This is a genomic window from Antarctobacter sp. (assembly GCF_048262615.1).
In the GTDB taxonomy this organism is placed as follows: domain Bacteria; phylum Pseudomonadota; class Alphaproteobacteria; order Rhodobacterales; family Rhodobacteraceae; genus Antarctobacter.
In genome coordinates this window covers 55,189-109,688 of sequence record NZ_JBLXFB010000005.1, presented here as the reverse complement: position 1 = coordinate 109,688, position 54,500 = coordinate 55,189, and the positions used below count along the sequence as shown (strand labels likewise).

Below are 54,500 nucleotides of genomic sequence, written 5' to 3'. Positions count from 1 at the left end.
GGCGACATTGCTCTCTGCCTCTAGGTTGGAAATCAACGAGTGCAGGTGTTCCGCATCTCTAAGGTCTACATCCATCATCAAACGGTAATAATCCGGTTTACGGTCTATGAAGTTCAAATCAGAGATATTGGCCCGTGTCTCGCCAATCAATGTGCAAATGCGTCCCAGCACCCCGGCATCGTTGCCAATCGTCAGGTCCAGCGACACGGTATAGACCGCCGGGTGCTTGCCCTCGGCCCAATGCAGGTCCAGCCAGCGGTCGGGCTTGTCCTCGTGGTTGGCCAGAGCGGCACAGTCGATGGCATGGACCGCCACCCCGCGGCCGCGATGGGCAAGGCCGACAATGCGTTCGCCGGGCAGCGGCTGACAGCAGCGGGCGCGTTCAAACCCTTGCCCGTGTTCCAGCCCGACAACCGCCTTTTTCAGCTCGATCTCGCCGCCATCGCGGATGGCAAGGTTGGGATAGACCGCCTCGACCACCTCGGATGAGGTCAGCTCGGCGCTGCCCAGCCGGGCCAGCAGGGTTTCGGTGTCTTCCAGCCGCAGGGTCGCCGCGGCCTTTTCCAGCACCTTGTCGGTGGCCTTCTTGCCGCGCGCCTCAAACGCCGCGCGGGCCAGCTCATGACCCAGCTTGGCATAGCGTTCCTTGTTGGCCTCGCGCAGGGCGCGACGGATCGAGGCCTTGGCCTTGCCCGTCGTGGCCATGTCCAGCCATGTCGCCTGCGGGGCCTGTCCTTCGGCGATGATGATTTCGACCGACTGGCCGTTCTTCAGCCGCGTCCACAGGGGCACCCGGATGCCGTCGACCTTGGCGCCCACACATTTCGACCCGATCCGCGTGTGGATCGCATAAGCGTAGTCGATCGGCGTCGCCCCGCGCGGCAATTTGACCACGTCGCCCTGCGGGGTAAAGCAGAACACCTTGTCGGAATACATCTCCAGCTTGACCGCCTCCATGAAGGCGTCGTGATCCTCTTCGGAATCCAGCTGTTCCGTGACCGAGGTGATCCACTTGGCCGGGTCCACGGCAAAGCGGTTCTCGGCCCGCTCGCCGTCCCGGTAGGACCAGTGCGCGGCCACACCGGTCTCTGCGACCTCGTGCATCTCGCGGGTGCGGATCTGCACCTCGACCCGTTTGCCGTCGCGTCCCGACACGGTGGTGTGGATCGAGCGATAGCCGTTGGTCTTGGGCTGGCTGATGTAGTCCTTGAACCGCCCCGGCACCGCGCGCCAGCGCTGGTGGATCGCCCCCAGCGCGGTGTAGCAGTCCGCCTCGGACCGGGTGATCACGCGGAAACCATAGATGTCGGACAGGCGGGAAAAGCCGATCTTCTTTTCCTGCATCTTGCGCCAGATCGAATAGGGCTTTTTCGCGCGGCCAAAGACCTCGGCCTCGACCCCGGTCTTTTCCAGTTCGTGCCGCATGTCGGAGGTGATCCGCTGCACCACGTCGCCGGTTTCGCGTTGCAGGGTGATGAAGCGGCGGATGATGCTGTCGCGGCCCTTGGGGTTGAGCACGCGAAAGGCGTGATCCTCCAGTTCCTCGCGCATCCACTGCATGCCCATGCGGCCCGCCAGCGGGGCGAAGATATCCATCGTCTCGCGCGCCTTTTGCACCTGCTTTTCAGGCTTCATGGCGCGGATGGTCCGCATGTTGTGCAACCGGTCGGCCAGCTTGACGAGGATCACCCGCAGGTCCTTGGACATCGCCATGAACAGCTTGCGAAAGTTTTCGGCCTGCTTGGTCTCGGAGCTGGAAAGCTGGAGGTTGGTCAGTTTGGTGACGCCATCGACAAGGTCGGCCACCTCGCGCCCGAATCGCTGTTTGACCTCGGCGTAGGTCGAGCGGGTGTCCTCGATGGTGTCGTGCAGCAGCGCGGTCACGATGGTGGCGTCGTCAAGCTGTTGCTCGGTCAGGATCGCCGCCACCGCAACCGGATGGCTGAAATAGGGCTCGCCCGATTTGCGGGTCTGGCCCTCGTGCATCTCGCGGCCATACGCATAGGCCGCGAGGATCAACTTTGCGTTGGTCTTCGGGTTGTAGTTGCGAACGAGGTCAACGAGGTCTTCAGCAGAGATCATGTCACCTCACCGCCGAACAGGGATCAGCCCTGGCCCTGCGCCTCCATGAGCGCGCGCAGCAGTTTTTCTTCGGACATGTCGTCCTCTTGCGGCTTGTCCGCCTCGGTGCCCATGAGCAGCGCCATGGCGTCCTCTTCGGGTTCGTCCACCTCGATCTGGGTCTGGTTCGACTCGATCAGGCGTTCACGGAGTTCGTCGGCGGACTGGGTCTCTTCGGCAATTTCGCGCAGGGCGACAACCGGGTTCTTGTCGTTGTCGCGGTCCACCGTGATCGCCGCACCGGATGCCACCTCGCGCGCACGATGTGCGGCCAGCATCACCAGTTCGAACCGGTTCGGGACCTTGTCAACGCAATCTTCTACCGTCACGCGGGCCATAGAGTGCTCCGTTTTCTGTCTTGAGGGCCTCAGAAAGACTTGACATACCGCGCGACCCGAGGATTGACAAGGGCAATAGCCCGGTCGCCACAGGTCAGATCGGCCGTGCCTCGGCGCGATCCTGCCGGGGCAGGGCGGCCAGCATCCCGGCGACGGTTTCGCCGGTCAGCGGGTGCCGCCAGTCCGCCGCGATATCGGCCAGCGGCACCAGCACGAAAACCCGGTCCTGCATCCGGGGATGCGGCAGGATCAGGCGGTCCGGTGTCTCGTGGCTCTGGGCCTCCGGGGGCAACATCCGCCACCGGGTCTGCGTCTCTGCGTCCGGGCGCACGGCACCATCCAGCGCCAGCAAATCAAGGTCAAGCGACCGGCTGCCCCAGCGCTGCGCCCGCTCTCGGCCAAAATCCGCCTCTATCGCGTGCAGGATTTTCAGCAGCGCCTCGGGGCTGTCCGGCCCGCTGACGGCGGCGCAGGCATTGACATAGTCCGGCCCCGCGCCCGCCGGAAAGCACGGCGTCGCGTAAAAGCGGCTGAGACGGCGCAAATGCAACCCGGCAGCGGCCATGGCGGCCACCGCAGCGCCAAGCGTTTCTCCGCGCCCACCGGCCTCTGATCCGAGGTTGGAGCCCAGAGCGATAAGGAATTCTTGTACCATTTGACCCAACGTACTATTCTTTTGAGACTTCCCTGCGCCTTGCAGAGCGCAGAAAAAAACATAATCTACTTCGACGCGCTCGCCGCCACACTCACACTCACGGATCAGGCGAGCCGATTGGACGAAAGGAAATTTTATGTTCTACAAGGACGAACGGCTTGCGCTGTTCATAGACGGTTCCAATCTTTATGCCGCTGCAAAAGCTCTCGGTTTCGATATCGACTACAAGCTGCTTCGGCAGGAGTTTGCGCGTCGTGGCAAGATGGTTCGGGCCTTCTATTACACAGCGCTTCTGGAAAATGACGAGTATTCGCCGATCCGCCCGCTGGTGGACTGGCTGCACTACAACGGCTTCACCATGGTGACAAAGCCCGCGAAGGAATACACCGACAGCCAGGGCCGCCGCAAGGTCAAGGGGAACATGGATATCGAACTGACTGTCGATGCCATGGAACTGGCGCCGCGCGTGGACCACATCGTGCTGTTCTCCGGCGACGGGGACTTCCGCCCGCTGGTGGAAAGCCTGCAACGTCAGGGCGTGCGTGTCTCGGTGGTGTCGACCATCCGGTCGCAACCGCCGATGATCGCCGACGAACTGCGCCGTCAGGCCGACAACTTCATCGAACTCGACGAGTTGCGTGAAGTCATCGGTCGCCCGCCGCGCGACACACAGGTTGAACGCAACTTCGAAGTTGCCGCTTCCGGCAAGTGATCCGGCCTGCGCCCGTCCCTGTGACGGGCGCGGCCTGCGGTTGGTGTCCCGGCCTTCACTCGGGTCTGGCATCAACCGTCACCTTCTTCGCCTCCGGCAAAGGCGCTGCACCCTTTACCTCGCGCCGCACGGTCACTAGGTCTGCGCAGAACCGATGAGGAAAGGTGCCGTGATGTCCCCCCAGTCCCTTCCGCCGCTTACCCTGCTGCTGGCTGCGCCGCGCGGATTCTGCGCAGGCGTGGACCGCGCGATCAAGATCGTCGAGATGGCGCTCGATAAATGGGGCGCGCCGGTCTACGTCCGTCACGAAATCGTGCACAACAAATACGTGGTCGACGATCTGCGCGCCAAAGGGGCGGTCTTTGTCGAAGAGCTTGAGGATTGCCCGGACAACCGCCCGGTGATCTTTTCCGCGCACGGCGTCCCCAAGGCTGTCCCGGCAGAGGCGGCGCGCCGCGAGATGATCTATGTGGACGCGACCTGCCCGCTGGTGTCCAAGGTCCACATTGAGGCAGCCCGCCATTCGGAAAACGGCTTGCAGATGATCATGATCGGCCACGCCGGCCACCCTGAAACCGTGGGCACCATGGGGCAACTGGCCGAAGGGGAGGTGCTGCTGGTCGAGACGGTGGCGGATGTGGCGACGGTCGCGGTGCGTGACCCGCAGCGGCTGGCCTTTGTGACCCAGACCACGCTGTCCGTGGATGACACCGCCGGGATCGTCGCGGCGCTAAAGGCGCGCTTTCCCGCCATTGTCGGCCCCCACAAAGAGGATATCTGCTACGCCACCACCAACCGTCAGGAGGCGGTCAAGGCCATCGCGCCGCGCGTCGAGGCGATACTGGTGGTGGGCGCGCCCAATTCGTCAAATTCGAAACGTCTGGTCGAGGTCGGTCGCCGCGCGGGCTGTGCCTATGCGCAGCTTGTGCAACGCGCCACCGACATCGACTGGCGCGCACTGGACGGGATCGCATCGGTCGGCATCACCGCCGGGGCCTCGGCCCCCGAGGTGCTGATCGACGAGGTGATCGACGCGTTCCGCGCCCACTATGACGTGACCGTCGAGATGGTGGAAACCGCGCAGGAAAACGTGGAATTCAAGGTGCCGCGCGTGCTGCGCGTCCCGGCATGAGCCCGCTTGCCCCGAAAGGTCGCCGATGATTTCGCTGCAATTCCTGCTGACCGCCCTTGTTGTCGTCATCGCCTCCGGAACCGGGGTGATCTATACCCTGGCCATCGGGTTGGGGCAGGGGCGGTGGCCCGCGGTGGCGGCCGCGTTCGGCTGTACCATCGGGATCGTACCGCACCTTGCCGCCGCGACGCTGGGTCTGGCGGCGCTGCTGCACACCTCGGCGTTGCTGTTCAACGTGGTGAAATTCGCGGGCGTGGCCTATCTGCTGTACCTCGCGTGGCAGTCGCTGAAATCCGGCGGCGCATTGGCGGTCGGTGCCAACCGCAAGGTGGACCGGCCTTGGCGGATCGCCCGGCGTGGCGCGCTGATCAATATCCTCAACCCCAAGCTCTCGGTCTTCTTTCTGGCACTGTTGCCGCCGTTTCTGACCGGCACCCCTGATACCGCCACGACAGAGATGATCACGCTGGGCGCGGTGTTCATGGCGCTGACCTTTGCGGTGTTCGTGCTGTACGGGTTGTTTGCCGCGCGGGCCCGTGACTGGCTGTTGTCCAGCGCGGTCAGGATGCGCTGGCTCAACCGCTCCTTTGCCGGGATCTTTGCCGCCCTCGCCGGGCGGCTGGCGCTGGAGCGCGCATGACCGCCATCCCCCGTTCCGCCCTGATCCTCGGGCTGGCCGGGGTGGTGCCCTTTGTCTGGGGGGCTGCGACGATCCTTGCGCCCGGCCTGTTCGACTGGGGACTGGCCACCTTCGGGCCGCGCTTTGTCGGCCCTTATGTGCAGTTGTTTTACGGCGCGGTGATCCTGTCCTTCATGTCCGGCGTGCTCTGGGGGTTCGCCACCAAGGCCGAGGGCAGCCGGGCCGCCACCGGCTATGCGCTGTCGACATTGCCCGCCCTCTGGGCGTTTTTCACCACCGGCGGTGGTGAGATGCGCGCCGCGCTGAACCTCATGATCGGCTTTCTGGCGCTTTTGTTGCTGGATGCCGCCTTTGTGCGCTGGGGCCTTGCCCCGCGCTGGTGGCTGCCGCTGCGCCTGCTCTTGACCGGGCTGGTCGTGGCCTGCCTCGCCGTCATTCCGCTGGCGTGATCCAGCGGGCAAATGTGCCCCTCAAACCGCCCGATCCCTGCGCCAAGCCGCTGCGATAGGCCCTTGCGATATGCCCGCAAAAAGGCGACATCACTGGCCATGACAGACCGCGAAACCATACGGATCTACGACACCCGCGCCGAGGATTACGCGCAGGTCACCGCGTCCGAGCGGCCCGATGCCACGCTGCGGGCCTTTATCACCGCTTTGCCAAAAGGCGCGACCGTGCTCGATCTTGGCTGTGGTCCCGGCCTGTCGGCAGCGCATATGGCAGCCGCCGGGTTGCAGGTCGAGGCATGGGATGCCTCTGCCGCCATGGTCGCCCTTGCCGCCACCCGGCCGGGCGTGGTCGCAAAACAGGCCGGTTTTGACGATCTCGACTCGCATGCCGCCTATGACGGCATCTGGGCCAACTTCAGCCTGCTGCACGCGCCGCGCGCCGACATGCCCCGCCATCTGGCCGCGATTGCCCGCGCGCTGACCCCCGGCGGGCTGCTGCACATCGGCGTCAAGGAGGGCGAGGGCGAAAGGCGCGACAGCCTTGGCCGCCATTACACCTATTACACTGAAACCAGCCTGACACAGCTCTTGCAAGCGGCCGGTCTTGTGCCCGGTCCCTTTGCACGGGGCGCGGACAAGGGGCTGGACGGTGTCGTGGCGCCCTGGATCACGGTGACCTCCCATCGCTGAGCTTTTTGCCTATACCGACGGTGCCTGTTCCGGCAATCCCGGCCCCGGCGGCTGGGGGGCGCTGCTGCGCGCCAAGGACGGTGAGACCATCGTCAAGGAACGCGAACTCAGCGGCGGTGAGGCGCAGACCACCAACAACCGGATGGAACTGCTGGCCGCGATCAACGCGCTGGAATCGCTCAGCCGCGCGTCCAACATCACCGTCGTGACCGACAGCGCCTACGTCAAGAACGGCGTCACCGGCTGGATTCACGGATGGAAGCGCAACGGCTGGAAAACCGCCGCCAAGAAACCGGTCAAGAATGTCGATCTCTGGCAACGTCTGGACGAGGCGCAAAAGCGCCACGACGTCACCTGGGAATGGGTCAAGGGCCACGCCGGCCACCCGGAAAACGAACGCGCCGATGAACTGGCCCGCGCAGGCATGGCGCCGTTCAAGACATAGCGCCGAAGGAGCCGTCATGACCCCGCTTGTCCTGCTCGACTACGCCGCCGTGCTGGTCTTTGCGCTGACCGGCGCGCTGGTGGCCAGCCGCGCGCAGCTGGATATCGTGGGCTTTGCCTTTCTCGCCGGGGTGACGGGGCTGGGCGGCGGCACCCTGCGCGATGTCCTGCTGGACCGCACGCCGATCTGGGTGGCCGACCAGACCTATCTTGGCGTCGTCACCGGCGCGGCGGTTCTGGTCTTCTTCACCGCCCACCTGCTGGAAAGCCGGATGAAGGCGATCCTCTGGCTGGACGCCTTGGCGCTGGGCGTGGCGGTGGCCGCCGGGGCCGGGCTGGCGCAGCGGCTGGGGCAACCGCCCGCGGTGGTCATGGTCATGGGCATCGCCACCGGCTGCGCCGGCGGGCTGGCGCGCGATGTGGTCGCCAACGAGGTGCCACTGGTGCTGAAGCAGGGAGAGCTTTACGTGACCTGCGCGCTGGCGGGGGCTCTGGTCACGGTGCTGGCCATCTGGCTGGGCGCACCACCGGCGATGGCCGCCGCCCTGACCGCGTTGGTCACCATCGGCCTGCGCGCCGGGTCGATGGCAATGGGCTGGCGCCTGCCGGTCTACAAACCGCGCCCGCCCCGCTATTGACCTGTACCGCCCCTGCGTCCCAGCTGGGCCCCCAGGTTTCTTCTGTCCGCAAATATCCCGGGGAGCGCGAGGGGCTGGCCCCTCGCCCCTGCCGCCGCCGCAATCGGTCGCTTATTGCAGATCGGAAAACGCCTCTTGCAACCGCTCCACCGCCTGCGCCACCCGTGCGCGGGGCGTGGCAAAGTTGAACCGCAGGAAACTCTCGCCGCCGCTGCCAAAGGTGTCACCGTGGTTCGCCGCGATCCGTGCCTCTTTCTCGACCCTGCGGGTGAACTCCTCCACCGCCATTCCGGTGCCGCCAAAGTCCACCCAGGCCAGATAGGTCGCCTCCATCGGCATCGACCGCAGGCCGGGGATCGCGTTCACCCCCGCGTCGAACAGCCGCCGGTTGCCATCCAGATAGGCGCACAGGTCATCGACCCATGCCGCGCCCTCGGGCGAATAGGCCGCCGTCGCCGTGACCATGCCAAAGGAGTTCGGCGAGATTGCCAGCCCGGCCATGACCTCGCCAAACCGTTTGCGCAGATCCGCGTCGGGGATGATCACATTGCCGATATGGCTGCCCGCCATGTTGAAGGTCTTGGTGGTCGCCGCCATCATCACCAGCCGGTCCTCGATGCCCGCGTCCAGCGTCGCCATCGGGATGTGCTTTTGCCCCGGCATCACAAGATCATGGTGGATCTCGTCGGACACCAGCACCAGATCGTGCCGTTTGGCGAACTCCGCCACCCCGCGCAGCTCCTCCGCGCTCCAGACCCGCCCGCCGGGATTGTGCGGCGAACAGAGGATCACCATCTTTTCCCGCCCGGTCATCATCGCGTCATAGGCGTCGAAATTCATCTCGTAGCGCCCGTCGACATTTGCCAGCGGACATTCCACCACCGCGCGCCCGGAGCCGCGGATCACCCGTGCAAAGGCATGGTAAACCGGCGTGAACAGCACCACGCCATCGCCGGGCTGCGTGTAGGCCTGTAGGCACAGGGCGGTCCCGTTCACCAATCCATGGGTCGAAAAGATCCAGTCGCGCGACACCTCCCAGCCGTGCCGGGTGTCCATCCACCAGCGGATCGCGTCGCGATAGGCCGTGTCCGGCCCGAAATAGCCAAAGATTCCGTGATCCACCATCCGCTGCAACGCCGCCGGGACGCAGGCGGGCGGGCGAAAGTCCATGTCGGCAACCCACATCGCCAGCCCGTCCTCGGGCGAGACGCCGTAGTAGGACTCCATCACGTCCCATTTTGTCGAATGCGTGCCCACGCGGTCGATCTCTTCGTCAAATCGGCTCATCGGTGATCCCTTTGGTCTCTTTGTCGCGCAGGCTAGCGGGCTGATCGGCAGGGGCAAGGGGCGACGCTTGCCTAAACCGCGCGCGGCGCTTAAATCAGCGCCATGAAACGGCCCATTCTCATCCACCCCGATCCTCGCCTGAAGAAGCCTTGCGATCCTGTCGACGATCTGTCCGACGATCTGCGCGTGCTTGCGGACGACATGCTGGAAACCATGTATGCCGCGCCCGGCATCGGCCTTGCGGCCCCGCAGGTCGGGGTTCTGTCGCGGCTGATCGTGCTCGACTGCGTGAAATCCGACAGCGAAGAGGCGCATCGCCCGCTGATCATGTTCAATCCACGGGTCATTGCCAGCTCGGATGAGCGCAATGTCTACGAAGAGGGTTGCCTGTCGATTCCCGACCAATACGCCGACGTCGAACGCCCCAAAATCGTCGACGTGGAATGGATCGACCGCAACGGCAAGGCGCAGTCCGAAACCTTTGACGGGCTCTGGGCCACCTGCGTCCAGCATGAGATCGACCATCTGGATGGCAAGCTGTTCATCGATTACCTCAAGCCGCTGCGCCGCCAGTTGATCACCCGCAAGATGGTCAAACTGAAAAAAGAACGCGCGCGGGAACGGGCATGAGCCTGCTGCCGATCCTGAAATGGCCCGACCCGCGCCTGGCGCAACCCTGCGCCCCGGTGACGGACCCCAAGGCGGTCGAGTCGCTGGTCACGGACATGTTCGAGACAATGTATGACGCCCCCGGTCGCGGCCTTGCCGCGCCGCAGGTCGGTGTGATGCAGCGGCTCTTTGTGATGGATGCCGGGTGGAAAGAGGGCGACATGACCCCGCTTGTCTGCCTCAACCCGACGATCATGTCGGCCACCGACGCCAAGACGACAGTAACCGAAGGTTGCCTGTCGGTGCCGGGTGTGACCGCCGATGTGACCCGTCCGGCAGAGATCAGACTGGCCTTTACCGATCTGACCGGGGCCGCGCAGGACATCACCCTCAGCGGCGCGGCCGCCACCATCGCTCAGCACGAACTCGACCATCTGGATGGCGTCATGCACTTCGACCGATTGGACGCTGCCGCCCGAGACGCTCTGCTGGCGGCGTACACAGCGGGGCAGGACACATGACGGTCCGCCCCTTTGTCCCCTGGCCCGACAAACGCCTGCGCAGTGTCGCCGCCCCGGTCGCGGGCATCACGGACGAGATCCGCGCCACATGGCAGGACATGGTCGACACGATGGAGGCGATGCCGGGCGTCGGCCTTGCCGCGCCGCAGATCGGTGTGATGCTGCGGCTGGCGGTTGTGGATGCCTCTGACGCGCGCGGCAAACCGATCCTCATGGCCAACCCCGAAATCCTGCACGCCTCGGTCGAATTCCGTGACCACGAAGAGGCCAGCCCGAACCTGCCGGGCGTTTCGGCCAAGATCTCGCGCCCCCGCGCGGTGACGATGACCTACATCGATCACCACGGGATGAAGGTGCGCAAGGATCTGGTCGGCCTCTGGGCGACCTCGGTCCAGCACCAGATCGACCACCTGAACGGGCGGATGTATTTTGACCGGCTCTCCAAGATGAAACGCGACATGCTGCTGCGCAAGGCTCGCAAGAAGGGCTGAGATCGGCCCCGGCCAGCCGCCCGCCAGCGGCGCGCTCCCGTCCCGGGCCTGACCCGGGACCTCCCCCAATCGGCAAGCTGCCCGCCAAAGGCTCTTCTGCCCGGTCGCGGCCTGCGCTAAGACCCCCGCAAGGCAGGACAAGGGATTTCTCACATGCGCGTCATCTTCATGGGCACTCCCGATTTCTCCGTTCCCGTGCTCGACGCGCTGGTTGCGGCGGGGCACGACATTGCCTGCGTCTATTGCCAGCCGCCGCGCCCGGCGGGTCGCGGCAAAAAGGACCGCGCCACACCGGTCCATGCGCGGGCAGAGGCGCTGGGCCTGCCGGTCCGCCACCCGGTCAGCCTGAAATCCGCCGACGAAAAACAGGCCTTCGCGGATCTCAACGCCGACATCGCGGTGGTCGTGGCCTACGGGTTGATCCTGTCGCAGGCCATTCTCGACGCCCCCACGCGGGGCTGCCTCAACATCCACGCCTCGCTGCTGCCCCGCTGGCGCGGGGCGGCACCGATTCACCGCGCGATCATGGCGGGGGATGCGGAAACCGGCATCTGCATCATGCAGATGGAGGCCGGATTGGACACCGGCCCGGTGCTCTTGCGCAAGGCAACGCCCATCGGCGCGACCGAAACCACCGGCGCATTACATGACCGCCTGAGCGCCATGGGCGCAGAGCTGATCGTCACGGCGCTGGACAGGCTCGATACCCTCACACCGGAAATCCAACCCGATGAGGGCACAACCTACGCCGCCAAGATCGACAAGGCCGAGGCCGCCGTTGACTGGACCCGGCCCGCGGATGCGGTCTCGCGCCAGATCCGCGGCCTGTCGCCTTTTCCGGGGGCCTGGACAACAGGCAAGGGCGCGCGCATCAAACTGCTGGGCGCGGAACCGGCGGCAGGGCAGGGCGCACCCGGCACCGTGCTGGACGACGCCTTCACCGTTGCCTGCGGCCGCGGCGCGCTGCGCGTCACCCGCGCCCAGCGGGCGGGCAAGGGCGCGCAGGACGCCGCCACCTTTCTCAACGGCTGCCCGTTACCGACCGGCACCCGCTTGGGCACCTGATCCGCCGGGCATGGCGCCGCCGTCCCAAATTTTGACCCCAGACGCAGGAGAGACCCATGTTCCCCACCCTGATCGGCACCGTGGTGATCGCCGGTATCGTCGGATACGCCTCGGAAAAGTCGCGCTTTACCCACAACGGCATCCTGCCCAGCATCATCATCTGCATCGGCGGGGCCTTCCTGTTTTACTTCGTGACCATCATGTTCGGCATCGGCTTCCGCGCGCCGGGCCTCAATGCCATCGCCGCCTCTGTCGGCGCGCTGATCATCGTCCCGACCCACTGGCGCAAACGCTGAGACGCAGACCACAGGTCCGGGCTTCTTCTTTGTCCAAATACACCCGGGGGGGCCGACCGCAGGGAGGCGGGGGCAGCGCCCCCATCCGTCGCCCGCACCGGACACCACAGGAGCGGATCACGACACCGCCCGACACCTGCGGCTGCGGCGGTCGCGCGCGCATCGCCCGCCGGGGCATCCGCAGATGACGCGCCCTGTGGGTCCACCTTCCCCCTAGGCCCCGCGACCGCGCTCGACTAAGCTCTGCCCAAGACCGTCCCGTCAGGAGCCCCCCAATGCCCATCGTCTGGCTGATCATCGTCGGCGCCGCCGCCGGATTCCTTGCAACCCGCCTGATGAAGATGGACACCGGCATCGTGCCGACCATCGCCATCGGCATCGGCGGCGCGCTTATCGGCGGGCTGATCATCCGATTTCTGCTTGCCGTCACCGGGCTGCTGGCCGGTCTTGTCGGCGCGGTGCTGGGCGCGATCCTGTTGATCTGGGTGTATAAAACCTACCTGCGCTGACCTCTGTGCAGCAGCGCAAAGCCGCTGCGCGGCGCGTTGCCTTGGCGCACAGCGCCGCCGCCGCTACCTGTGATGCAGGAAACAGGAGGCTCAGATGGGACAACTCGTTGATGGCAACTGGCACAGCGGCTGGTACGACACAAAGAAATCCGGCGGCAAGTTTGTCCGCTCGGAGTCGTCCTGGCGCAACTGGATCACCGCCGACGGCAGCGCCGGTCCCTCCGGTGAGGGCGGCTTCAAGGCCGAGGCCGACCGCTATCACCTCTATGTCAGCTATGCCTGCCCCTGGGCGCACCGCGCGCTGATCTTCCGCCAGCTCAAGGGGCTGGTGGACCTGATCACCGTCAGTGCCGTTCACCCCGACATGCTGGACGACGGCTGGACCTTTCAGACCGACGACAAGGGCGCTACCGGCGATACGTTGTACGGCCTGCCCTACCTGCGCGACATCTACACCAAGGCCGATCCCAAGGCGACGACCCGCGTGACGGTGCCGATCCTCTGGGACAAACAGCGCCAGACCATTGTTTCCAACGAATCGGCCGAGATCATCCGCATGTTCAACTCGGCCTTCGACGGGGTGACCGGCAAGACCGACGACTATTGGCCCAGGGATCTGCGGGAGGCCATCGAACCGGTCAATGCGCGGATTTACGACACGCTCAACAACGGTGTCTACAAGTCCGGTTTCGCCACCTCGCAAGAGGCCTATGACGCCGCCGTCCATCCGCTGTTCGACACGCTGGACTGGATCGAAGAGCGGCTCTCATCCTCCCGCTACCTGATGGGCGACCGCGTCACAGAGGCCGACTGGCGGCTGTTCACCACGCTGATCCGCTTTGACAAGGTCTACCACGGCCATTTCAAATGTAACCGTGCCCGGATCGTGGATTTCCCCAACCTCTGGGCCTACACGCGCGAGCTGTACCAATGGCCCGGTGTCGCCGAGACGGTGAATTTCGACCACATCACCCGGCACTATCACTACAGCCATGAAACGGTGAACCCGCATCGGATTGTGCCTGTGGGCCCCGACCTTGACCTGAACGCGCCGCACGGCCGCGAGCGGCTGCGCGCCGCCTGACACCGGCCCGCGCGTCAGAGCGCGCGGGCGTAGTGATGCACCATATTGGTCAGGTCGTCCGGCGGTGTGGTGGAGGGCAGGTAGGCGCAGGCATTGGCGCAGAGGTTGAAGATCGACCCGTCCGAGAAAAAGCTGGTGTTGGTGACAAAGATGATCCGCGCCTTGGGCTGGCGAAACTGGGCGATGTCCGAAATCGCCAGCGCGCTGTTGTCCTCGACCACCACATCAAGGATGATCACCTGAAACGACCGGGTTTCCAGCAACTCGAATGCCGAGTCCTGCGTGTAGGCGATCCAGACATCGGCCCCGCTGCGCTGGAGATGGCGCTGCCACAGTTGAGCAAGCGGCTTGCTGCTCTCCACAATCAGCACGTTCACGCGAACCTCCAGACGCCCAAACCCCGAAGCAGGATTTAGACTAAACTTTCGTATAGGTTTATCAATCCTTCAGAGGAATGAAGAAATCGTTAATCTGGGCCGCGTTTCTGAATGGTTGGTAAATCTCTGCCAAAGCGCCCGCCACCGGCCCTTGGAGGGTCTCCGCCGATGCCCGCTTGCCCCGCCCGATGGGGTTGATACTGTGCGCCATCAGACAGCAAACGAGGGATTTCATGCGGTTTTCGGCTATATTCGGCGCGCTGATGCTGGCGGGCGCGGCGCAGGCACAGGACGTGCCCTGCGGCGGCGGCTTTGGCGCTTTCGTGGACGGTCTCCGGCAAGAGGCGGTCGCGCTGGGCCATGACCCCGAGGCGGTTCGGCGGTTTTTTGCCAATGCGCAGCAAAGCGCGGCTGTGTTGAAGGCAGACGGGCGGCAAGGGATCTTTCAGGATCCCTTTATCACCTTCTCACGCAAACTGATCAGCCAAAGCCGCCTCGACAAGGGCCGCCAGATGGCGGACCGCTACGACAGCGTCTTTGACCGTATCGAAAGCGAATTCGGCCTGTCGCGCGGTGTGCTACTGGCCTTCTGGGCGTTCGAGACGGATTTCGGCGCGTTCCAGGGCGATTTCAACACGGTGAACGCGCTGGTGACGCTGGCGCATGACTGCCGCCGCCCCGAGATTTTCCGCCCGCAGATCTTTGCCGCACTGTCGCTTTATGAGCAGGGGGATCTGGACCCGCGCACCACCACGGGCGCATGGGCCGGTGAGATCGGCATGGTGCAGATGTTGCCCAAGGACATCCTGATCAACGGCGTCGATGGCGACGGCGATGGCCATGTGACCCCCAAGACCTCGGCCCCCGATGCGTTGATGTCCGGGGCCAAGATGCTGTCGCACCTTGGCTGGCGTCCGAATGAGCCGTGGCTGCAAGAGGTGGTGCTGCCCGCCGATCTGGAATGGTTTGACACCGGAATGCACGCGACCAAGACCGTGGCGGAATGGGAGCAACTGGGCGTGCGCGGCCGCCATGGCGCGCTGGATGACGGGCGGCTTCAGGCCTCAATCGTGATCCCGCAGGGGCGCAAGGGGCCGGCCTTTATCGCCTACCCGAACTTCAGCGTCTATTTCGAATGGAACCAGAGCTTTACCTACGTTCTGACCGCCGCCTATTTCGGCACCCGGTTGACAGGCGCGCCGGTCTACGATGCCGGGAACCCCGAACCGGGCCTGTCCGGCGACCAGATGAAGCGGTTGCAAGCCAAACTGGCCGAGCGCGGCTATGATGTGGGCAAGATCGACGGCATTCTGGGGGCCGGTACACGGGACGCGGTGCGCAGCGTGCAACGCGAACTGGGCATGCCGGCGGATGCCTGGCCGACACCGGCGCTGCTCAACCGGCTCTAGGCGCGTCAGGTTGGAAAAAAGACGCCTGCCGAAAGCCTGCTTTCGGCAGGCCCCCTCCCTTTGGACCGCGGCCTGCCCCGGACGGTATCGGGACAAAGAAAAAGAAGAAGACGGTATTTGGACAGAGAAGAAGCCGCAGCGGCACGGGGATAACCGGCGGCGCGTGCGGGTTAGCCGATGATCTCGAATTTGTTCACGTCGACCATGCCCCGGTCAGTGATCTTCAGCGCCGGGATCACCGGCAGCGCCAGAAAGGCCAGTTGCAGGAACGGCTCTTCCAGACCGACGCCCAGTGATTTTGCCGCCGCGCGCAGGTCCACCAGCCGCGCGCGCACCGCCTCGAACGGGTCCAGCGACATCAAGCCCGCCACCGGCAGCGCCAGTTCCGCCAGCACCTGACCGTCCCGTACCACGACAAAGCCGCCCTCGATCTGGCCCAGCCGGTTGGCCGCCACCGCCATGTCGGCATAATCGACGCCGACGCAGGCGATGTTGTGGTGATCGTGGCAGACGGTTGAGGCAATCGCCCCCGCCTGAAGTCCGAACCCCCGGACAAAGCCGGTGGCGATATTGCCGTTCTTGCCATGTCGTTCGACCACGGCGATCCGCACCAGATCGCGAGACAGGTCCGGCAGTTTGTCGCCGTCGGTAATCGGGATGTCCTCATGCAGGTGGTCGGTCAGGATCTGTCCCTCGCGGATGCCGATCACATCGGTGTCCACCCGGTTGCCGCGCGCGCGAAAATCCTGCGCGCTGACCTTGGGGGCCTTGACCGACGCGCGCCCCACGGGCGGCACGGTCTGTCGCTTGGCAAAAGCCGTGTCATTGACCACCACGCCCCCCGCCAGCACCAGTTGCGCGTCGCAATCCTCTAGCGTGCCCACGGCCACGATATCCGCCCGTTTGCCCGGCGCGATCATGCCACGATCCTTGAGGCCGAATGCCTCGGCGGCCGACAGCGTGGCCGCGCGGTAGACCGCCAGCGGCGGGCAGCCCAGCCGGATCAGTTCGCGGATCATGTAGTCCAGATGCCCGTATTCACCGATATCTAGCGGGTTTCGGTCGTCGGTGCACAGGCACATGTAGGGCGCGGTCCGCTCAGTCAGCAGCGGTTGCAGCGCGTGCAGATCCTTGGAGACAGAGCCTTCGCGGATCAGCACCCGCATCCCCTTGCGCAGCTTTTCCAGCGCCTCTTCGGGGTTTGTCGCCTCATGTTCGGTGCGGATTCCGGCGGCGACATAGGCGTTCAGATCCTTGCCCGACAGCAGCGGGCAATGCCCGTCGACGTGGCCGCCCTCGAACAGCCGCAGCTTGTCCATGCAGCCGGGATCGCGGTGGATCACGCCGGGAAAGTTCATGAACTCCGCCAGCCCCAGGCCCGCGTCGTGCCCCATCAGCCCGGCAAGCGCATCCGCATCCAGATCCGCGCCCGCCGTTTCCATATGGGTCGAGGGCACGCAGGACGACAGTTGGACTTTGATGTCTATCAACGTGTGCTGGCTCGCCTGCTGGAAATAGCGCACACCGGGCGCGCCGATCACATTGGCGATCTCATGCGGGTCGCAAATCGCCGTCGTCACCCCGCGCGGGGTGACGCAGCGGTCAAATTCAAACGGTGTGACCAGCGACGACTCGATGTGCAGGTGGGTGTCGATGAAACCGGGGACAAGGATCAGGCCCGAGACGTCGATCACCTCACGCGCCTCATACTGGTCGAAGACGCCGACAATCGTATCGCCGCAGATCGCCACGTCGCCCTCCAGCAGCGCGCCGGTGATCAGGTCGAACACCCGCCCACCGCGCAGCACCAGATCCGCCACCTCGTCGCCGCGCCCCTGCGCGATCCGTTGTTCCAGTTCCGCCATGTGACTGCCTCCGAATGCCTTTGCGCGCAATGATGGCATAGCCGCGCGCCGGGGGCGAGACGCCGCGCCCGGTATCACGTCCCGGTATCACGTCAAGCAAACGGCGCGCGCGGCAGGCCGGTTGCAAAGACGCGCGCGGCGCGGTCTACTCGCGCCAAAATCAACCAGGGAGACGACAATGAAAAAGACCCTCACTTCTGCCCTCGCATTTGGCCTTGTGTCCAGCGCGGCGCTGGCCAATTGCGACAGCGTGACGTTTTCGGACGTGGGCTGGACCGACATCACCGCCACAACGGCTGCCACCACGGTTCTGCTGGACGCGCTGGGCTATGAGACCGATATCAAGGTGTTGTCGGTGCCGGTGACCTATACCTCGATGGCGGCGGGCGACATCGATGTGTTCCTTGGCAACTGGATGCCCACGATGGAGGCGGACATTGCCCCCTACCGTGAGGCTGGCACCGTCGACACCGTGCGCGACAACCTGCAAGGCGCGAAATACACGCTGGCCACCAATGCCGTGGGCGCGGCGCTGGGGATCAAGGATTTCGCCGACATCGCCGCGCACGCGGATGCGCTGGACGAGACGATCTATGGCATCGAGCCGGGCAATGACGGCAACCGCCTGATCATCGACATGATCGACGCCGACGCCTTTGGTCTCAGCGCATTCGAGGTCAAGGAAAGCTCGGAGCAGGGGATGCTGGCGCAGGTGGGCCGGGCCGTGAACCGCGATGAGCCGGTGATCTTCCTCGCGTGGGAGCCGCACCCGATGAACGCCAACTATGACCTCACCTACCTGACCGGCGGTGACGACTGGTTCGGCCCCGATCTGGGCGGCGCGACGGTCTATACCAACACCCGCGCGGGTTATGTCGATGAGTGTCCGAACGTCGGCGCGTTGCTCAAGAACCTCGAATTCTCTCTTGCGATGGAGAACGAGATCATGGGCGCAATCCTTGACGATGGCGAAGACCCGGAAGATGCCGCCCGGACCTGGCTGTCGGCCAACATGGGGGTGCTGGACGGCTGGCTGGCGGGCGTGACCACTCAGGACGGTGGCGACGCCATGGCCGCGGTCAAGGCCGCGCTGGAGTAACAGGGGGCCCGCATGGGTCACGGTCCGGAAGGTCCCGCCATCGGCGGGGCCTTTCAGCAGGGCAGGGGGACGCCGGTCATTCGGCCATCAAGGCATCGTCCAGCGCCCGCGCCCGCACGGCCGCGTCGCGGGACATGATCCGGCCGATGTAGCTGTCAAACCCGTCACGTTCGGGCAGGGTGCCGAACTGACGGCCCCAGGCGATCTGCGACCCCAGATAGACGTCCAGCGCGCTGAACGCTTCACCCAGCAACCACGCGCGCCCGTCCGACAGCAGCGCGGCCAGCATGTCGGCCTCTTCCTCCAGCGAACACCACCCGGCGCGGCCACGGGCCTGCGGATCGTCCGGCAGTTCAAACCCGAAGGACCGGTTCACGATGGCCGCCTCCAGCGGGCCTGACGCAAAGAACATCCAGCGATAAAACGCCCCGCGCGCGCCCGGTGCGGGGATCAGGCCAGCCTCGGGGAAACGCTCTGCCAGATGGCAGCAAATCGCCGCGCCTTCGGTGATCACTGTGTCGCCATCGACCAGCGCGGGCACCTTGCCCATCGGGTTGACCGCCCGGTATTCGGGCCCCTTCATCTCGGGGCCGTATTGCAACACGCGGGTCTCATAGGTCGCGCCGCATTCCTCCAGCATCCAGCGGGCGATACGTCCACGCGACATCGGGTTGGTGTAAAAAATGAGTCCGGTCATGGCGGGTCTCCCTGTTTCGCGGCGAGGGTGCCACCCTTGTGTGCGTCTGACAAACCCCAATCACCACCGATCGGCTTCACAAACGCTGCCAAACCCCTCATGAATGGGAAAACAAGGGGGATGGGTTGGTGAACTGGCTGACAGAGCACAAGATACCTGTCGGAGACGCCGCAGAGGCGGTTTTCGACTGGCTGCAAAAAAACGGAGGCTGGTTCTTTGACGGTTTGGCCGTCGCGATGGAGGCGCTGATCGACGCGATCCTCTGGGTCCTGCAAGAGCCGCATCCGCTGATCGTGGTGCTGGTGCTGACGGCGGCCACCTTTGCCGTGCACCGGCGCTGGCAGGTGGCGGCGCTGGTCTTTGTCGGCTTTCTCTTCATCCTCAATCAGGGATACTGGGAGGAAACCACCGAAAGCCTGACACTGGTGCTGTCCGCCTGCGTGGTCTGCATGGGTGTTGGCGTTCCCATCGGCATCTACGCGGCACACAACCCGGGTATCTACCGGTTCATGCGCCCGGTTCTGGACCTGATGCAGACGTTGCCGACCTTTGTCTACCTGATCCCGGCCATCGTGTTTTTCGGTATCGGCATGGTGCCGGGTCTGATTGCCACGGTGATCTTTGTGGTGCCTGCCCCGATCCGGTTGACCCATCTGGGCATTGCCTCAACCCCCAAGGCGCTGCTGGAGGCGGCCGATGCCTTTGGCGCGACACCGCGGCAAAAGTTGTGGAAGATCGAACTGCCTTCGGCGCTGCCGCAGATCATGGCCGGGCTGAACCAGACCATCATGCTGTCGCTGTCGATGGTGGTGATCGCCGCGCTGGTCGGCGCGGATGGGCTGGGCGTGCCGGTGGTGCGCGCGCTGAACCGCGTCGATACCGGGCTGGGGTTTGAGGCGGGGCTGATCATCGTCGTCGTCGCCATCATGTTGGACCGTGCGCTGAGGGTGGGTGGCAAATGACAGCCGTGTCTTTCGAAAACGTCTCGATCATCTTTGGCGATCACCCCGATCGTGCCCTGCCACTCGCGGATCAGGGCAGGAGCCGGGCCGAGATTCAGGCCGAAACCGGCCAGGTGCTGGGGGCGCATGACTGTTCGCTCGACGTGGCAGAGGGTGAGATCGTGGTGCTCATGGGCCTGTCGGGGTCCGGAAAATCCACGCTGCTGCGCGCGGTCAACGGGCTGAATGCGGTCAGCCGTGGCTCCGTGCGGGTGACCTGTGGTGACGAAGTGACAGAGGTCACCAATTGTTCCGCAAGCGCCCTGCGCCGGGTCCGGCAAGGCCATGTCGCGATGGTGTTCCAGCAATTCGGCCTGCTGCCTTGGCGCACCGTGGCGGAAAATGTCGGTTTCGGGTTGGAGTTGGCCGGGCAGGCGGGCGCGCAGCGCGCCGAGACGGTGACACGCCAACTGGCGCTTGTCGGTTTGTCCGACTGGGGTGACCGCAAGGTCAGCGAGCTGTCAGGCGGGATGCAGCAGCGCGTCGGCCTTGCCCGCGCCTTTGCCACAGAGGCCCCGATCCTGTTGATGGATGAGCCGTTCTCGGCGCTCGATCCGCTGATCCGCACGCGGTTGCAGGACGAATTGCTTGACCTGCAACGCGAACTGAAACGCACCATCCTCTTTGTCAGCCACGATCTCGACGAAGCGTTCAAGCTGGGCAACCGCATCGCCATCATGGAGGGCGGGCGCATCGTCCAGACCGGCACCCCGCGTGAGATTTTCTCGGCCCCCGTGTCCGACTACGTGGCCGATTTCGTCGCCAACATGAACCCGCTGGGCGTGCTGACCGCGCGCGACGTGATGGAACCGGGGGAGGGCGGCGCAGAGGTGCCGCCGGAAACCCCGATCCGTGACCTGCTGCCCCGGCTCAAGGCCGGGCCGCTGACCGTGACGGAGGACGGCGCGTCGCTTGGCCGGGTCACCTCGGACAGCATCGTCCGCCGGTTGGCCGGATAAGCGTCGGCTCACCGGTCCGCGCCCGGCTATCGATGGGGCGACAAATCCCTCGGGGGAGCCTCCCGCCGGGCGACGGGCGCAGCGCCCCCGCCGTCACCGGTAAAGGGCGGCATAGCGCGGCGCGAAATAGGTGACAAAACTCTTCACCTCGCGCCGTCGATAGGCCTCGGGCGAAATCAGCATCAGGTGCTGCACATCTAGTTCCGGGATCGGGTCGAAACAGGGCAAAATGCCGGGCGTGTCACTTGCCATGCGAAGGTTCAACACACCCAAGCCGCGGCCCGAGGCGACGGCGGCCTGCATCAGGTCGATATCGGAAAAGACCTGTACGATCCGGTCTTCTGCCACGTGACGCAACAACCATTCGTGCAAAGCCGCGGGCACGCCCGGCCGCAAGAAACTGATGAAGCGGTGCCTGGTCATGTCTTCGACGCACCGGGGCAGGCCGTTTTTCTGGGCGTAGCTGTCCGAGCCGTAGAGCGTGAACTGAGCGGTGCTTATGTAACGGCAGATCAGGTCCGGGTTCACCGGGTTACGTGTCAGCCGCAGGGCGATATCCGCCTCACCGGCGATCAGGTCCAGCGGTACGACGTCTGGCAGGAACTCGAAACCGATCTCCGGATGCGTTTCGGCAAAACCGTCAAAAATCGCCATGGCCCGCGCGGAGAAATTCCGGTTGACGGCGGTGATCCGGATCGTGCGGACCGCCGTCAATTCCGCAACCTTGCCGCACAGCGCGTCGGCGGCGGCCTCCATCGCCTCTGCCATCGGCACCAGGTCGCGGGCGGCCCCGGTGGGGTGATACCCGCGGGTGTCCCGGTCAAACAGCACCAGCCCCAGATCATGCTCCAGCGTCTCGATGCGCCGGGCCACGGTGGGTTGCGACATCTCCAGCCTGTGCGAGGCCGCAAGGGTCGAGCCCTCGCGCATCACCGCGAGAAAGATCCGCACGTCAGACCAGTTGCGAAACCCGTTCTTCATTTATGTAGAACAGCACAACGCCGGGCCGGATACCAGCGTGTCCCGGCGCGGCGTACCCTGTCTGCAGTCGCTCAACACCCAGCTCAGGAGACAGACATGGCCTTGCTTGACAACATCCCCGCCGCCGCCCCAAAGATCCGCCCGCTGGCCGCACTGGGTCGCTTATTTGGTCGCCTGCTTGACCATGCCATCACACCGGACAGCGCGGACGAGGACCGCGCCCGCCGGGCGTTCCTGCAAGACATGATCGGCAACTGCCCGGATGCCTTTGCCAGTGAGGCGGATGTGCACAGCATGATGCATATGTACAGCCGCCGATTCTGACCGCGCGCGTTACCCGATCAAGCCCTTGATCGACCGGGCATGACCGGCCTCCGCCGCCAGCGTATCGGCGGCCAGCGCGCGGGCCTCATCCAGCAGGTCGCTATTTACGATCCGGTCGACCAGCCCCCAGTTCAGGGCCTCGTCCACCGGGATCTTCTGGCCCGCCATCAGGATCATCTTGGCCCGTGACGGCCCCACAAGGGCGGCAAGCCGCACCGGGTCCGAGGGCTGCGGCAGAAAGCCCAGCTTCATCACCGGATAAAACACCTTGGCGCCGGGAACCGAGATCCGCAGGTCGCAGGCCAGCGCCATCCCCATCGCGCCCCCCGCGACCGTGCCGTTCATCGCGCAGAGGGTCAGTCCGGGGTGGCGGGCAATCGCGCCCGACAACCGTTCCCACAGCGGCGAGACCGCCAGCCCCGCCCGCGCGGCGTCCAGATCGGCCCCGGCAGAGAACACCTTGCCCGCGCCGGTCAGCACCAGACCGCGCGCGCCGGTCAGCGCGTCCTCGGCAATCCGGCACAGATCCTCCAGCATCGCCGCGGTCAGGGAATTGGCCTTGTCGGGCCGGTCAATCGTGACGATCCACAGACCGTCGTCCTTGTCCAGCCGGATCATGCCAGCCCGACCGCCGCGCGCACGCCCTCATCGCGCAACGAGATTTCGCCGCCACGGTAGGCCTCTGCCGCGTCGGAACACATCCAGACCAATGCCTTTGCCACCCATTCCGGCGGGATATGGTCGGACCAGTCCAGCTGGCTCACCGGGTTGATTCCGCTCGCCTTGATTTCGCGCTGCATCTGGGTGGCCACCGTACCGGGCGACAGCGACAGCGCGCGGATACCCTGTTGGCTGTATTCCTTGTCCAGCATCCGGGTCAGCATCAGCGCCCCCGCCTTGGACGAACAATAGTGCGACCAGCCCTCGACCGGGCCATGCGCCGCCCCCGAACCGATGGTCAGCACCGTGCCGCCACCGGCCTCCAGCATCACCGGCAGCGCCGCGCGCATGCCGTGAAACACCCCCTTGAGGTTGATGTCGATCACTTCACCCCAGGCCTTGGGGTCGACCTCCGCCATGCGGGCCACGGGTTCGATCACGCCTGCATTGTTGATCAGAATGTCCAGACTGCCGTGGGCGGCGACGCAGTTGGCCACCGCCTTTTCGACCTCCCAGTAACGCGCGATATCGCAGGGAATCGCCACCGCCTGCGGCCCGATCTCCCCCGCCAGATCGGCAATCGCCTCGGCCGAGCGCGCCACCAGCGCCACCTTGGCACCCTTGGCGGCAAAGGCCCGCGCCGCTTCTGCCCCGATGCCCCGGCTTGCGCCGGTGATCATAACAGTCTTGTCCTGTAGTTCTCCGTTCATGCCGGGGCCTTTCGGATAAATCTTGGATTGCGCCACAAATGGCGTCTCGCCACTTTCGTAATCGCTCAATAGTATGGAATCCAGTCCCTTGACCGCGCTTGGGAAGCCCTTGAGACTGCTAACATTCGTTTGCACCGACAGAGAGGAAAAATTATGAATCGCTACGTTACAGCCTCGGCGCTGGCTATCGTTGCCATGGCCGGACCGGCTTTGGCTGATGTCACGCCGCAGCAGGTCTGGGACGACTTCGACGCCTACATGAGCAACTTTGGGTACGACATCACCGCGACCGAGGTGATGGAAGGCTCTGATCTGGTGGTGTCCGACATGACCATGGTCGTGACCATCCCCGAGGAAGACGGCGTTGTCCGTGTGGTGATGCCGCCGATGACCTTTGCCGATGCCGGCGACGGGTCGGTGAACGTCACCTATCCCGATGTCAGCCAGATCGAGCTGTTCTTTGTCGAGCGCGAAGAGACCGTCGGCGAAGTGGTCATCGAGATGACGCAAGCCGCGTTTGCCATGAACGTCTCGGGCAACCCCGGCGACATGACCTACACCTACAGCGGTGACAGCATCGCGCTGGAATTGATTCGCGCCTTCGGCGACGGTGAGGAAATCACCCGCGACATGCTGAGCGCGACCATGACCATGGGGCCGCTCTCGGGCACCTCGCATGTCATGCAGGCGGACGGCATGCGCTCGATCGAGCAAGAGCAGTCACTGGGCGATCTTGCAATCGACATGGTCTTCAAAGACCCCGATGGCGACGAGGGCGGCATGTTCAACATGCAACTCACCGGCATCACAGGGACGGGTGCCACCGTCCTGCCAGAAGAACTGGACTACGAAGACCCGGCCTCGATGTTCAAGAACGGTGGTTCGGTCGATGCGGTGCTCAAGCACAGTGGCGGCGCCACGCAGTTCACCTTTGACGAAGGTGACGGCCCGACCGCGGGTCAGTTCACATCGACCGGCGGTGAATTTGCCGTTGCCGTCTCTGAGACGGCGCTGACCTATGCCCTCTCGGGCACCGGCCAGACTGTCGCGCTTTCGGGGCCGGAATTGCCGTTGCCGATCAACGCGGAACTGGGTGAGTTCGGCTTTGCGCTGGAAATGCCGCTTGCCCCGTCCGAGACACCGCAGGATGCGTCCCTGTCGGTGGTGATCGGCAATTTCACCATGGCGGACATGCTGTGGAACATCTTTGATCCCGCAGAGGTTCTGCCGCGCGATCCCGCCACCGTCGCCTTCAACCTCGACGCGCAGGTTACGCCCTTCGTCAGCCTGTTCGACACCGATGCGGTAGAGGAACTTGGCCGCACCGGCGGTATGCCCGGTGAGCTGAACTCTGTCACCCTCAGCGATTTTGTCATCGACGTGGTTGGCGGCGTGATCCTTGGATCGGGTGCCTTCACCTTTGACAACAGCGATCTGGAAACCTTTGACGGGTTGCCGCGCCCCATGGGTCAGCTTGACCTCCAGGTTTCGGGGGCAAACACGCTGATCGACAGCCTGATTTCGATGGGTCTGCTGCCGGAACAGGATGCGATGGGCTTTCGCATGATGCTGTCGATGTTCACCGTGCCGGGCGAAGAGCCTGACACCATGACCTCGACCATCGAGATCAACGAAGAGGGCCACGTCCTCGCCAACGGTCAGCGCATCCAGTAACGCGCCTGATCCGGACGGACAGAAGGGCGGGGGAAACCCCGCCCTTTTTCGTGCCGCACGGTCTAGCTGCGCAGCGCAGGCAGACCCACACCCGTCGATTCAAACCCGCCATCCACGGCGACGATCTGACCGCTGACATAAGACGCCTTCTCTGATGCCAGAAAGACGATCACCTCGGCCAGTTCGCGCTCTGACCCGTAGCGGTTCAGTGGAATGGAATCGTGATAGGACTGAATGATTTCAGGGCTGTGCACCGCCATCGACAGCTTGGTCTTGACCGGACCGGGGGCCACACAGTTCACCCGGATACCGTATTCCCCCAGTTCCGCGGCGTGCTGTTTGGTCAACTGGATCACCGCCGCCTTGGATGTGCCATAGGCCACCCGCAGCGTCGAGGCGCGCAAGCCGCTGATCGAGGCGATATTGACAATCGCCCCATGCGTTTCCTTCAGATGCGGCGTAACTGCCTGTGAACACAGGAAAACGCCATCAAGGTTGGTTTCCATCACCCGCCGCCACATTTCGAAATCGCAGTCTTCGATGGGGCCGAACTCTGCCACGCCCGCGTTGTTGATCAGCGCGTCGATGCGCCCGGCCCAGCCGTGGGTTTCGCGCATCGCCGCGTTCACGTCCTGCGGGTTCGACACGTCGCGCACCAGCGCCAGCACGTTTTCCCGCTTGGCCGTCTGCTTCAGCAGTTCCTCACCGTCGCGGTCCAGCATCGCCACGCACCAGCCGTTTTCCAGAAACAGGTCCGCCGTGGCCAGCCCGATGCCGCGCGCGGCCCCGGTGACGATTGCGCATTTCTTGTCCATAGATGTTCTCCCCATTCGTTGCGGCGCAGCTTAGGCACCGCCCGCAGCGGGGGAAAGCCCCCTCAGGCGCGCATCAGGTCGGGCAGGTCGCCGGTCAGCCCCGCCGCTTCGCGGATAAAGCTGCGGCGCAATCCGGGGGCAGCGTTGATCGCCGCCATGCCAAGGTCGCGGCCCAGCCGGAGCAGGGGGTTGTCGTTCGAAAACAGCCGGTTGAACAGGTCGGTCGAGGTGGCCAGCGATGCGGTGTCAAACCGCCGCCACTGCGCATACCGGCTCAGCACACCCGGAGAGGCAAAATCCTCGCCCCGCCGCGCGGCATGTGTGATCACATGCGCCAGCGCCGCCACGTCGCGCAGCCCCGCGTTTAACCCCTGACCGGCAATCGGGTGCATCCGGTGCGCCGCATCGCCAACCAGCGCCACCCGTTCGGCGGTAAAGGCCCGCGCCAGCGACAGGCTCAAAGGATAGGTATAGCGCGCCCCCGCCAAGGAAATCTCACCCAGAAAATCGCCAAAGCGGGGCCGCAGGACCTGTAGGTATTCCGCATCGGGCAGCGCGTTGATCGCCTGCGCGCGCCCGTCCCGCTCGCTCCAGACAATGGACGAGCGGTTGCCCGTCAGCGGCAGGATCGCCAGCGGCCCGGCGGGCAGGAACAACTGATGCGCGACACCGCCATGCGGTTGCTCATGGGCAATGGCGCAGACCAGCGCCACCTGCCCATAGCCCCAGCCCATCCGCCGGATGCCCGCGCGGGTGGCGACACCGCTTTTCTGTCCGTCCGCGCCCACCAGCAACCGGCCAGTGAGACGCTCACCGTCCGCCAGCGTGACCGACGCGCCCTCGGGCCGCGTCTCTTGTGCGACCACCATCGCCTCGGCCCGTTGCGTGATCAGGTCGGACCCGTCCAGCGCCGCCAGCAGCACGCGCCGCAAATACCTGTCCTCAACCATGAACCCCATCGGGCCGTCTTCGATCTCGGCACTGTCGAAATGCAGGCCAAGGAAGACCCCGGCATCGCCCACACGCCCGTCCGACACCTTGATCTGGGCCATCGGCTGCGCGTGATCCCGCAGCGCCTCCCACAGGTCCAGCCGGTCCAGCATCCGCTGCGACGACCGCGCCAGCGCGTAAGAGCGCCCGTCAAACTCTGCGTCCTGCCGCGTGGCCAGCGGCAGCGCGTCCACCACACAAGAGGTCAGCCCCGCCTGTGCGGCGGCCAGCGCAAGGGCGGGTCCGTTCAGGCCACCGCCGACAATGATCAGGTCATGTTCCATGAGGCGCAATATGGCCGCCCGCGCGGGATTGTCCATGCGCCCGCCTGCCGCTACCGTCGCGCCAGACACGAGGGGACCGCACCATGACCAAAGTGACCGACCAAACCGCCGCCGACCTTGGGCGCGGCATCGCCAAGGGTGAGATCGACCCGGTCACATTGGCCGAGGATTTCCTCAATGAGATCAACGCGCACCCCATGCGGGACCGGATTTACGCGCGGATCACCCCCGACCGGGCGCTGGCAGAGGCGAAAGCCGCCAAGACCCGCGCCGATCTGGGCCTGCGCTGTCATCCGCTGGACGGTGTGCCGATCAGCTGGAAAGACCTCTATGACACCGCCGGGATTGTGACAGAGGCGGGCTCTGGCCTGCTGGCGGGCCGCATCCCCGACCGCGACGCAGAGGTGCTGCGCAACGCGACCCAGAACGGGCTGGTCTGTCTGGGCAAGACCCATATGTCCGAACTGGCCTTTTCCGGTCTGGGCCTGAACCCGGTCACCGCCACCGCCCCCTGCGTGAACGACCCCGAGGCCGTCGCCGGCGGATCGTCCTCCGGTGCGGCCGCCTCTGTCGCCTTTCGTCTCGCCCCCGCCGGTGTCGGCTCTGACACGGGCGGGTCCGTGCGTCTGCCCGCCTGCTGGAATGACCTTGTCGGGTTGAAAACCACCTCCGGGCTGCTCAGCCTGTCGGGGGTGGTGCCGCTGATTGCCCGCTTTGACACCGTCGGCCCGCTGTGCCGCACGGTCGAGGACGCGGCGCTGATGCTCTCCGCGCTCGAAGGGGCACCCGCGCCCGACCTGACCAATGCCACCCTGAAAGGCCGTCGATTTGCGGCGCTTCAGACCATTGTCATGGACGACCTGGATGAGGCCCCCGCCCGCGCCTATGCGCAATCGCTGGACCGGCTGCGCGCCGCCGGGGCCATCATCGAACCGATTGATTTCCCACAGATCGCCCGGCCCCACGCGGATTCGGGCATGTTGTACACCGCCGAGGCCTGGGCCACATGGCGCGACACCATCACCGCACAGCCCGACGTCATGTTCGCCCCCATCCGCGAGCGGTTTGAGGCCGGGGCCGCCCACAGCGCCGCCGATTTCATCGCCGCCTGGCAGCGCATCCGCGCCATGCGCGCCGACTGGGTCAAGGCGACCGCAGGCTTTGACGCCGTCCTGTGCCCGACAGCCCCCAACCTGCCGGAAAAGGTCGAGACGCTGATGGAACTGGGCGACACCTATGTGCAGGCCAACCTGCGCACCCTGCGCAATACCCGGATCGGCAACCTGCTGGGCGGGGCCATCATAACCCTGCCCACGGGCACGCCGTCCTGTGGCATCTCGCTGATGGGCACACCGATGGGTGAACACCGGTTGCTGCGGCTGGCCGCCGCCGCAGAGGCCGCTCTGGCCTGACAAAACCCGGCGGACTGCGGCTTTCACGTCACATCGCCCTTTGGCAGGTCCTTGATTCTGGACAGAACCCCCTGTTTTTCCGTATCCTGCGGACAAACGCGGGGCACGCAATGATCCCGCATACCTTGAGGCAGTACTGGCAGATGTTCCCCGAACGGTTTTCGAACCTACCGGCCTATGCGTTCCCGCGTCTGCGGGCCCTTCTGGATTCGCAAGAACCCGGCGGTCCGGTGCTGCACATGTCCATCGGAGAGCCGAAACACGCCTTTCCGCCGTGGATCACGCAAATCATCACCGATCACGCGGCTGAATTTGGCCGCTACCCACCGAACGAGGGCACGCCGGAACTGCGCGCCGCCATCGCGGGCTGGCTGAACCGCCGTTATGGCGTGACGATGGACCCTGACACGCAGATCATGTCGCTGAACGGCACCCGTGAGGGGCTGTACAACACCGGCATGGCGCTCTGTCCCGAGCGCAAGAACGGCCAGCGCCCGACCGTGCTGATGCCGAACCCGTTTTATCAGGTCTACATGATCTCGGCGATTTCGGTGGCGGCAGAGCCAGTCTTTGCCCCGGCCACCGCCGAAACCGGCCACCTGCCGGATTATGCCGGATTGCCCACGGATGTGCTGGACCGCGCGGCGCTGTGTTACATCTGTTCGCCCGCGAACCCGCAGGGGGTCATGGCCTCCGAGGCGTATTGGCGCGACCTGATCACGCTGGCCGAAAAACATGACTTCCAGATCGTCGCCGACGAATGCTATTCAGAGCTTTACCGCCAGACACCGCCCACCGGCGCGCTGGAGGTTGCCGCCGCGATGGGCGCAAACCCTGAGCGGGTCATCTCCTTGCATTCGCTGTCGAAACGCTCCAATCTGCCCGGTCTGCGCTCGGGCTTTGTGGCCGGTGGACCCGACAGCATCGCCCGTTTGCGCCAGTTGCGCGCCTATTCGGGCGCGCCGGTGCCGCTGCCGTTGCAGCGGGTGTCAGAGGCGCTCTGGACCGATGAGGACCACGTGCGCGAGAATCGCGCGCTCTGGGTGCAGAAATACGCGCTGGCGGATGAGGTTCTGGGCCATGTGCCGGGGTACATGTCGCCACAGGCGGGCATGTTCCTCTGGCTGCCGGTTCAGGACGGTGAGGCGGCGGCGCTGAAGCTGTGGACACAGACCGGCGTCCGGGTGCTGCCCGGCGCCTATCTGTCGCGCGACACCGACGGCGGAAATCCGGGGCAGGGGTATATCCGCGTGGCGCTGGTGGCGCCCTACGACGAAACCAAAGACGGGCTGACCCGAATCCGGGACTGCCTGTTTGTATAATAACAAGACCGACGAGGCGACGATGGCAACTTTTCAGGCACGGGGACGCGATCCTCTGTTCGACACCAATACGGCCGCCACGCTGGAAAAGCGGGGCCGCGAACTGATCGGGCTGGCGCTGATCGCGCTGGGGCTGATGGTGGGTGCCATGATTGCCTCTTACACGCCGGAGGACCCGTCGTGGCTGTCGGCAACGGACGCGCCGGTGCAGAACTGGATGGGCCGTCTGGGGGCCTATGTGGCCGCGCCGCTGTTCATGATCATCGGGCTGGGGGCGTGGTCGCTGGCGACGGTGCTGATCGTCTGGGGCGCACGCATGGCGCTGCATCAGGGCAATGGCCGCGCCTTCACCTGCCTGATCTTCTCGCCGATCTTCGTGGCGCTGTCGGCGGTCTATGCCTCGGGCCTGCCGGAAACCACCGGATGGACGCATCACTTTGGTCTGGGCGGGCTGTTTGGCGACATGATGATGGGCTCTGTCCTGAACGTGCTGCCGGTCGCGCCCGCAATCGGGCTCAAGGTTGTGCAACTGGGCCTTGGCGCGGGGATCATCGTGCTGGGGGCCTTTGTGCTGGGCTTTACGCGGGCCGAGCTGAAACGCATCGCGCGGTTCCTGATTGTCAGCCTTGTCATGGTCTACGCCACGGTGGTGCGGCTGCTGGGTCTTGGGGCCAATGGCGCTGTGGGCGCTGCGCAGCGTTTGCAGGCCGCATCCGCTGACCGCCGCGCCGCCAAGGCAGAGCGCCGTGCGGCAGAGGCTGTTGCCGTGGCCGCCGCCGCCGAAACCTATGCCGAACCGGCCCCCGCTGCCATGCCCTCTGCGGCGCGCGTGCTGCGGGCCGACATGGGCGTGCCGCCCTCTCCCGAGGCCGACCTTTATGACGCGGATGAGGACCTGATCGAACTCGCCCCCGCGCCGCAGCCGGAGAAACCCGGCTTTCTGTCGCGCATGATCCGCCGGTCCGAACCGGGCCCGATGCCAGAGCCGGAACTGGTCGACCGCCAGATCGACCACGATGTCGAAGTGCCCGGAGAGGACCGCATCCGTGCCAAGATCGCCAAAGCGGTGAGATCCCGCCACACCGTTCTGCCCGGCCGCCCGACCCCCAATATCGCCGAGACCAAGCCGCTGACGCGGGGCAGGGGGCATGGCCCGCAGCCCATCGTGTTCCGCGATACGCCGCGCGTGGCGGCTTTGCCGCCCGAACCGCCGCTGACCGCTTCGGCGCGGGCAATGCCCGCGGTGCCGCCGCTGACCGCCGCCGCCCCGTCGCCGCAGCCGCTGTCCGAGACGCTGACCGACCCGGATTGGGATGTCCATGAGCCCGAGGCAGAGATGCTGGCCGACCCCGCGCCGCAGGCCGCCCCCCGCGTCCTGCCCCGCGTGCCCGAGGTCGACCCGGAGGTCGACGCCACTCTCTATTCCGACCTCAGCGATTTCGACGACTACGGCGACGAGGACGACGCCGAGATCCTGACCGACGATTACCGCCCCGAACCGGCCCCGCAGCCGGTGCAGGCGCGCGCCGCCGTGCCGCTGCCGGAACCCAAAAAGGTTGTGCAACAGCCGATCCGCAAGCCGATCCTGCCGTCCAAACGCGCGCAGGCAGAGGCGCAGCCCTCGCTTAGCTTTGACGACAATACGCCGGACTACGAACTGCCGCCGCTGTCGCTGCTGATGTCGCCCGACAAGATCGAGCGTCACGTTCTCAGCGACGAGGCGCTGGAGGAAAACGCCCGGATGCTGGAAACCGTGCTGGACGACTATGGCGTCAAGGGGGAGATCGTCTCTGTTCGCCCCGGCCCGGTTGTCACCATGTATGAACTGGAACCCGCGCCGGGTCTCAAGGCGTCGCGCGTCATCGGCCTTGCCGATGATATCGCGCGCTCCATGTCGGCGCTGTCCGCCCGCGTGTCTACCGTGCCGGGCCGCAGCGTGATCGGCATCGAACTGCCGAACGACAATCGCGAGATGGTGTCGTTCCGCGAAATCCTCGCCGGGCGCGACTACGGCGACGGCAAGCACAAGCTGCCGCTGGCGCTGGGCAAGGACATCGGCGGCGCGCCGGTTGTGGCCAACCTTGCCAAGATGCCTCACCTGCTGATTGCCGGGACCACCGGCTCGGGCAAGTCGGTGGCGATCAACACCATGATCCTGTCGCTGCTCTACAAACTGTCCCCCGAAGACCTGCGCATGGTGATGATCGACCCCAAGATGCTGGAACTCAGCGTTTATGACGGCATCCCGCACCTGCTGTCGCCTGTTGTGACCGACCCGAAAAAGGCGGTTGTCGCCCTGAAATGGGTCGTGGGCGAGATGGAAGACCGCTATCGCAAGATGTCCAAGATGGGGGTGCGCAACATCGACGGCTACAATGGCCGGGTCGAGGACGCGCAGTCCAAGGGGGAGATGTTCAGCCGCACGGTGCAGACCGGCTTTGACGACGACACCGGAGAGCCGGTGTTCGAGACAGAGGAATTCGAACCCAGGAAAATGCCCTACATCGTCGTCATCGTCGACGAGATGGCCGACCTGATGATGGTCGCGGGCAAAGAGATCGAGGCCTGTATTCAACGTCTGGCGCAGATGGCGCGGGCCAGCGGAATCCACCTGATCATGGCCACGCAGCGTCCCTCGGTCGACGTGATCACCGGCACGATCAAGGCGAACTTCCCCACCCGGATTTCCTTTCAGGTGACGTCCAAGATCGACAGTCGCACCATCCTTGGCGAAATGGGCGCAGAGCAACTGCTGGGCATGGGCGACATGCTGTATATGGCGGGCGGGGCCAAGATCACCCGCTGCCACGGGCCGTTCGTCAGCGACGAAGAGGTCGAGGAGATCGTCAACCACCTCAAGGCCTTCGGACCGCCGGACTATGTCGGCGGCGTGGTGCAGGGGCCTGACGACGAAAAGGCCGACGATATCGACGCGGTTCTGGGGCTCAACACCGGCGGCAATACCGGCGGCGAGGATGCGCTGTACGATCAGGCGGTGGCGATTGTCATCAAGGACCGCAAATGCTCGACCTCCTACATCCAGCGCAAGCTGGGCATCGGCTATAACAAGGCCGCGCGGCTGGTCGAACAGATGGAGGACGAGATGGTCGTCTCTTCTGCGAACCACGTCGGCAAGCGTGAGATTCTGGTGCCCGAGCAGCAATAAGTCCGGCACCTCGACCAGCTTTCCAAAAGGCCGCCCTTCCGCCGGGGCGGCCTTTTGCCGTGCCGGTTGCGACGGCGGCCCAACCGGGGCAGGCGCTCATGTGGTCATGGGCATTGACCCGCTGAATTCCATCATGGGGTTGATTGGCGGCGAATGGCTGACGATATCGGGCTGAACAGGGCTGCTATCGCATGACCGCAGGCTTCATGCGACAAACGCACCAAACGAGCAGGAAGGAAGACCATGATCCGCACGCTACTCGCCCTTGTCACGCTGGTGACGTTTGCGCTGCCCGCCAGCGCCCAGCAACTGTCCCTGAACGAGGTGTCAAAGTACCTCAACGGGATCACCTCGGCGACCGGGACATTCACCCAGATCAACTCGGACGGCACGATTTCGACCGGGGATATCGCCATCAAGCGCCCCGGCAAGGTGCGCTTTGACTACAACCCGCCGGAACGGTCGCTGGTCATGGCGACGGCGGGCGCGGTCTATATCCTTGACCGCAAGCTGAACGCCCGCCCCGACACCTATCCGCTGCGCCAGACGCCGCTGTCGATCATCCTCGACCGCAAGGTCGACCTTGGCCGCGCGGGCATGGTGGTGGGACATGGCTATGACGGCACCGCCACCACGGTGACGGCGCGGGACCCGGACCACCCCGAATACGGCACCATTCAGCTCAAGTTTACCGGCGCGCCGGTGGAACTGCGGCAATGGGTGATCACCGATGGCAATGGCTCTCAGACCACGGTGATCCTTGGCGGGTTGCAAAAGGGCAACGTGCCCAACAGCCAGTTCTCGATCGACGCCGAACTGGCCAAGCTGAAGCCGTAACGCCGGTTGGTTGGGCCGCCTCAGCGGGCGGCCCGGCATCCCTTGAGCTGTTGCTGGTACACAACCGACCGTTCGCCAACCTGCGATGAGACCCGCAGCAGCCACGACTTTGCGTTGTAGCTGCCCCGGCGATAGCCCGAACGGCCCTCATGATAGGCAAGGTAGTGCCGCCGCGCGTCCGACATCGGGATGCCCAGCTCCTCATGCGATTTCTTCATGTACCAGCCCATGAAATCGGTCGCGTCGCGGATATTGTCCCGCCGCGCGCCCCGGCGGGCCCCTTCGGCGAGGTATTCCTTCCATGTGCCGTCCAGCGCCTGACTGTAGCCAAAGGCAGAGCTTTGACGCCCCACCGGAATCACGCCCAGACGGTACTGGAACGGGGTCCGCGCATCGCTGTCGAACTTGCTTTCCTGATAGATGGTCGCCATCTGCACATGCACCGGTACGCCCCAACGGCGCTCGGTCTTGCGGAAGGCCTGATAATATCCCGGTCGCTGTTCCAAAATGGAACAGGCGTTGTCCAGGTTGCGCGGTGATGACCCCGAGCCACCGCCACCGCCCCCGCAAGAGGCCGCCAGCAGCACGATCACCAAGGCGCGAAGGACTCTGCTCATTTGCCACTCGCCTCGTTTTGTCTTTTTGTTAAAGCTATTTTAGCCGATTGCGCCTGAGGAGGGAATCACATTTCCTTCAAGACGCAGATCGCCGCTGTGCGGGCCTCGCACCTTGGGGCCGAGTGGGGTAAAGGTCCGCAGTCTGCACTGTTGGCGTGTGAGTCACAGAGTGTTTCTGGGCAATTTAAGGCGAAAGTTGGACAACGCCCCGGCGTTGACGGTATCAAGGGGTATGAAGAGGTCTGTCATGTTGCACAATCGCGCGAAGTATCACCTTGGTCAGGTTGTCCGCCATCGCAAGCATCCCTTTCGGGGGGTGGTCTTTGACGTGGACCCGGAATTCTCGAACACCGACGAATGGTATGAGTCGATCCCCGAGGACAGCCGCCCCTCGAAGAAACAGCCGTTTTATCACCTGCTGGCGGAAAACGACCAAAGCTTTTACGTGGCTTATGTGTCCGAACAAAACCTCGTTGCCGACTATTCCGGAGAGCCGGTGGATCACCCCGACATCCCCGATCTTTTTGGCGCGTTCGAGGACGGCGCGTATGAGCTGCACTTCCAGATGAACTGAGGCCGGGCAGGGGGGCTGCGGGTATCCCTGTCCCGGACCTGACCTGGGGCCACGCTTTCCGCGCGCGGTCAGCGCGTCCTCACGCCTGCCGCCGCGCCCAGTCTGCGGCATCGTCCAGCCGGTCATCACCCCAGAACACCTCATCCCCGACAACAAAACTGGGAGAGCCGAAGACGCCGATTTTCTGCGCGGTTGCCGTTTGCCGCGCCAGCGCGTCGCCGATCTCTTTGCCTTGCGCGCGCGCCAGCACCGTCGCAGGGTCTTGCCCCACGGCACGCAGGCTGTCGCTCAGGTTCGGCTCGCTGCCTGCTTCCTGTCCGTCCTGAAACCAGCGTCGGTAGGTGTCCACCGTATAGGCCTCACCCCAGCCCTCGGTCATGCCCAGCAGCGCCACCCGGTTGGCCAGCGGCAGATGCGGCAGGGGATAGGGCGCGGGCACCCGGATCGGCAGGCCATATAGCTGGGCCCGCCGTTCCATATCGCGCCACATGTAGGCGGTCTTGACCGGCTTGTCGCGGAACGGAATGTTGTTTTGCGCCACCATGATGTGACGCACGTCGAACGGCCGCCATGTGACGTCCAGCCCGTTGTCGCGGGCATAACCGCCCATACGCATCACCGTCAGATAGCTGTAGGTGCTGCCGATCGAATACCAGAAATCCAGCTTGGCCATGTGCTCCCCCCGCCCGCTCGGGGCAAGGGTACAGTGTCAGGGCCGAGTCGGCAAAACAGACCGCGTCAGAGCGCGGCTTTCACGGCACTCAGGAAATCCGCCACATCCGCCTCTGTGGTGGACCAGCTGCACACCAGCCGCCCGGTGGTCATAGCCTCTGAGGAAGTCGGCGCATTGCCCATGAAGTGATAGACAGCCCCCGCCGCCTTGACCGCATCATGCACCCGGCGGGGCGCGCGGAAAAACAGCATGTTGGCGCGGGTCTTGTTCAGGATTTCGACCCCCAGCGCCGCCAGCCCCTCGGCCAGCGCCGCGCCGCGCGCATTGGCCCGCGTCGCCAGATCGCGCCACAGGTCGTCCTCCAGATAGGCCAGAAACTGCGCCGCCACATAGCGGTGCTTGGAATACAGATGGCCCGCCCGCTTGACCCGCAGTTCAAACTCCTGCGCGCGGGAATAGCCGCTGCTGGCAGGCGCGTCGGGATCAAAGATCACCACCGCCTCGGCGTCCATCAACCCGTTCTTGGTGCCGCCAAAGACAGCAATATCGACGCCGATCTTCCACGTCATTTCGGCGGGCGTACAGCCCAGCGTGACGCAGGCATTGGCCAGCCGCGCGCCGTCCAGATGCACCGGCAGACCGAACCCCTTGGCCACATCGCACAGCGCCGCCACCTCATCTACCGAATAGACGTTGCCGCCCTCGGTTACATTGGTGATCGACACCGGCCCGCGCTGCGGCCCGTGGACGCCCCGGTTGCCTTCACCCTCGATCGCCGTGCGCAGAGTAGCGGGCGTCATCACGTCCCCCTCGGACACCAGCGTCAGCTTGGCCCCGCCGGTGTAGAACTCGGGCGCGTTGCACTCATCCTCGTGGATATGCGCGTGCTGCGTGCAAAAGATCGTCCCGAACGGCGGGCACAGCGTCGCCAGAGCCAGCGCATTTGCCGCCGTTCCCGTCGCCACCAGATAAACCGCCGCGTTTGGTGCCTCGAACAGATCGCGCACCCGGTCGGCCACCTCTGCCGTCACCGCGTCGCCGCCATAGCTGGCCGCGTAGCCGGTGTTCACACGGGCCAAAGCCTCCAGCACCTGCGCCGGGACCGGCCCGGCATTGTCGGATGCAAAGTTCATCTCGGCTCCTCGATGATGTGATCTTCCCAGTCGTCTTCGTCGATCTCGAACTCGGGCACCGTCATGCCCTGCACCGACACACCCGCCGCATGGACAGAGTCCGCGGTGCCGGAAATCAGCGGATGCCAGTCATACAGCGGCTCACCGTTCCACAGCAGCTTGTAGGCGCAGGTTTCCGGCATCCAGTAGACGTGCTTGTGAATGTTGGATGGCGACATCACGATACATTCCGGCACAAACTGGTGCCGGATTTCATATTGTGCGCAGCGGCAGGTGGCATCGTCGAACAGACGGCAGGCGACGCGGGTCAGGGCGACTTCGCCGGTCTCTTCGTCCTCCAGTTTGTTCAGGCAGCATTTGCCACAGCCGTCGCACAGCGCCTCCCATTCCCGCGGATTCATGTCGCGCAGGCGTTTCTTTTCCCAGAAACGCGGGGTCAGGCCGCTGCGGTCGATGGGATCGCTCATAGCGCGGCCAGAATCTCGCGGGCGCGCAGGCAATCCGCATCCATCTGGGTGATCAGCGCGTCCAGCCCGTCGAATTTCAGCTCTGGCCGCAGATAGTCGACCAGACCCACCGACAGCGTCGCGCCGTACAGATCGCCGGTGAAGTCGAACAGGAAGGTCTCGATATTGGGGACCTCGCCGTTGAACATGGGGCGGACGCCAATGCTGGCCGCGCCGTGATAGCTGCCCTTGTGCGGTCCGTCGCGCACGTCGACCAACACGGCATAGACGCCGAAATGCGGCGGGTGCAGCCCGTCGATGGACATGTTCGCCGTCGGATAGCCCAGCACGCGGCCGCGCTGCTCGCCGCCGATCACTTCGCCCTCGATCCGGTGCCAATGGCCCAGCAGGGCGGCGGCGTCGCGCGGGCGCCCCTCGGTCAGCGCCTCGCGGATCGCGGTCGATGAGACCTGCACACCGTTCGTTTCCAGCAAGTCCGCCACCGTCACGCCGAATCCCATCTCTTTGCCATACCGCTGCAACGACTCGACATTGCCGGCGCGGGATTTGCCGAAACAGAAATCCGCGCCGACCACCACATTGACCAGCCCGAAGCCCTTGCAGATCACCCGCTCGGCAAAGTCGCGCGGCGTCAGCGACGCCAAAGCGGTGTTGAAGTTCAGCTGATACAGCCGCTCGACCCCCAGTTTCTCCAGTCGCGCGGCGCGCGCCTCAGAGTTCATCAGCCGAAAGGGCGGTGCGTCGGGGGCGAAATACTCGCGCGGGTGCGGCTCAAACGTCATCACCCCCAAAGGCGCGCCGGGTGCGGCCTGCCGCGCCAGATCAATCACCGCCTGATGGCCCAGATGGACGCCGTCGAAATTGCCGATGGCGGCGCTGGCGCCCCGGTCTTCGGCCCGTGTGTACTGATAGTCTCGAATGATCCGCATGGGCTTTCCGTTACCGGGCCACGGCACCGCGCGCAAGCGCAAGCCGGGTCAGGACAGCCGCGCCAGCGCCGCCGCGATCCGCGCGACGCCCTCACCGATCCGCCCGGAGGGGATAGAGCTATAGCCCAGCCGGTAGAACTGACGCGGCGGGTCCTCGCCGGAGAAAAACGCCTTGCCCGGCTCGATCATCACGCTGTCCGCGCGCAACCGCTCTGCCAGACCCCCCGTATCCACCCCATCCGGGGCCTGCATCCACAGGCTCGACCCGCCATGCGCGCCGCGCCCCGCCACCCGCAATCCGTGCTCGGCCACCGCCGCCTCCATCACCTGCCGCCGCGATGCCAGCGCCTTGCCGATGCGCCGGATCAGCGCGTCGTAATGGCCAAGGCTCAGGAACTGCGCCGCCGTGCGCTGGATATGTCCCGGCGGATGCCGCAACACGCTGGCCCGCAGCGCGCGTGCCTCGCGGATAAACGGCGCGGCCCCCACCAGATAACCCAGCCGCAGCCCCGGAAACAGCGACTTGGAAAAGCTGCCGACATAAACCACCCGCCCATCCTCATCGAGGCTCTTGAGCGCCGGACTGGGCGGCGTCAGATACGACATCTCGAACTCGTAATCATCCTCGACGATCAGCGCGCCCAGCTCTGCCGCCCGCGCCAGCAACGCCCGCCGCCGCGCCAGCGGCAGCGTGGCCGAGGTCGGGCACTGGTGGCTGGGGGTGGTGAAAATGACCCGCGTGCCCTCCGGCACCTGCTCGGGCGGCAAGCCGTGCTCATCCACCGGCACATGCCGCAACGGGCTGCCCGCCTGCCGCAGGATCTGCCGCAGCGCCGGATAACACGGGTCTTCGACCGCCACCGGCCGCCCCACCGCCAGCACCTGCGCCGCAATCCACAGCGCGTTCTGCGCCCCCATGGTGATCAGGATCTCATCGGGCCGCGCAAGGATGCCGCGCCGGGGCAGGGTGTGGCGCGCGATAAAGCTCACCAGTTCCGGGTCATCCGCATCGAACTGATCCTGCGTCAGGGCATCGAAATTCCGCGCCCCCAGCGCCTGCATCGCACAAAGCCGCCAGTTGGCATGGTCAAACAGCGTCGGATCCGCCTGCCCGTAGATGAAAGGATAGCGATAGCGCGTCCAGTCGGCGGGCTTGCCCATGCCCAGCGGCTGACCGTCGTCGAACCGCTGCGCCAGAGCCGCGCTCCAGTCGACACGGTCACCCCGCTCCGGCGGCGTCTCGAACACCGGCGGCTCCGGCGCGTTGTCGCTGACAAAATACCCCGACCGCCCGCGCGAGGTCAGAAAGTCGTTGGCCAACAACTCGGTATAGGCCAGCGTCACGGTGATCCGACTGACCCCCAGATGCCGCGCCAGCTTGCGCGTCGAAGGCAGCTTTTCGCCCCGCCGAAACCGCCCGGCAAGAATGCCCTCCGCCACCATCTGCTGAATGCGCGCCTGCAAGGTGCCCTGCACATTGGGCGACAGATGAAAGGTCTCGACAGGGATGGCCATGGACGCAGGATAGACTGGCCCGAAAATCCGCGCAATCTGGACTTATCGCTGACCCTCAGGCTTCTTCTTTGTCCAAATACACCCGGGGGTTTGGGGGCAGAGCCCCCGTCCTGCCTATCCGCTGGGCGACACCCGCTCCCCAAAGATGGCCGATCCGACGCGGATATGGGTCGCGCCAAAAGCGATGGCCTGTTCGAAATCGCTGCTCATCCCCATCGACAGCCCGTTCAACCCGTTGCGCGCGGCGATCTTCCCAAGCAGGGCGAAATGCAGGCTGGGCGTCTCGTCGACCGGGGGAATGCACATCAACCCGCGCAGCGGCAAATCCATCGCGCGACACTCTTGGATAAACGCGTCCGCGTCGCCCGGCAGAATGCCCGCCTTCTGCGGCTCCTCACCGGTGTTCACCTGAATGAACAGGTCCGGGCAGCCTCCCTCGTCCTGCGCCAGCCGCGCGATGGTTTTGGCCAGCTTGGGCCGGTCCACTGAATGGATCGCCTCGAACAGGTCAAAGGCTTGCCGCGCCTTGTTGGTCTGCAAGGGGCCGATCAGATGCACCGACACGCCGTCGAACCGTGCCCGGAAATCGGGCCATTTGCCCGCCGCCTCCTGCACGCGGTTCTCACCGAACAGGCGGTGGTCCTGCTCCAGAACCGCCGCGATCCGCTCTGGCGGTTGCACCTTGCTGACCGCGATCAGATGCACCTCATCCGTGGACCGGCCCGCCTCGGCGCAGGCTTTTGCGATCCGTGCCTGAATTTCGCTCAACCCCATGGTTCGTCTCCCCATGCCTCGATAAAGGGCGCCAGCTCGGCCTCGTATGTTTTCCACGCGTCCCGCCGTCCGGCATGGATCGGCTGGCGCACCTGTGTCAGGCTCAGCGTTTTCACATCTTTCTTGGAGGTGTGGAAGTTGAGACAGGCCTCTTCCCACTCCAGCCCTGCGGCGGCGACCAGCGCGCGCGCCTGCGGCTCGGGGTCGCTGACCAGTTCGTCATACCGCACCTCGTGGATACGGTCGGGCAGGCGGGCCTTCCAGTGCTCGACCGAGCGGCGGAACATCTTGATCGCATGAGCGATGTCGGCCAGGTCGTTGGCGTAACGGTGGGTGCCCAGCTTGAAGTGGTTCTTGTAGATCGACAGCGCGGTATCGCGCGGGTCGCGATGGACGACAATGATCCGCGCGCCGGGCAGACCACGTGCCACAAGGCCAAAGATCATATGCGTCTGGATCGACTTGTCGGTGACAACGCCCGTGGTGCGTCCGGTGTCACGGCGCACCAACCGGGCATAGGTCTCGGCCCAGCGGCCCAGTTTCATCGGCGACAGCTTGGCCAGCGGGGCCATCTTGTGCGCGGGGCCAAAGTGCAGCACCGCCTGTTTCAGCGCGTGGCCCAGCTCGCCGCCCGGATGGGCCTGACTGTGGCTGGCGATGATCTGTTCGACAAGGGTTGTGCCCGACCGCGGCATCCCGGTGACAAAAACCGCGCGCGGTGCCTGTTCGGGTCCGACAGGGGTGTAATCGTCGGTCTCCTGCGCATCCAGGAAAGCCCGCCACTCGGCATCGCGTTCATCCGCGTCAAAGGGGGCAATCTTGCGCTGCAATTGGTTGGCGGGTGCGAGATAGCCAAACACCTTGTCCGGCGCGCCGGTCTCTTCCATCGCCTTCGCCAGACCGTATCCCAGATGCATCCGCGACATTTCCGAGATCGACTCGTCTTTCCACAGCGCCTGCATCTGGCCGATCAGCGGCTCGTCCTTCTTCATCTTCCGACCGGCGGTCAGGACGCGGTAGGTCTCGCCCTCCTTGGGCGCGCGTTTGATCAGAAAGCGCAGGATTTCTTCGGCCTTGGCGAATGCACCGATATGTTGAAGATAGACGGCCTTTTCCGCGCGCGGCTGGAACTGGTTCGGGTCCAGCATGATCAGCCGGTCATGGCATTCCAGCGCGCGGGCCGAATTGCCCAGCCGGGCATTGGCCTCGATCGCGGTCTTGAGAACAAGCTTTTCGTTGGGCTTCTTTTCCAGCGCGCGATCCAGTTCCCGGATCTGCGCGGGTGTATCGCCTTTGGCCTCGGCAATTCGCGCAAGGTGGAAATGAATCTCCGCCGCACCCTTGGTGGGCAGCAGCAACCCTTTCAGGGTGCTTTCCGCCGGGCCAAGCTGGCCTTTTTCGATTTGGGTCAGCGCGCGGGCGAATTGCGCCTTGATCTGCTGGGGCGTCATTGGGGCTCTCTTATGTCCGCTGTGCGCCCGTTGTTCCAAAAGAAAAGAGCGGACGCAAGCGCCCGCTCTTCCCTAAACCAGTTGGTTTGGTGTCCTTAGAAGGACATTGCCAGACCAAACGAGTAGCTGTCGTTGGAACCAGCAACTGCGCCGAAGCGGCCGTCGCCGAGACCGAAGACTGCGAGCGGGATGTCTGCGTCGCTCGAGCCGTAGCCGAACTGAACTTCCAGACCGCCACCCAGGTCATAGTTCACGGCAACACCGTAACCGGTGTTGGTGAAGCCGGGGCCGGAGTACTCACCGTAGTTGGCCGAAACGGTCAGGGCGTTCATGGAGTAACCCAGGCCCAGACCCCAATGGTCAACGGTGGTGCCGGCAACGTCGGTTTCCGAGTAGTTCACAATGGCCTGGAGGCCGTTGTCGAACGTGGTGTCAACCGAGATACCCATGACTTCGATGTCTGCGCCACCGAGGTCGACCGACTGGTAACCAAGGCCAACGCCGAGGTCGAGGCCAGCAAGCTCACCCGAGTATTTGAAGCCGATGCCCCAAACCGGGTCAAAGGTGCCGGTGTCGTCGATTTCAGCGGAGATCGCGAACGAGAACGCGTCGAAGGAGTAATCGAAGCGAGCGATCTGACCGTCGAAGGTGCCGTCGAGGCCGCTGTTGAAGTTGAAGCCGGTGTGCGTGGTGTGGTCGTCAGCGATGGAACCGCCGATGCCAACTTCTTTCATGGCCCAGTCGAACGCACCGTCGGTGTCGCCCATGGTCAGGGTGGCGCCGCCGTATGCGATGAAGACTGCGAAGTCATCTTCAACGGTGGTTGCGATACCGCCGGCAGCTTCTTCCAGCTTGATCTTCGAACCGAAGGTCAGGCCGTTGTCAGCTTCGCCCGAGAGGGTGAAGGTGATGTCGGTGTCGGTGTGGAACTGAGCGGTGGCCAGGTGATCACCATCGATGATACCCATTTCGGCGTTACCGGTGACCTTGACTTCGGCCGCGGCGAAGCCTGCGGTTGCAACCAGTGCGGTGGTCGCGAACAGGATCTTTTTCATTGTTTCCCTCATGTGTTCAAAGGCACGTACCAGACCGATGCTCCGGCCTTGATGGACTTTCTATGCGCTTTGGCAGGTGGCCAATGCAAGCCATCGGGAATTGTCATTCGCAACAAGGGCACCAGTGATGCGATATTGCCACAAGGGTATTTGCCGCCCCCTATCTTTATACGCGATAGCAGCGTCTTGCGGCGAATTTTGGGCGAAAACCCGCCGATGATCCGCGCTTGCCGCAGGTCGCGCGCGCTTGTATGGAGGGCGTCGATGTTTTCGGCAAAGAGGGCCTGTCATGACCATGTCGCGAATCCTAGTTGGCACCTCTCTGGTGGCGATCATGCTTGTGACCTCGGGCTGCGGCACCTTTGGTGGCAACCGCAAGCCGCGCCAGCCGGTCGAGACCCGCTCTGCCGATGAGATTTTCAAGGAACTGGACGCCGAGAAGGGCGATACAGGGCCGGAAAGCACGATCTGGGACATCTTCAAGAAGCGCGAAGACCCCGGCCGTGTCGGCGCGGTGAACCGCTATCTGTGGAATTCGGCGCTGGATGTGCTGGACTTCCTGCCGGTGGAAACGATCGACCCGTTCTCGGGGGTGATCACCACCGGTTACGGCACTCCGCCGGGCGGTGGCCGCGCCTACCGCGCGACGATCCTGATCAGCGACCCGGCGCTTGACGCGCGCTCGCTCAACATTGCGCTGCACACCCGCTCCGGTCCGGTGGACCCGGCGACGGTGCGCGCGATCGAGGATGCGATTCTGACCCGCGCCCGCCAGTTGCGCAAGGAAGACAGCAGATTCTGAACCTGCCCCACGGGCAGCCCTGCGTTACACCCGTTGACCGCTTCCGACGCCGGAAGCGGTCTTTTTTATCGCGCCAAGGGGAGGGCGGACAACAGCCGGGGCCGGGGGCCGGAGCGATGGAGCCTAATCGTGCGGCGGCCGCGCCGCCATAGCGCCCAGCCGGTCCACCCAGTCCAGATGCTGCGGCAGGCAGACGCTTTGCAGGTCGTATTTCTCGCGCACCAGCGCTCGCGCATTGGCCCCCAGACGCGCCCGTGTCTCTGCATCGTCCAGCAATGCGCCGATCCGGTCGACCAGCGCGGCGCGGTCAAAGAAATCCACCATCCAGCCGGTCTCATCCTCGGTCATGACCTCGCGCACCGGGGCGGTGTCGCTGGCCACAATCGCGGCCTCGGCGCTCATCGCCTCCAGCAGCGACCATGACAGCACAAACGGGTAGGTCAGATAGACGTGCACCCGGCTGACCTGCAACATCGCCAGAAACCGGTCGTAGGGCACCCGGCCCAGAAAATGCACCCGCTTCCAGTGCGGCGTGGGAATAGTGCCGCGCACCTCGTCGATGAAGATCTGTTTCCACGACTGCCCCTTGGGCGGTTTCGATCCATAAGAGGTGCCGTCCCCGCCCAGAAGGACCACATGGGCGTTCGGGCGTTGCTTCAGCAGGTCGGGCAGGGCGCGCATGAACACGTGATAGCCGCGATAGGGCTCCAGATTGCGGTTGATGAAGGTGATGACCTCATCGTCGCGGGTCAGGGTCAGGTTTTCGTCGATCTGCAATTGCGCTTGCGGATTCGGGCGCACCAGATCGGTGTCGATGCCGTCATGCGCCACGGTCAGCCGCTGTTGCCAGCGGTCCGGAAAGGTCGCCGCCTGAAATCGGGTCGGCGAGATGCCCGCGTCCATGACCTCTTCGTGCATCCGGTTGTTGAGGTTCTTCATCCGGATTCGCAGCCTGTCCCCGGCGGGGTTCTTGGTGGGAAACTCGGGGTCGAAGTTGATGAAGGTCTCGGTGGTCAGGTGGTACAGCTCACAATACAGGCCCAGCCGCGCGGTGGGCCAGACGTCCTTGAGGAACATGCTTTCGCCCCAGCCGTGATGGGCGCAGATCACATCCGGCTCAAACCCCTGTTCTTTCAGCGACACCGCGCCGCGATAACAGGAGGTGGCGCGCAGGATCTTGGTCTCGAAATCCGCCAGCCAGGGGTGGATGCCCTTGGTCGAGGCGCCTTTGACCTCATAGGGGATGATCCGCACGCCCTGCCATGTCTGCGGCTCTTTCACCTTGCAGGTCAGCGCCACCACCTGATGGCCCCGCGCGGCCAGCGCCGGGGCCAGATGTTTGTATTGCCCCGGAAAGTTCTGGTGGATCAGAAGGATCTTCATCTGCGCGTTCCCCGGAGCCGTGCCGCCCCTTGTTCTGGTGTGCCTCGGCGCCAGTATAAACGCTGCGGGGCAAAAGGGAATCGGTTGCGGGCATTGGTAGGGGGGCAATGGGGGCGCTGCCCCCGGCTCCCTCCGGTCGCCTCCCCCGGGTGTATTTTGACAGAGAAGAAACCGGGGGCGATACGCGGGGCGCGGGCCTCCGGTGGCATCGGCCGGGGGCAGGGGGGCGATTCTGCCGAGCCTCTGGACGATTGCGCCCGCGCGCCCTATCACCCGCCCGAAGACTTGCCCGCCGGAGGACATCCTATGTCGCGTTACGACCCCGCTGAGATCGAGCCGAAATGGCAAGCCGCCTGGGATGAGGCCGAGACGTTCAAGGCCCGCCGGAGCGGCGACAAGCCGAAATATTATGTGCTGGAAATGTTCCCCTATCCGTCGGGGCGTATCCACATCGGCCATGTGCGCAACTACACCATGGGTGACGTGATCGCCCGCTACAAGCTGTCGACCGGGCACAACGTGCTGCACCCGATGGGTTTTGACGCCTTCGGGATGCCGGCGGAAAACGCCGCGATGAAATCGGGTGGCCACCCCAAGACTTGGACCTATGACAACATCGCCACCATGGTCGGCCAGATGAAGCCGCTGGGCTTTGGCCTTGACTGGTCGCGCATGTTCGCCACCTGCGACCCGGAATACTACGGCCAGCAGCAGGCGCTGTTCCTTGATTTTCTCAAGGAAGGGTTTGTCTACCGCAAGAACGCGGTGGTGAACTGGGACCCGGTCGACATGACCGTGCTGGCCAATGAGCAGGTGATCGACGGCAAGGGCTGGCGGTCGGGCGCCGAGGTGGAACGGCGCGAGCTGACGCAGTGGTTTTTCAAGATTTCGGACATGGCGGGCGAACTTTTGGACGCCATCGACGGGCTGGATGATTGGCCTGCAAAGGTCAAGCTGATGCAGGCCAACTGGATCGGTCGGTCGCGCGGACTGGAGTTCGCGTGGGATCTGAGTACAGCTGTGCATGGCATTGAAAAGATTGACGTCTACACCACTCGTCCCGACACGCTGAAGGGTGCGTCCTTCCTTGGGGTGTCGCCGGACCATCCGCTGGTGAAAATGTTGGAAAAAGACAATCCCAAGCTGGCGGCGGCGGTGGCCGAAATGCGCAAGGGCGGCACCACGGAAGAGGCTTTGGAGAAGGCCGAGAAGCTGGGCTTTGACACTGGGTTGACCGTCAGGCACCCGCTGGACCCGTCGTGGGAACTCCCGGTCTGGGTCGCCAACTTTATCCTCATGGACTACGGCACCGGCGCGATCTTTGCCTGCCCGGCGCATGACCAGCGCGACCTCGATTTCTGCCGCAAATACGACCTGCCGGTGATCGACACCTTTGTGGCGCTCGACGATCCCAAGCCGGTCGAGGCTACCGCCTTTGTCCCGCCCAAGACCGAGAAGGTGACATGGATCGACCATTTCGCGGGCCTTGATCAGGCGACAGGCCAAGAGGCTGTCGACGCCACCATCGACTGGATGGAGGCCAGGGGCCTTGGCCGCGGCGTCGAGAAATTCCGCCTGCGCGACTGGGGGCTCAGCCGTCAGCGCTATTGGGGCTGCCCGATCCCGGTGGTGCATTGCGACACCTGCGGCGTGGTGCCGGAGAAGAAGGAAAACCTGCCCATCGCCTTGCCCGACGATGTCACATTCGACATTCCCGGCAACCCGCTGGACCGCCACCCCACGTGGCGCGACTGCGCCTGCCCGTCTTGTGGCAAGCCTGCCAAGCGTGAAACCGACACGATGGACACCTTTGTGGATTCGTCGTGGTACTTTGCCCGCTTCACCGCGCCCCATGCCGAGACGCCGACCAATCTGGATGACGCCGCCTATTGGATGAACGTCGATCAGTATATCGGCGGCATCGAACACGCGATCCTGCACCTGCTTTACTCGCGCTTTTTCGCCCGCGCGATGATTGCCACCGGCCACCTGCCGGACACCGCAAAGGAACCGTTCAACGCGCTGTTCACGCAGGGCATGGTGACCCATGCGATCTACCAGACCAAGGGCGCGGATGGCCGCCCGGTCTATCACTACCCCGAGGACGTGACGCTGGACGGCAACCGCGCCACGCTCAGAGATGGGACAGAGGTGCAGGTCATCCCCTCCGCCAAGATGTCCAAGTCCAAGAACAACGTCGTCGACCCGCAGGCCATCATCGCCACCTTCGGGGCCGATACCGCGCGCTGGTTCGTGCTGTCCGACAGCCCGCCGGAACGCGACGTCGAATGGACCGCGTCCGGGGCCGAGGCCGCGCACAAGCACCTGTCGCGCGTCTACCGGATCGCGGCGGAAATCGCCGCCTCGGATGCGCCCGAAACCAAAGAGGATGCCGCGCTCCTGAAAGAGACGCACAAAGCCATCCATGACGTCACCATGGGCGTCGAATCCTTTGGCTTCAACGCCGCCATCGCGCGGCTCTATGCCTTTACCAACGCGCTGTCGAAATCGCGCGCGGGCAAGGAGACCAAAACCTTTGCCGCGAAAGCCCTTGCCCAGCTCATGGCCCCGATGACCCCGCACCTGTCCGAGGAAATCTGGCACCTGCTGGGCGGCGAGGGGCTGATCGCCAACGCGCCCTGGCCCAAGGCGGATGAGTCGATGCTGGTCGAGGACATCGTCACCCTGCCCATTCAGGTCAACGGCAAGCGGCGCGGTGAAATCGACGTGCCCCGCGACATGCCCAAGGAAGAGGTTGAAAAGCTGGCGCTGGCACACGAAGCTGTGGTGCGGGTCCTCGACGGGGCCCAGCCGAAAAAGCTGATCGTGGTGCCGGGGCGGATCGTGAATGTCGTGGTGTAACCGAAGAACACTTCTGCTCAGCCCGCTGGCGCTTGCCGCCTGCGGGTTTACCCCGGTTTACGGGCCGCAGGGCGGCGGCACCGCCCTGCAAAACGCCGTTCTCTTGCCCAAACCGAACAATGAGGCGGCCTATTACTTCAATCGCCGCTTCGAAGAGCGGATGGGGCGCGCGGGGCCGGGCGCGCCCTACAGCCTCAGTCTGATCTTGCAGACCGACGATCAGGGCATCGGCTCGACCTCGGGCGGCAATACCACGCGCTACCGGCTGATCGGGCGGGCGTTTTTCGGTCTTGTCGACACCGGCACCGGGCAGACCCGGTTCGAAGGGCGGACAAACGCCTTTACCGGCTATTCCACCACCGGCTCTACCGTGGCCACCCGCGCGGCGGAAACCGATGCGGTGGAACGGCTGATGACCCTGCTGGCCGATCAGGTCATCGACGATCTTCTGCTGTCGGGTGTCACCCCCTCATGAAGCTGTCGCCGCGCGACGCCAACGGGTTTTTCCGCAAACCGGACCCGGCGATTGCCGGGCTGCTGATCTACGGCGAAGACGTGATGCGTGTCGCGATGAAGCGGCAAGAGACCATCAGCGCCATCACCGGACCCTCGGGCGAAGAGGAAATGCGCCTGACCCGGATGAACGGCGGCGATCTGCGCCGCGATCCGGCGCAATTGCTGGATGCGGTCAAGGCACAGGGCTTTTTTCCCGGCCCGCGCGCGGTGCTGGTCGAAGAGGCCGCCGATGGCGTGACCGAGGCGATGAAGGCGGCGCTGGCGGACTGGCGTGCGGGTGATGCGCAGATCATCGCCACCGCCGGGGCGCTGGCGGCGCGGTCCTCCCTGCGCAAGCTGTTTGAGGGCGCGAAAAACGCCTATGCGGCAGCGCTGTATAATGACCCGATGGGCCGGGCCGAGATCGAATCAGAACTGTCCCGCGCCGGTCTGAAAGCGGTTGACCAACAGGCGATGGGCGCGCTGGAACACCTCGCGCGCGATCTGACGCCGGGCGACTTTCGCCAGACCTTGGAAAAGATCGCGCTCTATAAATATCAGGACCCCACGCCGCTGACCCCCGATGAGGTGGTGCTGAACGCCCCTGCCTCTATCGAGGCGCAGATGGATGAGATTTTTCATGTGTTGGCAGAGGGCCGCACCGGCGACATTGCCCCGGTCATGCGGCGGCTGAGCGCGCAGGGCGTCGCGCCGGTGACGCTGCTGATCATGGGCACACGGCATTTCCGGACGCTGTTTGCCATCGCCTCCGCCCACGGCGGCCCGGCGCAGGGCATCGGCAAGCTGCGCCCGCCGATCTTTGGCCCGCGCCGCGACCGGATGTTGCGGCAGGCGCAGAACTGGACCGCGGCGCGGCTTGAGGGCGCGCTGACGCTGCTGATGGATACGGATCTGACGTTGCGCTCTGCCGGGCAAAAAGCGCCGCAAATGGCGTTGGTAGAGCGCGCTTTTGTGCGGCTGGCCTTTCTGGCGCGCCGCTGAGTTTTGGGAGGACAGGCATTGAGTTACACCGTTTACGGCGCGGTCCGCAGCCGCACACTCCGCGTCTTGTGGCTGCTGGAGGAACTGGGCGTGCCTTACACCCATGTCCCCGCCGGTCCGCAATCAGACGAGGTGCGCAAGATCAGCCCGCTGGGCAAGATCCCGGTGCTGGTCGAGGGCGACACCGTCCTGCGCGATTCCACGGCGATTCTGACCTATCTGGCGGACAAACACGGGGCCTTCACCTTTCCGGCGGGCACGCAGGACCGTGCGCGGCAGGACGCATGGACCTTTCGCATTCTCGATGAGGTGGAAAGCCTGCTCTGGACCGCCTCCAAGCACAGCTTTGTCCTGCCGGAGGAGGAGCGCGTGCCAGCGATCAAGGACCCGTGCCGCGCCGAATACGCCCGCAACCTGACCCGTATCATGGCAGAGGCTCAGGGGCCGTTCCTGATGGGCGACACGCCTTTGGTGCCCGACATCCTCCTGTGCCACTGTGGCGGCTGGGCACAGGCGGCCAAGTTCCCGGACGGCCCCGACAGTTTCGGCGCCTATCTCGCGACCCTGCGCGCCCGCCCTGCCTTCCAACGGGCATCGGCGCTCTAAGCACCTATACACCCGCCCCGGACCCCCAGAAACACCCGCCCCGGACCTGATCCGGGGCCTGATGTTCACCCCCCCGGAGCAAAGCCCAAAGATGAACAAAAGCTAAAACCGTCTCTGTAACCTATTGACTTTACACAGGCGGCAGTCTGTCCACACGTGGACAGCCCTATTCCTTGTCGGTCACATTCTCTTTGAACGCGGTCTCAAAAGCCGCCTGCTTGTCCGGCCCGGCCTCGGTCTGATGCTTGGCTTTCCACTCGGAAAAAGGCATCCCATAATAGATCTCGCGGGCCTCATCCTTGCCCATCTCAATGCCCTTTTCGTTCGCCGCCTCCATATACCAGCGGCTCAGGCAATTGCGGCAGAATCCGCCCAGAGTCATCAGGTCAATATTCTGCACGTCGGGGCGCTCTTCCATCAAATGCTTGCGCAGCCGACGAAAGGCCGCGGCCTCGATCTCGATGCGTGTCTGGTCGTCCATCCCGTCTCTCCTTTTCAGTCTTTTGCGGCGGCCAGCGCCTGTTCCAGCAGCGGGGCCAGCCGCGCCGCCCAATGCCTCTGGCCGGCCTCTTCTTCGATCAGATCGTTGCGGACCTCGATCAAGGTATTCTGTCGCCCCTCCCGCAGGGCATGGCGGTCAATCGCGTCGCCGGGCAGGTGGCCGGGGTAGGGCTCATTGCGCCCCACCACCAGATCGGCCTGCGCCTCCAGCAAGTCAATCAGCGGGTCCGACAACCGCGCGTCCCAGGCGGCGTGCAGCACCCCCACATGCCAGGGCCGCAGCGGACGGCCATGCAGTTGCGGCGTGAACGAATGGATCGCGACAATCGCCACATCCTCGCGCCGCGCGACCATTCTGGCCAGCGCCGCGTCGTAGGGACGATAATAGGCGTCCAGCCGGCGCGCCTTTTCGGCGGCATCCGCGTGCCGGTTGCCCGGAATGACAGAGCCGTCATACAGCTTCATCAACAGGGTCGGATCGTCCTCGCCCCGGTTCGGATCGATCACGAGGCGCGAAAAGTTGGACAGCACCACCGGCGCGTCCAGCAGCTCTCCCAGTTCAATGGACACCCCGGCGGCGCCCACATCATAGGCAATGTGGCGCGCCATGTCCGACACCGGCAATCCCAGAGAGCCGCCCAGATCGGGCGGAACCGTGTTCGCGGCGTGGTCACAGGTGATCAGGATACGGCTGGGGCGGCTTTCGCCTATGATTTCGCAGGTGGAATATGTCATGGTCTCGTCATTGCTGGCCCGCTACACATATGTCAGTTGCGCGGCGAAGGGAAATACGAGATAACGACAGCGGTGTTAGCGTTAACGCCGCAACTGCACGCGCCATCGGCCCAGCGGGGCCGCGCGCCGCCGCCACAGCCCAAAGGGCAGGGGAGACTGAGATGAAACGCGACCGCAACGTCAAGATCGTGGCCACACTGGGGCCTGCCTCCAACACCTATGAGATGATCCGGGCGTTGCACGAGGCCGGGGCGGATGTCTTTCGCCTCAATATGAGCCACGGCACCCACGAAGAGATCGAGGAACGCCACAAGATGATCCGGCAGGTCGAAAAGGATCTCGACAGCCCGATCGGCATTCTGGCCGACCTTCAGGGGCCGAAACTGCGTGTCGGTGAATTTGCCAACGGCTCCGAGGAACTGGAGTGGGGGCAGACATTCCGCCTCGATCTGGACCCGACACCGGGTGATCAGAACCGGGTGCAACTGCCCCACCCCGAGATTTTTGCCGCGCTGAACGGTGGCGCGCGTCTGTTGGTCAACGACGGCAAGATTCGCCTGCGGGTCACCGATTGCGGCAAGGATCATGCCAATTGCACGGTCGAGGCGGGCGGCACGATTTCCAACCGCAAGGGCGTGAACGTGCCCGATGTGGTGCTGCCGCTGGCCGCGCTGTCCGAAAAGGACCGGCGCGATCTGGAATTCGCCTGCGCGCTGGGCATCGACTGGCTGGCGCTGTCCTTTGTGCAGCGCGTCGAGGACGTCGAAGAGGCACGCCGGTTGGTCTGGGGCCGTGCGGCGATCATCTCGAAGATCGAAAAGCCGTCGGCGGTTGAGTGTTTCGACGAAATCCTTGCCGTCTCCGATGGGATCATGGTCGCGCGGGGCGATCTGGGCGTGGAACTGCCCGTTCAGGCCGTGCCGCCGATCCAGAAACGTCTGGTGCGCAAATGTCGCGCCGCGGCCAAGCCGGTGATCGTGGCCACGCAGATGCTGGAATCGATGATCGAATCGCCGATGCCGACGCGGGCCGAGGTTTCGGACGTGTCTGGCGCGATCTACGAGGGCACCGATGCGATCATGTTGTCGGCGGAATCAGCGGCCGGTCAGTACCCGATCGAAGCGGTTCAGACGATGAACAACGTCGCCGTCTCGGTCGAGAGCGATCCGACCTACCGCGAAGTGATCGAGGCCTCCCGTACTGCCGCCCGCAAATCAGTGGCGGACGGGATTGTGGCTGCCGCGCGCGAAATCGCCGAAACAACGGACGTCAAGGCGATCTGCTGCTTCACCTCTTCGGGCACCACGGCGGCGCTGGTGGCGCGGGAACGTCCCCGCGTGCCGATCATCGCCATGACCCCGATGCGGGGCGCGGCGCGGCGGCTGTCGCTGACCTGGGGCACGCAATGCGTGATGACGGGCGAGCTGGAGCGGTTCAAGCAGGCGGTGGTCAATGCCGCGCGGGCGGCACGCGCCGAAGGATATGCGGATGAGAACGATCAGATCGTGCTTACCGCTGGCGTGCCGTTCAACCAGCCGGGCAGCACGAACATCCTGCGGGTGGCCCCCTGTAACGAGCGTTTGATCTATTCGACCGATCCGGAATAGGTTCGGCGTCGGAAGGGGCGCTGGATGCAACCGGATGTGATGCTTGTGGCCGGGATGGGGCTGGTTGTGCTGTCGCTTCCGGCGATCCTGTCGGCCTGGGCTGACAGGCGCGCGCCACGGATCGGCACGCTCTTGCTGTTGGGCGGGGGCGGTCTGATCCTCTGGTCGGTGCGGTCCAAGGAAGGCGGCTATGCATGGGCCGACCTGCCGGATGTCTTTTACGGCGTGGTCGGGCAGATCCTGAACTGATCCGGTTGCGCCCGGTTTGACAGCCTGAGCCGTGCATCACAATGTGCCCCGACACCAAGCCCGGGCGTGGACGTCGTCGCGAAGGGCCCACGGCCCTGTCCGGTTCCGTATTGGTGGAAACAGCGATTGGAGGGCGCAATGGGTATGACCTGGGTTTTCGCAAGACGGGCAATGACGGGCCTTTTGGTGAGCCTGCCCTGTGTTGCCACGGCGGCCAGCATCACAACGGAGGCCTCCGGCATCTGCGATATCCAGCTTGCCGGTGTCATCGAAAGCGGCGACGCGGCCAAGCTGGAACAGAGCATTGCGGGGCTGGCGGTCAAGGATCAGAACATTCTGTGTCTGGACAGTCCCGGCGGATCACTCAAGGCCGCCACCGACATGGCAAGCCTTGTTCACGAAAAGGGAATCGGCACCCATGTCGGTGCGGGCGCGAGCTGCGAAAGCTCTTGCTCGATTGTCTATTTCATGGGGACGCGCATCACCGGATCAAGCAAATCGATTTCGCGCCGTTTGGCCCCCGGAGGTCGGATCGGCATCCACGCCCCCAGCCTGCAAGTCGATCCCGAGGCCGATTTCAAGGGGCGCACCGTGTCCCGCGCCTTTGACCTTGCGCTGCAAGCCGCGGGCATGGTCACAACCCTCGGCCAGAAGACTGACGCGAAGTCCGGGGACAACTGGATTCCGGTCGACGTGGTGAACCACCTTCTGACGACCCCCTTTACGGAGATGTTTCACGTTTCTGAAACCGGCGCGGCGCAGGACTGGAATATCGACGTTGCCAATCTGGAATGGCCCGCCGAGATG

General features: G+C 64.7%; 57 protein-coding genes (2 of these 57 only partly in view). 33 read left to right on the top strand and 24 right to left on the bottom strand.

The window, feature by feature from the left end:
- The 3 genes from ACN0S5_RS07580 to folK all read right to left on the bottom strand — a co-directional run.
- Positions 1-2,082 carry the 5' portion of a RelA/SpoT family protein gene (locus ACN0S5_RS07580; protein WP_417207501.1) on the bottom strand. 69 nt of this gene lie to the left of the window's left edge, so the window shows 2,082 of its 2,151 coding nt (coding positions 1-2,082); it begins with the start codon at positions 2,080-2,082; the stop codon falls past the left edge of the window.
- Positions 2,083-2,105: 23 nt separating this feature from the next.
- Positions 2,106-2,459: a DNA-directed RNA polymerase subunit omega gene (gene rpoZ / locus ACN0S5_RS07575; protein ID WP_323769689.1), complete on the bottom strand. Its 354-nt coding sequence runs from the start codon at positions 2,457-2,459 to the stop codon at positions 2,106-2,108.
- 94 nt (positions 2,460-2,553) lie between these two features.
- Positions 2,554-3,114: a 2-amino-4-hydroxy-6-hydroxymethyldihydropteridine diphosphokinase gene (gene folK, locus ACN0S5_RS07570; protein WP_417207500.1), complete on the bottom strand. Its 561-nt coding sequence runs from the start codon at positions 3,112-3,114 to the stop codon at positions 2,554-2,556.
- 136 nt (positions 3,115-3,250) lie between these two features.
- Between folK and ACN0S5_RS07565 the strand changes: the two genes are divergently transcribed.
- The 7 genes from ACN0S5_RS07565 (at position 3,251) to ACN0S5_RS07535 (ending at position 7,819) form a co-directional block, all read left to right on the top strand.
- Positions 3,251-3,826, top strand: coding sequence for an NYN domain-containing protein (locus ACN0S5_RS07565; RefSeq protein ID WP_417207499.1), 576 nt, complete (start codon positions 3,251-3,253; stop codon positions 3,824-3,826).
- A 172-nt stretch (positions 3,827-3,998) separates the two neighbouring features.
- The gene (gene ispH, locus ACN0S5_RS07560) at positions 3,999-4,958 is read left to right on the top strand and encodes a 4-hydroxy-3-methylbut-2-enyl diphosphate reductase (protein WP_417207498.1); all 960 of its coding nucleotides are present in this window, start codon (positions 3,999-4,001) and stop codon (positions 4,956-4,958) included.
- A gap of 25 nt (positions 4,959-4,983) precedes the next feature.
- Positions 4,984-5,598, top strand: a complete 615-nt coding sequence (locus ACN0S5_RS07555; protein ID WP_417207497.1) for a LysE family translocator — start codon at positions 4,984-4,986, stop codon at positions 5,596-5,598.
- The gene (locus ACN0S5_RS07550; RefSeq protein ID WP_417207496.1) at positions 5,595-6,047 is read left to right on the top strand and encodes a DUF3429 domain-containing protein; all 453 of its coding nucleotides are present in this window, start codon (positions 5,595-5,597) and stop codon (positions 6,045-6,047) included. Before ACN0S5_RS07555 ends, ACN0S5_RS07550 begins: the two co-directional genes overlap by 4 nt.
- Before the next feature lie 99 nt (positions 6,048-6,146).
- Entirely contained in the window at positions 6,147-6,737 is a 591-nt protein-coding gene (locus ACN0S5_RS07545; protein WP_417207495.1) for a class I SAM-dependent DNA methyltransferase, read from the top strand.
- On the top strand, positions 6,730-7,182 hold the full coding sequence (gene rnhA / locus ACN0S5_RS07540; protein WP_417207670.1) for a ribonuclease HI: 453 nt from the start codon (positions 6,730-6,732) through the stop codon (positions 7,180-7,182). Before ACN0S5_RS07545 ends, rnhA begins: the two co-directional genes overlap by 8 nt.
- 16 nt (positions 7,183-7,198) lie before the next feature.
- Positions 7,199-7,819, top strand: coding sequence for a trimeric intracellular cation channel family protein (locus ACN0S5_RS07535; RefSeq protein WP_417207494.1), 621 nt, complete (start codon positions 7,199-7,201; stop codon positions 7,817-7,819).
- Between the two features lie 111 nt (positions 7,820-7,930).
- On the opposite strand, the gene ACN0S5_RS07530 is transcribed toward ACN0S5_RS07535, so the two are convergent.
- Positions 7,931-9,106: a MalY/PatB family protein gene (locus ACN0S5_RS07530; protein WP_417207493.1), complete on the bottom strand. Its 1,176-nt coding sequence runs from the start codon at positions 9,104-9,106 to the stop codon at positions 7,931-7,933.
- A 102-nt stretch (positions 9,107-9,208) separates the two neighbouring features.
- Here ACN0S5_RS07530 and def (ACN0S5_RS07525) point away from each other — a divergent pair, with 102 nt between their 5' ends.
- The 7 genes from def (ACN0S5_RS07525) (at position 9,209) to ACN0S5_RS07495 (ending at position 13,681) form a co-directional block, all read left to right on the top strand.
- Entirely contained in the window at positions 9,209-9,736 is a 528-nt protein-coding gene (def, locus tag ACN0S5_RS07525) for a peptide deformylase (protein WP_417207492.1), read from the top strand.
- The gene (gene def, locus ACN0S5_RS07520; protein ID WP_417207491.1) at positions 9,733-10,236 is read left to right on the top strand and encodes a peptide deformylase; all 504 of its coding nucleotides are present in this window, start codon (positions 9,733-9,735) and stop codon (positions 10,234-10,236) included. Before def (ACN0S5_RS07525) ends, def (ACN0S5_RS07520) begins: the two co-directional genes overlap by 4 nt.
- Positions 10,233-10,727, top strand: a complete 495-nt coding sequence (def, locus tag ACN0S5_RS07515) for a peptide deformylase (RefSeq protein ID WP_417207489.1) — start codon at positions 10,233-10,235, stop codon at positions 10,725-10,727. The genes def (ACN0S5_RS07520) and def (ACN0S5_RS07515) overlap by 4 nt, the downstream gene beginning before the upstream one ends.
- Before the next feature lie 153 nt (positions 10,728-10,880).
- The gene (gene fmt, locus ACN0S5_RS07510) at positions 10,881-11,792 is read left to right on the top strand and encodes a methionyl-tRNA formyltransferase (protein ID WP_417207487.1); all 912 of its coding nucleotides are present in this window, start codon (positions 10,881-10,883) and stop codon (positions 11,790-11,792) included.
- 56 nt (positions 11,793-11,848) lie between these two features.
- On the top strand, positions 11,849-12,088 hold the full coding sequence (locus ACN0S5_RS07505) for a hypothetical protein (protein ID WP_417207486.1): 240 nt from the start codon (positions 11,849-11,851) through the stop codon (positions 12,086-12,088).
- 275 nt (positions 12,089-12,363) lie between these two features.
- Positions 12,364-12,597, top strand: coding sequence for a GlsB/YeaQ/YmgE family stress response membrane protein (locus ACN0S5_RS07500; protein WP_417207484.1), 234 nt, complete (start codon positions 12,364-12,366; stop codon positions 12,595-12,597).
- A gap of 94 nt (positions 12,598-12,691) precedes the next feature.
- A complete protein-coding gene (locus tag ACN0S5_RS07495; protein ID WP_417207482.1) occupies positions 12,692-13,681 on the top strand; it encodes a glutathione S-transferase family protein in 990 nt (329 codons plus the stop codon).
- A 14-nt stretch (positions 13,682-13,695) separates the two neighbouring features.
- Here ACN0S5_RS07495 and ACN0S5_RS07490 read toward each other — a convergent pair whose 3' ends face one another.
- Complete coding sequence (locus tag ACN0S5_RS07490) at positions 13,696-14,058, bottom strand: response regulator transcription factor (protein WP_417207481.1); 363 nt, start codon at positions 14,056-14,058, stop codon at positions 13,696-13,698.
- 233 nt (positions 14,059-14,291) lie between these two features.
- Here ACN0S5_RS07490 and ACN0S5_RS07485 point away from each other — a divergent pair, with 233 nt between their 5' ends.
- Entirely contained in the window at positions 14,292-15,467 is a 1,176-nt protein-coding gene (locus tag ACN0S5_RS07485) for a lytic murein transglycosylase (RefSeq protein WP_417207480.1), read from the top strand.
- A gap of 170 nt (positions 15,468-15,637) precedes the next feature.
- Here ACN0S5_RS07485 and ade read toward each other — a convergent pair whose 3' ends face one another.
- Positions 15,638-17,332: an adenine deaminase gene (gene ade, locus ACN0S5_RS07480; RefSeq protein ID WP_417207479.1), complete on the bottom strand. Its 1,695-nt coding sequence runs from the start codon at positions 17,330-17,332 to the stop codon at positions 15,638-15,640.
- A 178-nt stretch (positions 17,333-17,510) separates the two neighbouring features.
- Here ade and choX point away from each other — a divergent pair, with 178 nt between their 5' ends.
- Positions 17,511-18,431 (top strand): choline ABC transporter substrate-binding protein, encoded by a 921-nt coding sequence (gene choX, locus ACN0S5_RS07475; protein ID WP_417207478.1) that lies wholly within the window; start codon positions 17,511-17,513, stop codon positions 18,429-18,431.
- Positions 18,432-18,507: 76 nt separating this feature from the next.
- On the opposite strand, the gene ACN0S5_RS07470 is transcribed toward choX, so the two are convergent.
- Positions 18,508-19,128, bottom strand: a complete 621-nt coding sequence (locus ACN0S5_RS07470; RefSeq protein ID WP_417207477.1) for a glutathione S-transferase family protein — start codon at positions 19,126-19,128, stop codon at positions 18,508-18,510.
- 128 nt (positions 19,129-19,256) lie between these two features.
- On the opposite strand from ACN0S5_RS07470, the gene choW reads away from it, so the two are divergent.
- Both choW and choV read left to right on the top strand, forming a co-directional pair.
- On the top strand, positions 19,257-20,090 hold the full coding sequence (gene choW / locus ACN0S5_RS07465) for a choline ABC transporter permease subunit (protein WP_417207475.1): 834 nt from the start codon (positions 19,257-19,259) through the stop codon (positions 20,088-20,090).
- Entirely contained in the window at positions 20,087-21,088 is a 1,002-nt protein-coding gene (choV, locus tag ACN0S5_RS07460) for a choline ABC transporter ATP-binding protein (RefSeq protein ID WP_417207474.1), read from the top strand. Before choW ends, choV begins: the two co-directional genes overlap by 4 nt.
- Before the next feature lie 93 nt (positions 21,089-21,181).
- Here the strand turns inward: choV and ACN0S5_RS07455 are convergent, their stop codons facing one another.
- Positions 21,182-22,069: a LysR family transcriptional regulator gene (locus ACN0S5_RS07455; protein WP_417207473.1), complete on the bottom strand. Its 888-nt coding sequence runs from the start codon at positions 22,067-22,069 to the stop codon at positions 21,182-21,184.
- 96 nt (positions 22,070-22,165) lie between these two features.
- On the opposite strand from ACN0S5_RS07455, the gene ACN0S5_RS07450 reads away from it, so the two are divergent.
- The gene (locus tag ACN0S5_RS07450; RefSeq protein WP_417207471.1) at positions 22,166-22,393 is read left to right on the top strand and encodes a hypothetical protein; all 228 of its coding nucleotides are present in this window, start codon (positions 22,166-22,168) and stop codon (positions 22,391-22,393) included.
- Positions 22,394-22,402: 9 nt separating this feature from the next.
- Here ACN0S5_RS07450 and ACN0S5_RS07445 read toward each other — a convergent pair whose 3' ends face one another.
- Together ACN0S5_RS07445 and ACN0S5_RS07440 are read right to left on the bottom strand one after the other, a co-directional pair.
- Positions 22,403-23,011 carry an enoyl-CoA hydratase/isomerase family protein gene (locus ACN0S5_RS07445; protein WP_417207470.1) on the bottom strand — a complete coding sequence of 203 codons (609 nt, stop codon included), beginning with the start codon at positions 23,009-23,011 and terminating at the stop codon, positions 22,403-22,405.
- Positions 23,008-23,763, bottom strand: coding sequence for an SDR family oxidoreductase (locus ACN0S5_RS07440; protein WP_417207669.1), 756 nt, complete (start codon positions 23,761-23,763; stop codon positions 23,008-23,010). The genes ACN0S5_RS07445 and ACN0S5_RS07440 overlap by 4 nt, the downstream gene beginning before the upstream one ends.
- A 153-nt stretch (positions 23,764-23,916) precedes the next feature.
- Here ACN0S5_RS07440 and ACN0S5_RS07435 point away from each other — a divergent pair, with 153 nt between their 5' ends.
- On the top strand, positions 23,917-25,437 hold the full coding sequence (locus tag ACN0S5_RS07435) for a DUF2125 domain-containing protein (protein WP_417207469.1): 1,521 nt from the start codon (positions 23,917-23,919) through the stop codon (positions 25,435-25,437).
- A 62-nt stretch (positions 25,438-25,499) separates the two neighbouring features.
- Here ACN0S5_RS07435 and ACN0S5_RS07430 read toward each other — a convergent pair whose 3' ends face one another.
- Both ACN0S5_RS07430 and ACN0S5_RS07425 read right to left on the bottom strand, forming a co-directional pair.
- A complete protein-coding gene (locus ACN0S5_RS07430; RefSeq protein ID WP_417207468.1) occupies positions 25,500-26,252 on the bottom strand; it encodes an SDR family NAD(P)-dependent oxidoreductase in 753 nt (250 codons plus the stop codon).
- A gap of 62 nt (positions 26,253-26,314) precedes the next feature.
- Complete coding sequence (locus ACN0S5_RS07425; RefSeq protein WP_417207467.1) at positions 26,315-27,562, bottom strand: UbiH/UbiF/VisC/COQ6 family ubiquinone biosynthesis hydroxylase; 1,248 nt, start codon at positions 27,560-27,562, stop codon at positions 26,315-26,317.
- Between the two features lie 47 nt (positions 27,563-27,609).
- On the opposite strand from ACN0S5_RS07425, the gene ACN0S5_RS07420 reads away from it, so the two are divergent.
- The 4 genes from ACN0S5_RS07420 to ACN0S5_RS07405 all read left to right on the top strand — a co-directional run bounded on the left by ACN0S5_RS07420 (position 27,610) and on the right by ACN0S5_RS07405 (position 34,263).
- Positions 27,610-28,938, top strand: coding sequence for an amidase (locus ACN0S5_RS07420; protein WP_417207466.1), 1,329 nt, complete (start codon positions 27,610-27,612; stop codon positions 28,936-28,938).
- Between the two features lie 143 nt (positions 28,939-29,081).
- The gene (locus tag ACN0S5_RS07415) at positions 29,082-30,260 is read left to right on the top strand and encodes an aminotransferase class I/II-fold pyridoxal phosphate-dependent enzyme (RefSeq protein ID WP_417207668.1); all 1,179 of its coding nucleotides are present in this window, start codon (positions 29,082-29,084) and stop codon (positions 30,258-30,260) included.
- 22 nt (positions 30,261-30,282) lie between these two features.
- Positions 30,283-33,426 (top strand): DNA translocase FtsK 4TM domain-containing protein, encoded by a 3,144-nt coding sequence (locus tag ACN0S5_RS07410; RefSeq protein WP_417207464.1) that lies wholly within the window; start codon positions 30,283-30,285, stop codon positions 33,424-33,426.
- A gap of 243 nt (positions 33,427-33,669) precedes the next feature.
- The gene (locus tag ACN0S5_RS07405) at positions 33,670-34,263 is read left to right on the top strand and encodes a LolA family protein (RefSeq protein ID WP_417207463.1); all 594 of its coding nucleotides are present in this window, start codon (positions 33,670-33,672) and stop codon (positions 34,261-34,263) included.
- Positions 34,264-34,283: 20 nt separating this feature from the next.
- On the opposite strand, the gene ACN0S5_RS07400 is transcribed toward ACN0S5_RS07405, so the two are convergent.
- Positions 34,284-34,880: a lytic transglycosylase gene (locus tag ACN0S5_RS07400; RefSeq protein WP_417207462.1), complete on the bottom strand. Its 597-nt coding sequence runs from the start codon at positions 34,878-34,880 to the stop codon at positions 34,284-34,286.
- Positions 34,881-35,127: 247 nt separating this feature from the next.
- Here ACN0S5_RS07400 and hspQ point away from each other — a divergent pair, with 247 nt between their 5' ends.
- On the top strand, positions 35,128-35,454 hold the full coding sequence (gene hspQ / locus ACN0S5_RS07395; RefSeq protein WP_323769722.1) for a heat shock protein HspQ: 327 nt from the start codon (positions 35,128-35,130) through the stop codon (positions 35,452-35,454).
- Between the two features lie 79 nt (positions 35,455-35,533).
- Here the strand turns inward: hspQ and ACN0S5_RS07390 are convergent, their stop codons facing one another.
- The 8 genes from ACN0S5_RS07390 to ACN0S5_RS07355 form a co-directional block, all read right to left on the bottom strand.
- Positions 35,534-36,127, bottom strand: coding sequence for a 2-hydroxychromene-2-carboxylate isomerase (locus tag ACN0S5_RS07390; protein WP_417207461.1), 594 nt, complete (start codon positions 36,125-36,127; stop codon positions 35,534-35,536).
- A 65-nt stretch (positions 36,128-36,192) separates the two neighbouring features.
- Positions 36,193-37,260: a threonine aldolase family protein gene (locus ACN0S5_RS07385; protein ID WP_417207460.1), complete on the bottom strand. Its 1,068-nt coding sequence runs from the start codon at positions 37,258-37,260 to the stop codon at positions 36,193-36,195.
- Positions 37,257-37,727, bottom strand: a complete 471-nt coding sequence (locus tag ACN0S5_RS07380) for a YcgN family cysteine cluster protein (protein WP_417207459.1) — start codon at positions 37,725-37,727, stop codon at positions 37,257-37,259. The genes ACN0S5_RS07385 and ACN0S5_RS07380 overlap by 4 nt, the downstream gene beginning before the upstream one ends.
- Positions 37,724-38,656, bottom strand: coding sequence for a bifunctional riboflavin kinase/FAD synthetase (locus tag ACN0S5_RS07375; protein WP_417207457.1), 933 nt, complete (start codon positions 38,654-38,656; stop codon positions 37,724-37,726). The genes ACN0S5_RS07380 and ACN0S5_RS07375 overlap by 4 nt, the downstream gene beginning before the upstream one ends.
- A 48-nt stretch (positions 38,657-38,704) precedes the next feature.
- Positions 38,705-40,171 (bottom strand): PLP-dependent aminotransferase family protein, encoded by a 1,467-nt coding sequence (locus ACN0S5_RS07370; RefSeq protein WP_417207456.1) that lies wholly within the window; start codon positions 40,169-40,171, stop codon positions 38,705-38,707.
- Between the two features lie 114 nt (positions 40,172-40,285).
- A complete protein-coding gene (locus ACN0S5_RS07365) occupies positions 40,286-40,945 on the bottom strand; it encodes a YggS family pyridoxal phosphate-dependent enzyme (protein ID WP_417207455.1) in 660 nt (219 codons plus the stop codon).
- Positions 40,936-42,396 (bottom strand): tetratricopeptide repeat-containing sulfotransferase family protein, encoded by a 1,461-nt coding sequence (locus tag ACN0S5_RS07360; protein WP_417207454.1) that lies wholly within the window; start codon positions 42,394-42,396, stop codon positions 40,936-40,938. The genes ACN0S5_RS07365 and ACN0S5_RS07360 overlap by 10 nt, the downstream gene beginning before the upstream one ends.
- Before the next feature lie 95 nt (positions 42,397-42,491).
- A complete protein-coding gene (locus ACN0S5_RS07355) occupies positions 42,492-43,451 on the bottom strand; it encodes a porin (RefSeq protein WP_417207452.1) in 960 nt (319 codons plus the stop codon).
- A gap of 289 nt (positions 43,452-43,740) precedes the next feature.
- On the opposite strand from ACN0S5_RS07355, the gene ACN0S5_RS07350 reads away from it, so the two are divergent.
- Positions 43,741-44,253: a DUF3576 domain-containing protein gene (locus ACN0S5_RS07350; protein WP_417207450.1), complete on the top strand. Its 513-nt coding sequence runs from the start codon at positions 43,741-43,743 to the stop codon at positions 44,251-44,253.
- A gap of 123 nt (positions 44,254-44,376) precedes the next feature.
- Here the strand turns inward: ACN0S5_RS07350 and ACN0S5_RS07345 are convergent, their stop codons facing one another.
- Positions 44,377-45,636: a glycosyltransferase gene (locus tag ACN0S5_RS07345; RefSeq protein WP_417207448.1), complete on the bottom strand. Its 1,260-nt coding sequence runs from the start codon at positions 45,634-45,636 to the stop codon at positions 44,377-44,379.
- A 306-nt stretch (positions 45,637-45,942) separates the two neighbouring features.
- Here ACN0S5_RS07345 and leuS point away from each other — a divergent pair, with 306 nt between their 5' ends.
- Genes leuS through ACN0S5_RS07325 form a run of 4 tightly spaced genes read left to right on the top strand, consistent with a single transcriptional unit; the run spans position 45,943 to position 50,601 of the window.
- A complete protein-coding gene (gene leuS, locus ACN0S5_RS07340) occupies positions 45,943-48,498 on the top strand; it encodes a leucine--tRNA ligase (protein WP_417207447.1) in 2,556 nt (851 codons plus the stop codon).
- Entirely contained in the window at positions 48,485-48,973 is a 489-nt protein-coding gene (gene lptE, locus ACN0S5_RS07335) for an LPS assembly lipoprotein LptE (RefSeq protein ID WP_417207445.1), read from the top strand. The genes leuS and lptE overlap by 14 nt, the downstream gene beginning before the upstream one ends.
- Positions 48,970-49,995, top strand: a complete 1,026-nt coding sequence (gene holA, locus ACN0S5_RS07330; protein WP_417207443.1) for a DNA polymerase III subunit delta — start codon at positions 48,970-48,972, stop codon at positions 49,993-49,995. The genes lptE and holA overlap by 4 nt, the downstream gene beginning before the upstream one ends.
- 18 nt (positions 49,996-50,013) lie before the next feature.
- Positions 50,014-50,601, top strand: a complete 588-nt coding sequence (locus ACN0S5_RS07325; RefSeq protein ID WP_417207441.1) for a glutathione S-transferase family protein — start codon at positions 50,014-50,016, stop codon at positions 50,599-50,601.
- A gap of 166 nt (positions 50,602-50,767) precedes the next feature.
- Here ACN0S5_RS07325 and ACN0S5_RS07320 read toward each other — a convergent pair whose 3' ends face one another.
- Together ACN0S5_RS07320 and ACN0S5_RS07315 are read right to left on the bottom strand one after the other, a co-directional pair.
- Entirely contained in the window at positions 50,768-51,082 is a 315-nt protein-coding gene (locus ACN0S5_RS07320; RefSeq protein ID WP_417207439.1) for a DUF1244 domain-containing protein, read from the bottom strand.
- Positions 51,083-51,096: 14 nt separating this feature from the next.
- Positions 51,097-51,837, bottom strand: coding sequence for an N-formylglutamate amidohydrolase (locus ACN0S5_RS07315; RefSeq protein WP_417207437.1), 741 nt, complete (start codon positions 51,835-51,837; stop codon positions 51,097-51,099).
- Positions 51,838-51,998: 161 nt separating this feature from the next.
- On the opposite strand from ACN0S5_RS07315, the gene pyk reads away from it, so the two are divergent.
- The 3 genes from pyk to ACN0S5_RS07300 form a co-directional block, all read left to right on the top strand.
- On the top strand, positions 51,999-53,444 hold the full coding sequence (gene pyk, locus ACN0S5_RS07310) for a pyruvate kinase (protein WP_417207435.1): 1,446 nt from the start codon (positions 51,999-52,001) through the stop codon (positions 53,442-53,444).
- A gap of 24 nt (positions 53,445-53,468) precedes the next feature.
- Positions 53,469-53,693: a hypothetical protein gene (locus ACN0S5_RS07305; RefSeq protein ID WP_417207432.1), complete on the top strand. Its 225-nt coding sequence runs from the start codon at positions 53,469-53,471 to the stop codon at positions 53,691-53,693.
- Positions 53,694-53,864: 171 nt separating this feature from the next.
- Positions 53,865-54,500 carry the 5' portion of a hypothetical protein gene (locus tag ACN0S5_RS07300; RefSeq protein WP_417207430.1) on the top strand. It continues 447 nt past the right edge of the window, so only the first 636 of its 1,083 coding nucleotides appear in the window; it begins with the start codon at positions 53,865-53,867; the stop codon falls past the right edge of the window.

Excerpts from the sequence above, each read along its gene's own strand:
- ACN0S5_RS07505 (WP_417207486.1), top strand. The coding sequence starts at position 11,849 with ATGTTCCCCACCCTGATCGGCACCGTGGTGATCGCCGGTATCGTCGGA.
- ACN0S5_RS07565 (WP_417207499.1), top strand. The coding sequence starts at position 3,251 with ATGTTCTACAAGGACGAACGGCTTGCGCTGTTCATAGACGGTTCCAAT.
- ACN0S5_RS07495 (WP_417207482.1), top strand. The coding sequence starts at position 12,692 with ATGGGACAACTCGTTGATGGCAACTGGCACAGCGGCTGGTACGACACA.
- ACN0S5_RS07385 (WP_417207460.1), bottom strand. The coding sequence starts at position 37,260 with ATGAACTTTGCATCCGACAATGCCGGGCCGGTCCCGGCGCAGGTGCTG.
- ACN0S5_RS07535 (WP_417207494.1), top strand. The coding sequence starts at position 7,199 with ATGACCCCGCTTGTCCTGCTCGACTACGCCGCCGTGCTGGTCTTTGCG.
- hspQ (WP_323769722.1), top strand. The coding sequence starts at position 35,128 with ATGTTGCACAATCGCGCGAAGTATCACCTTGGTCAGGTTGTCCGCCAT.
- ACN0S5_RS07405 (WP_417207463.1), top strand. The coding sequence starts at position 33,670 with ATGATCCGCACGCTACTCGCCCTTGTCACGCTGGTGACGTTTGCGCTG.
- def (WP_417207489.1), top strand. The coding sequence starts at position 10,233 with ATGACGGTCCGCCCCTTTGTCCCCTGGCCCGACAAACGCCTGCGCAGT.
- holA (WP_417207443.1), top strand. The coding sequence starts at position 48,970 with ATGAAGCTGTCGCCGCGCGACGCCAACGGGTTTTTCCGCAAACCGGAC.
- leuS (WP_417207447.1), top strand. The coding sequence starts at position 45,943 with ATGTCGCGTTACGACCCCGCTGAGATCGAGCCGAAATGGCAAGCCGCC.
- ACN0S5_RS07485 (WP_417207480.1), top strand. The coding sequence starts at position 14,292 with ATGCGGTTTTCGGCTATATTCGGCGCGCTGATGCTGGCGGGCGCGGCG.
- ACN0S5_RS07435 (WP_417207469.1), top strand. The coding sequence starts at position 23,917 with ATGAATCGCTACGTTACAGCCTCGGCGCTGGCTATCGTTGCCATGGCC.
- ACN0S5_RS07415 (WP_417207668.1), top strand. The coding sequence starts at position 29,082 with ATGTTCCCCGAACGGTTTTCGAACCTACCGGCCTATGCGTTCCCGCGT.
- ACN0S5_RS07555 (WP_417207497.1), top strand. The coding sequence starts at position 4,984 with ATGATTTCGCTGCAATTCCTGCTGACCGCCCTTGTTGTCGTCATCGCC.
- rpoZ (WP_323769689.1), bottom strand. The coding sequence starts at position 2,459 with ATGGCCCGCGTGACGGTAGAAGATTGCGTTGACAAGGTCCCGAACCGG.
- lptE (WP_417207445.1), top strand. The coding sequence starts at position 48,485 with ATGTCGTGGTGTAACCGAAGAACACTTCTGCTCAGCCCGCTGGCGCTT.
- ACN0S5_RS07500 (WP_417207484.1), top strand. The coding sequence starts at position 12,364 with ATGCCCATCGTCTGGCTGATCATCGTCGGCGCCGCCGCCGGATTCCTT.
- ACN0S5_RS07425 (WP_417207467.1), bottom strand. The coding sequence starts at position 27,562 with ATGGACAATCCCGCGCGGGCGGCCATATTGCGCCTCATGGAACATGAC.
- ACN0S5_RS07530 (WP_417207493.1), bottom strand. The coding sequence starts at position 9,106 with ATGAGCCGATTTGACGAAGAGATCGACCGCGTGGGCACGCATTCGACA.
- ACN0S5_RS07380 (WP_417207459.1), bottom strand. The coding sequence starts at position 37,727 with ATGAGCGATCCCATCGACCGCAGCGGCCTGACCCCGCGTTTCTGGGAA.
- ACN0S5_RS07545 (WP_417207495.1), top strand. The coding sequence starts at position 6,147 with ATGACAGACCGCGAAACCATACGGATCTACGACACCCGCGCCGAGGAT.
- choV (WP_417207474.1), top strand. The coding sequence starts at position 20,087 with ATGACAGCCGTGTCTTTCGAAAACGTCTCGATCATCTTTGGCGATCAC.
- ACN0S5_RS07455 (WP_417207473.1), bottom strand. The coding sequence starts at position 22,069 with ATGAAGAACGGGTTTCGCAACTGGTCTGACGTGCGGATCTTTCTCGCG.
- ACN0S5_RS07315 (WP_417207437.1), bottom strand. The coding sequence starts at position 51,837 with ATGACATATTCCACCTGCGAAATCATAGGCGAAAGCCGCCCCAGCCGT.
- ACN0S5_RS07350 (WP_417207450.1), top strand. The coding sequence starts at position 43,741 with ATGACCATGTCGCGAATCCTAGTTGGCACCTCTCTGGTGGCGATCATG.
- choX (WP_417207478.1), top strand. The coding sequence starts at position 17,511 with ATGAAAAAGACCCTCACTTCTGCCCTCGCATTTGGCCTTGTGTCCAGC.
- pyk (WP_417207435.1), top strand. The coding sequence starts at position 51,999 with ATGAAACGCGACCGCAACGTCAAGATCGTGGCCACACTGGGGCCTGCC.
- ade (WP_417207479.1), bottom strand. The coding sequence starts at position 17,332 with ATGGCGGAACTGGAACAACGGATCGCGCAGGGGCGCGGCGACGAGGTG.
- ACN0S5_RS07320 (WP_417207439.1), bottom strand. The coding sequence starts at position 51,082 with ATGGACGACCAGACACGCATCGAGATCGAGGCCGCGGCCTTTCGTCGG.
- ACN0S5_RS07420 (WP_417207466.1), top strand. The coding sequence starts at position 27,610 with ATGACCAAAGTGACCGACCAAACCGCCGCCGACCTTGGGCGCGGCATC.
- ACN0S5_RS07430 (WP_417207468.1), bottom strand. The coding sequence starts at position 26,252 with ATGGACAAGAAATGCGCAATCGTCACCGGGGCCGCGCGCGGCATCGGG.
- ACN0S5_RS07345 (WP_417207448.1), bottom strand. The coding sequence starts at position 45,636 with ATGAAGATCCTTCTGATCCACCAGAACTTTCCGGGGCAATACAAACAT.
- ACN0S5_RS07360 (WP_417207454.1), bottom strand. The coding sequence starts at position 42,396 with ATGACGCCCCAGCAGATCAAGGCGCAATTCGCCCGCGCGCTGACCCAA.
- ACN0S5_RS07365 (WP_417207455.1), bottom strand. The coding sequence starts at position 40,945 with ATGGGGTTGAGCGAAATTCAGGCACGGATCGCAAAAGCCTGCGCCGAG.
- ACN0S5_RS07375 (WP_417207457.1), bottom strand. The coding sequence starts at position 38,656 with ATGCGGATCATTCGAGACTATCAGTACACACGGGCCGAAGACCGGGGC.
- def (WP_417207492.1), top strand. The coding sequence starts at position 9,209 with ATGAAACGGCCCATTCTCATCCACCCCGATCCTCGCCTGAAGAAGCCT.
- folK (WP_417207500.1), bottom strand. The coding sequence starts at position 3,114 with ATGGTACAAGAATTCCTTATCGCTCTGGGCTCCAACCTCGGATCAGAG.
- ACN0S5_RS07440 (WP_417207669.1), bottom strand. The coding sequence starts at position 23,763 with ATGAACGGAGAACTACAGGACAAGACTGTTATGATCACCGGCGCAAGC.
- def (WP_417207491.1), top strand. The coding sequence starts at position 9,733 with ATGAGCCTGCTGCCGATCCTGAAATGGCCCGACCCGCGCCTGGCGCAA.
- ACN0S5_RS07450 (WP_417207471.1), top strand. The coding sequence starts at position 22,166 with ATGGCCTTGCTTGACAACATCCCCGCCGCCGCCCCAAAGATCCGCCCG.
- ACN0S5_RS07550 (WP_417207496.1), top strand. The coding sequence starts at position 5,595 with ATGACCGCCATCCCCCGTTCCGCCCTGATCCTCGGGCTGGCCGGGGTG.
- ACN0S5_RS07470 (WP_417207477.1), bottom strand. The coding sequence starts at position 19,128 with ATGACCGGACTCATTTTTTACACCAACCCGATGTCGCGTGGACGTATC.
- ACN0S5_RS07445 (WP_417207470.1), bottom strand. The coding sequence starts at position 23,011 with ATGATCCGGCTGGACAAGGACGACGGTCTGTGGATCGTCACGATTGAC.
- ACN0S5_RS07355 (WP_417207452.1), bottom strand. The coding sequence starts at position 43,451 with ATGAAAAAGATCCTGTTCGCGACCACCGCACTGGTTGCAACCGCAGGC.
- ACN0S5_RS07390 (WP_417207461.1), bottom strand. The coding sequence starts at position 36,127 with ATGGCCAAGCTGGATTTCTGGTATTCGATCGGCAGCACCTACAGCTAT.
- ACN0S5_RS07410 (WP_417207464.1), top strand. The coding sequence starts at position 30,283 with ATGGCAACTTTTCAGGCACGGGGACGCGATCCTCTGTTCGACACCAAT.
- fmt (WP_417207487.1), top strand. The coding sequence starts at position 10,881 with ATGCGCGTCATCTTCATGGGCACTCCCGATTTCTCCGTTCCCGTGCTC.
- ispH (WP_417207498.1), top strand. The coding sequence starts at position 3,999 with ATGTCCCCCCAGTCCCTTCCGCCGCTTACCCTGCTGCTGGCTGCGCCG.
- ACN0S5_RS07305 (WP_417207432.1), top strand. The coding sequence starts at position 53,469 with ATGCAACCGGATGTGATGCTTGTGGCCGGGATGGGGCTGGTTGTGCTG.
- ACN0S5_RS07370 (WP_417207456.1), bottom strand. The coding sequence starts at position 40,171 with ATGGCCATCCCTGTCGAGACCTTTCATCTGTCGCCCAATGTGCAGGGC.
- ACN0S5_RS07400 (WP_417207462.1), bottom strand. The coding sequence starts at position 34,880 with ATGAGCAGAGTCCTTCGCGCCTTGGTGATCGTGCTGCTGGCGGCCTCT.